Raw genomic sequence first — 57208 nt, forward strand, 5'->3', positions numbered from 1 at the left:
TGCCTTCGAGTGCGGCCGCGAGGGTCTGCACGGCGCGCGATTCCTCGTCGATGCCCTGTTCCAGGTTGTTCCAGTCGTTGCTGAAGGCCAGGTTGATGACACCATCGGCCTGCGCTGTGCCGGCGAGGAGGCTGTCGAGGTCGGTGAGGTCGCCGCGGAGCGGCGTCCCGCCGGCGGCGGTGACGGCCGCGGCCCCGGCATCGGAGCGTACGAGGCCGAGGACCTCGTGACCAGCGGCGATGAGTTCGGGAACGACAACCGAGCCGATGCTGCCGTTGGCGCCAGTGACGAAAACGCGCATAGGGGGCTCCAGATGACTGCTGCGACGCTGCGCCGCAGGATGGGCATGTCGAGGGTCAGGTGTGGCGGTCGTAGGTGTGTGGATCCACGGGTTGCTTGGACTTGGGAAGCCCTCCGACCACGAGACGGTAGGAGTCGGTCACGAGTTCCTTCACCAGCTTGTCGTCGATGGTGTCTCCGCCTGCGACCGTGATCCAGTGCCTCTTGTTCATGTGGTAGCCGGCGGTGATGCCCGCGTACTGCTCGCGGAGGGCTGTGGCGTCGTCCGGATCGGCTTTGAGGATCAGGACGGGGCGTCCGGGCATGTCGGTCATGAGCATGAAGACCTTGCCGCCCACCTTGTGGAGCTCCCAGTCGGGGCCCGAACGATGCTCCTCGTCGGTGCCGGGCAGTTCCGCGGTGCAGTCGCGCGCGATCTTCTGCAGTTCCTGTCCGTCCAAGGTGATTGACTCCTCTGTCGCGTCGAGTGCCCGGCGTGCGTCGGTCCGGGTCCCTGCGTCGGTCGGCGGCCGACGGCCGTGGAGTGGACCAGGACCATGACCTGCCGCTCGGACGGTGGCCGTCCACTGGCTAAGGGAGGACGCGGATGACTGTCTTCCCGAGGCGTCGCGTGGTCGGGTTGAGGGCGCCGATGGCATCGTCGAGGCTCGCGACGTCACCGATGTTGGTCCGCAGCCGTCCGTCCCGCACCCGCTGCACGATCTCACCGAGTCCGGGGCGATCGGCTTCGACGACGAAGTCCACGGCCAGGCCGTCAGCGGGCCGTGCTTCGACCGGGCCGACAATGGACACCAGTGTTCCTCCGGCCTTGATCAGGGCCGCGGACTGCTTCTGAACGTCGCCACCGATGACGTCGAAGACCAGGTCCACGCCGCCGACGTCCTTCAGCGTGTCGTTCTCGAGGTCGACGAACTCGTGCGCCCCGAAGTCGAGCGCCTTCTCGCGGTCGGCGGCGCGTCCGGTGCCGATGACGTAAGCGCCGGCTTCGCGCGCGAGCTGGGCCACCATCGTCCCGACTGCCCCGGCTGCGCCATGTGCGAGGACAGTCTGGCCGGCCTGGAGACGGCCGTGCTGGAACAGGCCCTGCCACGCGGTCAGACCCGAGATCGGCAGGGACGCGCCCACCGTGAAGTCGACGTCGCCTGGCAGCGGTGCGAGGTTGCGTGCTTCGATCGCCACGTACTCCGCGAGGGTGCCGTCGCGGTGCCAGTCGGCGAGGCCGAAGACCCGCTGCCCGACCGAGAGCCCCGTCGTGCCGTAGCCGAGAGCGGTGACCACTCCGGCCAGCTCGTGGCCGGGGATCGACGGAGTCTTGTCACGGCCGGCGCGATCGGCCCAGGTGGACGGCCACTCCATCTCTGTGGGGACGAAGCCCGATGCATGGATCTGAACGATGACGTCGTTGATCGCTGCGAGCGGCTCGGGTCGCTCAGTCAGCGTCATTCCGGCCGTTCCGGCGGCCGGGTCGGTGACCACAATGGCTTTCATGGAAATGGCCCTTCCTGGTAGCTGTGGTGGATCTTGGTTTCCGGGTGGTTGCGTATTAGACGAAGGTGAACAGCTGGTCTGTGTCGAAGCGCGAGATCGGGGTGTTGTACACCCTCTCCGGGTCGGGGTAACCGAGCGCCAGCAGCACCGTCGTGGTGTGTCCGCTCTCGCGGATCTTGAAGGCCTTGTCGACACTGGTCGGGTCGAACCCCTCCAGCGGCGTGGCCTCGACACCGAGCTCGGCGGCCGCCATCATGGTCAGGCCCACCGCCATGTAGGTCTGCTTCTCCATCCAGTGGTTCAGGTCCTTGTAGCCATAGGTGCGAAGGTTGAGGAAATCCCGGGTCATGGATTCCCACAACTCCTGCTTGGACGGATCAGGGAACCGGCCGTCGGCCCTCTCCTTTGCGAACACCGCCTCGAGGTGGGCGTCGGGCAGATCTGCCCGGGTGGTGAGGATGATGGTGTGCGACGCGTTGAGGATCTTCTCGGCGTTGTCCCGGAATCGTTCGCCCAGATTGTCGGCGAGCCGCGCCTTGCCTTCGGGCGTGGCGAGGACGTAGAAGTGGCTGGCTTGTACGTTCACCGATGTCGGCACGGAGCGCAGGAACCGCAGCAGCTGCTGAAGGGTTTCCCCCGGAATGGTCTTGCCGGGATCGAAATACCTGGTGAGATGCTTGTTCATGAGCTTATCGAGATTCATATGGATGTGCCTTTTCTCGCGATGAGTGGGTGGCGAGCACTGATTCGCAGGGCCTGGGCTAGTTCGTTCCGCGGGCAAGTAGCTCGCTGATGCGCCCGAAGTCGATCCCCGTCGTCGCGGTGGTGAGGTCACCCGCGACGAGAGCCTTGATGGCCTGGTCGAGTGCCTCCATTGCGTGGGTGTAGAGCGCCGGCCCCACGCTGATGCGCTTGACCCCGGCCTTCTGCAGTTCGGCGACGGTGAGCACCTTGTCCGCAGGTGAGATGAGGACGTTCACCGGTGTCGGCGCGACGGCGGTGACGATCGCGACGAGTGCGTCGAAGTCGGGAGGGTAAGGGGCGTAGAGCACATCCGCGCCGGCCTCCGCGAAGGCCGTCAGACGCCGGATGGTGTCGTCGAGATCCGGCCGTCCCTGGATGAAGTTGTCGGTGCGGCCCGTGACGACGATGCGGCCCTTGGCCGCCACGACGGCGCTGCGCACGCGGTGGACCGCCTCGTCGAAGTCGCGGATCGGTTGATCGGGATTGCCCGAGGTGTCTTCGATCCCGATACCGGCCAGGCCGGACTCGACGGCGGCTTCCACGGTCGCGGCGACGTCTTCGGGTGTGTCCCCATAGCCGTCCTCGAAGTCCCCGTTGACAGGCAGCCCGGTGAGGCGGCCGAGCAACCGCGCATGCTCGAGGTGCTCATCACAGGTGACTTCGTGACGCCCGTCGGACCGGCCGAGTGTGGTGGCGAGTGCCGCAGACGAGGTCGCGATCGCCTCGAAGCCGGCATCGGCCAGCATCAGCGCCGAGAGGCCGTCCCACGCGTTCGGCATGACGAGGCCGCCGTCGCGGGTGTGCAGCGCCATGAATTGCTCATAGAGTTCGGAGCCCGGCATATCGAACCTTTCCCAGCTGATCGTTTGTGGGCGGTGAGGGGTTACCGGCTGTGTGCGCAGCCTCGACGGGGGGTTCCGGAATCAGCCGGGCGCACCGGCCCAGCTGACGGCGGGAACGTCTCAGTGCCTCGACTGACCGGCTCTGGCCCCGACCCCCTCTTTGCGCAGCCGGATCGGGCCGAGCGCTGGCGAAGTCGACGCCTCCATGCATGGCGCTTACCGCCCTGGAGGTCCTTTGAGGCTCCGCTGTGCGACTGTCGCAGGGAACCGCCTTCCCCAAACGTACCGCAGATCGGCCCTCTTCTGGGACCAAATAGTCCTCTCATTCGAGGCCACGCATCCGGCTTCTACGCCCAAGAAATCCATGTGTGGCGGTTGCGGCCCAGAAAATAGTGGACGAAAGCGTCCTCTCTGGAGTGCGTGCCCAGCTGGCCTGCCTTCGCCCGTCACGGGGAAGTGCGGGCCGCCACAGAGACCGCGACGAAACCCCGTGTGACGCGGTACCGGGACTCCTCGGGAGCTGTTCCGTCAGCTTGAAGCCGGGTGTACGAGTCAGGATCACGAATTGTGGTCTGCCGGAGTGCGGCAGGTGCCTGACACCGGAGAGTTACGTCAAGTCGTGCTCGATTGCGGTGAGCTCATCGTCGTGGCGGCCTTCCGCGGGCTCGTGCTGGGGGAAGGCGCCGGCGCCGGGATGGACCGTATCGATGAGGCCGGCGTACTCGGGGTTGCGGTCGATGAACTCACCCACCACCGGGCAAATGATGGTGATCTTCTTCCCGCTCTCGCGGATTTCGTCCAGCACGCGAGAGATGAGCTCGGTGGCCACCCGATTCTTGCGGTAGGCGGGGTCGACCCAGGTCGTCAACAGCACGACGCGGCCGCCTACGAAGCGGTACGAGAGCTCGGCGATCCCGTCATCACCGAGAGCGGCGATCCAGCGACCGTGCTCCGCGTCGTGGACGACATCGAGCACCCAACTGGACTCCGCCTCGCCAAGAATGGCCTCGTCCAAAGCGGCGATGAGCGCAGCGTTGTTCTCTTGACGGGCGGAGGCCTCGGCTCCGAAATCGAACGTCATGGTCACACCTTCTGTTGAGGGACCCGATCGGTGAGTTCGGCCAAACGGGCGAAGCCCTTGGCCACTGTCGGACGAGGTCGGGTGCCGGCGAGGTTCGTCGTGATCACTCGCTGCGCTGGATGTTCCCTCATGCCGGTGCGTGGGCCGCGTGCAGCGAGGACGGTGAAGAGGGTTGCGACGATCGCGAGTACGGCGTATCCGAGGGTGATCCGCGGCAGCGAGATCGCGTTCGAGAGCTGGCCGGAGACGAGGCTGGGGAAGGCGGCTCCGCTGTAGCAGAGGAGGTAGATGGCGCTGAAGATCGGTGCCCGGTCGGTGAGCGTGCTGTTGTGCAGTAGCCCGCGGGTGGCGGAGCTGATGGCGATGCCTTGACCGGCCGCCAACCGTCTCGGCCCATTGCCTTGTGATGACTGGCCCGTGGGCATGGTCCCTACCTGTGGGCGGTTTGCCTCGCGACCGGCAGCCTCGACCGCGTCAGGTGCCCGGAGCGATCGCGCAGGCCGAGACGCAGACCCAGCCACCCTCACGCTTCTGGTACGTGTCCGTGTACAGCGCTTCCTGAGGCGCTCCGTCGGCGAGCATGGTGTATGTGGCGCGGCCGTGGACCAGGGCGACGTCACTGAGGATGCGGATCTTGACGTCGTGCACGACAAGGTCCTTGAAGGGTCGCGGCTCGGCGATGTATTCGAGGAACTCGGCACGGTTGCGCGTGACGCCCGGGGTCTGCACGACGAAGTCCTCGGCGAGCAGCTCGCTGAAGCGCTGGACATCGTTGAACTGGTCGGAGTGGACGTAGTCGTTGTTGAGCTGGTCGAGGATCGCCAGGTCTTCGATGGTCTGCTTGGTGTAGTTCACTTTCTTGTTCCTTCTCTGCGTGTTGCGGTGTTCGCTGCAGGAGGGTTGCTTCGGTGTCGTCTACGCGGTGCCGGCGTACATGCACGTGATCTGTGGATCAGGTGCGACGCGACGTTCGAGGGCATCAGGAGACCACCGCACAGGGGAATGCCTTGCGTTCGCCATGGAATGCAGCTGTCACGATCTGGATGAAGAGACAGACGGCTTCCGTGCGCCGCGGACCCTTGGGAACCCGGGCCTTCGGTGTAAGTCGGTGCAGCTTCTGCCCCGAGCGAAGGCCACTGGTTGGGATGAACTACTGTCAAGCCTCTCAAAGCCAAAACGGGACTGTCAAGTCCTCTTGTGTTCTGGGATTGTCGATCATTTTCCAAGAAATACGCAGGTAAAATGCTTCCAGCCCAGGAGTAGCGTCGCGGAGTATGGACCGTATGGCTCACCATGGAAGGGGCGACCGTGGTCGGCGGGGCTCAGCGGCCCGCGGCCGGAACTGGCATCTGTCTGGTGCTCGATCTGCGACGGAACGGAGGCCGGTGGCCGGCGCGGTGCTTTCGCGAGGTCAGACCTGCAAATGCAGCGGTTTGCCCGTCAGCGCGAGAGCTGCCTCACCGAGTGCCTCACCTTGTGTCGGGTAGGCGTGGACGAGGCCGGCAACATCCTGCGGCCACGCTTCCCAGTTGTAGATGAGCTGCGCTTCCCCGATCTGTTCACTGATCCGGTCGCCGATCATGTGAACACCGATGACTGCCCCGTCCTTCCTCCGGACGACCTTGACGTGCCCTTCCGCTCTCAACGTCCGGCTACGAGCGTTGGTGGCGAGGTCGTAAACGACGCAGTCGACGTTCTCGACCCCGTACACCTGCTTGGCCTTGGTTTCTGTCAGGCCGACCGACGCGATCTCGGGGCGGGAGAACGTGACGCGCGGGACGCCGTCGTAGTCGATCGGCACTGCGGATTCCTTGGCCAGGCGGTCGGCGACGAGGATGCCCTCGGCGAAGCCGACGTGCGCGAGCTGCGGAGTGGGAACCAGGTCTCCGACAGCGGAGATGGTGGGGACGCTGGTGCGCATGTACTCGTCGACCAGCACGTGCCCCCTGTGCATGACGACGCCCGCCTCTTCGAAGCCCAGGCCCTGGGAAACGGGGCCTCGTCCGACGGCCACGAGCAGGAGGTCCGCTTCCAACGCCGTGCCGTCCGCCAGCCGGACGCGGATACCGTCCTGCGTGTACTCGCTGCTGACGAAGGGGACACCGAGGTGGAGGGTGATACCCCGCTTGAGGAACTCCGTCTCCAACCGGCTGGAGACGGACTCGTCCTCCATGGGGACAAGGTGCGGCAGGGCTTCGACGATGGCGACCTTGGCCCCGAACGACGACCACGCGGAGGCGAACTCGACCCCGATCACTCCGCCGCCGAGCACGATCACGGACTTGGGGACGTAGTCGAGGGTGAGAGCGTGGTCCGACGAGATCACTCGCCGTCCGTCGATCTCCAGTCCGGGCAGGGTTCTCGGAACGGACCCGGTGGCGAGTACGACGTGGCGGCCTGTGAGCCGGCGGCCTCCGACATCGACGGAGGTCGTCGACGACAGTCGGCCCTCTCCTTCCACGTAGGTGATGCCACGTGCGTCGACGAGGCCGGTGAGCCCATTGCAGAGACTTGAGACAACGCTGTTCTTGTAAGCGTGCAGCGCGTCCATGTCGATGCCCCGAAAAGACGAGCGCACTCCAACGTCGCCGGCCTGACGTGCTTGATCGGCCAACTCAGCCGCGTGCAGCATGGCTTTGGTCGGGATGCAGCCGTTGTGGAGGCAAGTGCCCCCGAGCTTGTGGCGTTCGACGAGGGCGACGCTGAGCCCGAGCTGGGCCCCGCGCAATGCGGCCGTGTACCCGGCGCTGCCTGCCCCGAAGACGACCATGTCGTAGGGTCTTTTGCTGTCGTTCATGTCATTGCTCCCTTGGGGTCTGCCGGGCGGTTGCCCGGTCGGTGCCGACCAAGGTCGCGACGGCACCTTTGCGGAGAGGGGGAGGACCGGACGGCGCGTGTGCCGGCCGTACTGGTCGCGAGATGTGGCGCGCTGCGGCACAAGCCCGTACGTCCGCGTCGATCAGATGGAGTTGCTGCACCGTCCGGCCCCGACCATGCTGTCCAGTCCTGCTGTCGCTTCAGGACAGCGGCAGGAGTCCGGGATCGGCGCGACGGACGCGGAGGCACCTCTCGTGCTGCCTCGTGCGCCGCCCGTCACCCCACGGTGTACGTCTTCACGTGGGCTAGCGCCATGTCCATGGCGATGCGCATCGGTTCGACGTCGTGTGTCATCTGAGCGAGCAAGTAGCTTCCCTGCAGCGCGGCCATCACCGACAGAGCGAGCTTTGCCGGATCGGCCCCCTCCTTGAGGGAGCTGTTCTCCTGCATCCGGCGCAGGCCGGCCGCAATCAACTCCTGCCATTCGCCGAACTTCTCGGCGAGCAGGTTCCGGGCCGCGGGGTCCTGAGGCGCGTGGGATCCGACGAGTGCACCCAGAGCGCACCCGTGGGCTCCGTCCCGGAGAGAGTTGAGGTGGATGATCGAATCGTTCCAGCGTTCCAGGGCTCGGAAGGAGCTCATCCGTTCCAAGTGCTGTCGGTCGCGCTCGAGGATCTGCTGGGCACGCAACTCGATGACACTGCGCACGAGCTCGTCCTTGTCGGCAAACTGGCGGCAGAACTGGGACTTGCTGGTCCCGCTCGCCGCTCGCACGTCATCCAAGGTCACCGAGTTGACACCCTTGACGTAAAAGAGGTCCGCAGCGGCCTGGATGATGCGAACACGCGCTGGAGATTCGCTCGTGATCGCCATTCTCTGACCCTTCTGAGAGATCTGTGGAATCGAGGAAGGCAGGACTTCGTTCGTGACGCGGCGACGCCGTGAGGGGCGTCCTCTGGGTGATCCCGATGGCGCCGACCATCGATGCGACCGGCGCCAGGGTTCATCTCCCGCCGGCCAAGGGCGACTTCCTCCCTGACACCGGTCCGTCGGCCGCCCCCGCGGCCTACCGCCCGCCGCTGTCACCACCTGCCCGCTCTGGAAACCCCTTGCCATGGCGACGAACACTTCGGCCGTCACTCCGGCCCGGCACGTGAGGCCGGGCGCGAGAGACCCCTGACCCGCCTCGCTCCGCCGAAGGCGGGCGCCTCAGTTGAGGGTGTCGTCGACGGCCTGTGACCCGGGATCGAGCATCTCGCGGAATTGGGAGTGCTTCTCGATGAAGCGATCCACGACGGGGCACCGATTGGTGACTGACGCGCGTTCCCCCGTCAGGTCGAACAGCGCCTCGCGGATCAATGCCGTCCCCAGGCCGCGGCCACGGTAACCCTCCTGGACATACGTGTGCGTCAGGCTGTAATGAGTGCCCTTGCGCTCGTAGGCGAGCAGTCCCGCGTAGTTGCCGTTCTCTTGCACCTCGTAGAACCTGTTGTCTTCGTCCTTGACGACTGCGATCGAGCCGCTCGTGTCAGTCCACAGCACCTTGGTCATCGCTGTTCCCGTATCTGTGCCGGCCCCGCCTGGATGACGGGGCGATCCTATTGCGCCAAGCGGACTGGATCGTCCTCTTTGGAGGGTTGGCGAGACCTCATGGACGAACGCGGATGATGGTCTTTCCCCTGACCCGCTCGGTCGGATTGAAGGCCGCGACGGCGTCATCGAGCGTCGCGACATTGCCGATGACCGTGCGCAGCCGTGCGTCCCGCACGCGCTGGACCACCTCACGCAGCTGGGCGCGATCGGACACGACGACAAAGTCGATCGCCAAGCCGTCCGCGGGTCGCACCTCCGGCGGGCCGGCGATACTCACCAGTGTTCCTCCGGCTCGAACCAGGCGTGTGGACCGCTTCCCCATGTCGCCACCCATGACGTCGAACACCAGATCAACTTCGCCGACGTCTTCCAGCGTGTCGTTGTCCAGGTCGACGAACTCCGTCGCGCCGAAGTCGAGAACCGCCTGACGATCGGCGGCACGTCCGGTGCCGATGACGTGGGCACCCGCCTCGCGCGCGAGCTGGGTCACCATCGATCCGACTCCGCCGGCCGCACCGTGCGCGAGGACGCTCTGCCCTGGCTGAAGTCGCCCGTGCTCGAACAGCCCCTGCCACGCGGTCAGACCCGAGATCGGCAGACTCGCGCCCACCGTGAAGGCGACATCGCCGGGCAGCGGCGCGAGGTTGCGTGCTTCGACGGCCGCGTACTCAGCCAGCGTGCCGTCGCGAGTCCAGTCCGTGAGTCCGAAGACCCGCTGTCCCACGGACAGCCCCGTCGTGCCATAGCCGAGGGCACTGACCACTCCGGCGAGCTCATGCCCGGGGATCGACGGTGTCCGGTCGCGGCCCAGGCGGTCCGTCCAGCTCGAGGGCCACGTCAGCTCCCCCGGGGTGAATCCGGACGCGTGAACCTCAACCAGCACATCGTTCTCCGCCACCCTGGGCTCGGGACGCTCCGCCGGCCTCATTCCGGCCGTTCCCGCGGCCGGATCGGTCACAACTATCGCCTTCATCGGGTACCTCCCTGCATCCCGTCGCCACCCGCGCGCCATGCACAGCCGGCCACAAGCCCCCACAAGTGAACTAAAAGGTCCACAATCTCGATCGGATCTCGACTCTAGCAGCATACTCAAGACAAGGACTGGTCGGGATGGTCCCATTCGGGACGCGCCCCCGCTTCACCTCGGAACCCGGCCGGCCCCGCTGGACCCCGCCGTCGGGCCTCGGGGACGCGGGTGACTTCAGACAGCCCTGGGAGCCGACCGGCCGCCCAAGCGGACGGTGCCTCAGGCGGCCGGCGGATCGCACCCGCTTCTCGCCGGTCTCCACGGCCGGCCCACGGCGGCCGGTTGCCTGGGGCGCCCTGGCGTGACGAGCGGGCGGCTGGTCACGGGGCCGGAACGGCCTCGGAAATCTTGCGGGGGCTCGTCTCGCGGCGGGTGGGGTGGGGACTGCGCCCACGCAACCAGTGTCCGGGGTCAGGGCCTGATGAGCACCTTCAGGCTCCTGCGGTCTGCCATGTCCTGGTAGCCGGCCGGGACGCCGTCGAGGTCGGTGGTGGCGTCGAAGACCTTCCCGGGCTCGATCGTGCCGCTCAGGATGTCGGGCAGAAGCCCTTCGATGTAGGCGCGGGCCGGTGAGGGGCCGCCGGTCAGGCGGATGTTGTGGCGGAAGAGGCTGCCGATGCCAATGGGTGCCTCCTCGTACTGAGGGGCGCCGACCCGGCTGATGACCCCACCCGGCCGGATGATGCCAAGGGCTTGGTCGTAGGCGGGCCTGGTGCCGACGGCCTCCAGAACCGTGTGCGGGCCGTACCCGCCAGTGACCTCGCGGACGGTTTCGACACCTTCTTCGCCGCGGGATGAGACGACATCGGTCGCGCCGAATTGGCGGCCGAGGTCGGTGCGCGCCTGGTGGCGGCCCATGAGGACGATCTGCTCGGCACCCAGTCGTTTGGCGGACAGAACCGCCATCAAGCCGACGGCCCCGTCGCCGATCACCGTGACACGAGTGCGCTCGTTGACTCCGCCCGACACGGCAGCGTGGTGGCCGGTGCAGAAGACGTCGGAGAGCGTCAGCAAGGAGGGAACGAGCGACGAGTCCGCGCTGACGGGGAGCTTGACGAGGGTGCCGTCGGCCAGAGGGACGCGGATGGCTTCGGCCTGGGCGCCCTCCTCCGCTTCGCCGTCCCAGAAGTTCGCCTGTGGGTGGGTACAGGAGCTGGGCAGGCCCTCACGGCAGAACTCACAGGTGTTGTCGGAGATGCTCCAGGGGGAGACGACCAGGTCGCCGCGCTCGATGGTGGTCACTTCCGAGCCGGTGTCCTCGACGATGCCGATGAACTCATGGCCCATCCGTGCGGGACCGTCCTCGGGCTTCAGCGAGGCGTACGGCCACAGGTCGGTGCCGCAGACGCAGGATGCGGTGATCCGCACCAGGGCGTCGGTCGGGTGCTTGATGACGGAGTCGGGTACGTTCTCGACGCGGACGTCGCCCGCGCCGTACATGAGTGCTGCGCGCATCAGCGATACTCCTTTTCCGGGTGATGCCTGCGGGAGCGGTGGCGCGTACCGGGCCGGCCGACGAGCGAAGAACGCTGCCGATGATCTTGTGGCGCTCCGCGCCGAGCCGGATGCGCCCGGGCTCCGCCCGCACCCTTCTGGAGTGCCCGCACAGTGCTCGCGTCGATTACGGAACGGAGTCGCATGTCCGACGCTCCCGGTCGATGCCGCGGCCGAACCGTCTCGACCGCACTCCCTGGTTGCATCGGCCGCGAGTTGGACTGCGCAGCCTCCGGCGACCGCCACACGAGTTCCGCTCAGAGGCCCAACGATCCTCCCCGGTTTTCCACTCCCTGAGTCTCGGAGTCGGCGAGCCTCTTCCGTTATAGCGCAAACGAGAGGACTATGTAGTCCATAGCGGATGTCTGTGAATGTCGCCGTCGTCGGGGTCCCCACCCGTGCCGGCGGGGCCCTGATACATGCCGGCGCGGGCCGCGGTCCGAAAGTCACCGCTGCGGGAAGTCGGGCTCGCATTCGAGCGTTGCCACGGTTCGCATCCTTGTGAGAGGCGGAGGTGGTCCATGTGACAGGCACGTCGCGCACACCCGCGAAGGCCGCACCTCATGCGTTCGACGCTCCCGTCGTCAGGGAGCAGTCGGCTCATGCGCCCAAGCGCGGATCGGCAGCGCGCTCGGGCTCTCCCGCAGCCCCGGGGATCGCACGTAGTAATATCGGGCCCATGTCCGTAGATGATGCTCCTAGGCAAGAGCGGCGCCTGACCTCGCGTGGGGCTGTCACCCGCGACCGCATTGTTCAGGCCGCCGCCGACCTTTTCTACGTGAGGGGCGTCAACTCGGTCTCACTCGACGACGTACGAGCTTCAAGTGGGACGAGTAAATCTCAGCTTTATCGCCACTTCGCGGACAAGGACGAGCTTGTCCACAGTGTCATCGAGTTGCGGGCCGATCAAGTCCTGAACCGCGATCGCCAAATGCTGGAGCGGATGAATTCCATTCGCGCGCTCGAGCGATGGAGCGACAAGGTCATCCATCTCAACTCTTTGCAGAACGGCGCCTACGGGTGCGCGTTGGGCTCCCTGGTCAGCGCGCGGGCGGCGCAGGACCCGACGTCGAGGAGCAAGCTCGCCGAGACGTTCGCTGAGTGGCAACAGCTTATCTCGGCAGGCTTGCAGCGCATGCGGGAGAACGGCTCGCTGCGTGAAGAGGCGGACCCGGAGCAGCTCGCCACTGCCGTCATGGCCGCCTTGCAGGGCGGCTATCTGCTGGCCCAGACCGCACAGGACGTCGAGCCGATGCGCGTGTCCATGCAGATGGCGCTGAACTACGTACGTTCGTACGTCGTGGACTGAGCCGGGGTCCTCGGCACTTTCCCACGCATGCAGGCGGGCAGTCGTCGCCCGACTGGTCAGTTCGATGATTCCCAGATGCCTGAATGTGTCGTGTCGACCAGGCTGATGTATTCCGGATTCTTGTGTATGAACCTGTCGACGACCGGGCAGTAGTTTGAAATGGTGTTTCCGTGAATGCGCAGAGAGTCCAAGATGCTCTTGATGAGGACGTTGGACAGACCTCGCCCGCGGAATGTGTCGTAGATGACCGTGTGCATCAGTACGCGTCGATTGCCGATCGCCCGGTAACCCATGTGGCCAGCCGTCTCGCCCGCCACGGAGATCTCGTAGCGATGCTCCTTGTCGTTGTTGCTCACCACCACGGACGATTCCGCCTCTGAAAATATTGCGTCAGGCATTTCTGCCCTCCCGTCCTTCATGGATGCCTCGTGGTGGGGGAGTCGCCAGAAGTCGAGCGGCGGCTGCCGTGAAGGGGGCAGCCTCTGGCGACGTCGGTCGAGACCCGCCTGCCCGCAGCTCTGGCGCAGCGCGATTCAGGCTAAGTGAAGTGGACGAAATAGTCCAGTCGAAACCTCGGTCGGTATCCCGTCGGCGCGCGCTGTGATCCGCCAAGGACGCTTCCACGCAGTGCTTCTGAACAGCAGTGCCCCGCCCGCTCCGAGGAGGGTTCAGCCCGCGGGATGCTGCACCGAGGGGCACCGGGCGCCTCATGCGTGGCACCCGAAGGCCGCGTTACGGCACACCGGCCATCGCGGAGCGGACCTCGTCTCCGCCTCGGCGGCAATCTGCTCACGGGTAAGCCGCCGGCTGAGCTGCCGCTCAGTTTCGCGCCCCCATTCCCAGTAAGCGCGCGACCTGCTCTGCGGCAGATAGGATTGTTACGTCTATCGGGGTCATATCGCTCGACAATGGTCAGGGAGCGGCGGATGGACGCTTCGGACGAACTCCTGCTGAGGGCTACACCCTCGGCTCTTTTGACCCTGGACGGTGTCATCCGTTGTCTCAACGCCGCGATGGCCTCGGCGCTGGGCAGGTCCGAGGAACAGTGCGTAGGCCGCGGCTTCATTGATCTGCTGTCCGAAGATCAGCGGGTCTCGGCCAGGAGCCTGCTGGCGCACGGGGCCACGACGAAGAGGCTCGCAATGCGGGTGCTGGAATTCCCCGGGACGGGCAAAACGTCGGTGCTCTGCCTCGTCGAGGCGCGCCCGGTGAAGGACCCAGCGAGTGGCGAGCCCCTTGTGTGGGTGCATTCGTTGGACACGCGACACGACCTCGGCGGCCTGCTGATCCCGTTCGACCTCGCAGCCAAGGCCGCCGGCCTTGGGCTTTACATGTGCACACCCGATGAGCACCGGATCGAGTGGCTGGGTGGCGAGCCCGCCCTGGCCACGCTCTTCCCGCAGGCGTCGATGTCCCTGTCCATGGTGATACGGCGAGTGCACCCTGATGACCGAAAGGACGTGGAGCGGCTTGTCCGCTCGTCCGTGGCCCAGTCCCCGTGGATCAGATCGCGGTTCCACACCGAGCATGACGGCTGGCGCATGCTGGCCAGCCAAGCCCGTCGGATCACGCTGGGATACGGCGGTCCCGAACGGGTCTTCGGGGTGATCCGCGCCGAGTCCACGATGGAGGCGGGCCGAAAGGAGATGCTGGCTGCGGTGAGTGCTGAACGGCACCGCGCCGATGAGATCGCCGCGTTCTCCTCAGCCCTGTTCACCGCCGCCACCGAGCAGGAGCTGCAGCAGGTCGTCCTGACTCGGCTCGCCGCGGCTTTCGGTGGTTTCGGCGCCCTCTTCGCGCTCGTCGACGAAGGGCGCCTGCGGGTCTCCTCGGACGCAGGGATCCCCGCATGGCAGGCCGATGCCCTGCTCGGTCTGTCGCTTGACGAGGACCGGCCGTTGTCGTGCGCGATCCGTACGGGTGAGCCGCAGTTCATCGCGAACCAGGAGGAACTCGCGCGGTGTTGGGTGAGTGACTCCAGTGCGCCCCGGACACCCGCCGGCCCCGATGCCGCGATGTCGATCACTCCTCTCAGTCCGGCGGGCGACCGGCCACTGGGGGCCTGGGCAGTGACGTACGACAGCAGGCGCCCGCCGTCGGTGGAGAAGCTCGCCTTCATGACCACCCTGGCCGATCTGGCAGGCCAGGCCCTGAGGCGCATCAGGTTGCAGCAGGCCCACGTCGAGCTCTCCACGGCGGTCCAGCAGAGCATGCTGCCCACGCTGCCCGAGCACCTGCCGGGCCTGGAGGTCGCCGCCCGCTATCAGCCCAGCCAGGACGGGCTGGACATCGGCGGAGACTGGTACGACGCGTTCTTCCTGCCCGACGGTGCGGTCGCACTCGAGATCGGCGACGCCCAAGGGCACGACGTGGACGCCGCGGTTTTCATGGGTCAGGTGCGCTCGTCCATGCGCGCGATCGCCGCCCATGAGCCTGAGCCGGGAACGGTGCTGACGCGCACCAACGAGTTGCTCACCACGATGGACGCACCACGCTTCGCCAGCTGCACCATGCTGCACATCGATCCGAGCGACGGTCAGGTCACCGGCACCAGCGCCGGCCACGTTCCACTGCTTCACGCCCGCGACGACGGCAGCCACAGCATCCGCACACTTCCCGGCGGGCCCGTCCTGGGAGTCCTGCCTGGTATGGACTACCCCGAGGAGACCTTCACTTTGGAAGAGGGCACCGCGCTGGTCATGGTCACCGACGGCCTGGTCGAAGGGCCGGGCCTGACGCTGGAAGCCGGACTGGAGCGAGCGGGAACGCTGGCCGGCCGTGCCCTCCATGACCGGCTCGATGCCGAGGCGACGGCAGACCTCATCCTCGACGCCGTGGCTTCCGTGGACCACCTCGACGACGTAGCCGTACTGGTCATCCGGCGCACCTAGTGCCGACGTCGGCGGGGAAAAAGTGGGGCGGTTGGCATGCGCGGGCCTCGAACGCTATTGAAACCATCCAATTGCTCAGCGCTGCCTGTGGCGGGCTACCTGATCGGAGCGGGAACCCCCCGTTGGGATTGGCGAGTTGCGACCGCACTGCTCCATCAGCCGGCGCGGACACGGCGACGCCCCGGCCGACCGCTCCCGGACCTCAGGCGTTCGAGGGCAACAACCGTGACAGTCCGTAGTCGAAACGGTCGTCGAACGAGTCCGTCACCATGAGGCGCTCGCCGATCCGGGCGAGGGAGGGATAGCCGCCGGTGGCGACGAGTTCGTGGAACGAGCCGCGGGGACCGTCGGACGGGGTCTGCTGCTCCTGGGTCAGGCCGAGCGTGAAGTAGACGATTGACCAGCACAGGCGGGCAGCCTCAGCCTCGTGGTATCCCGCGTCCAGCAGGGCACCGACGACGGTGTCTGCGACGCGCAGGGTCTTGCCGGTACCGCTGAAGGTACCGGCCACCAGGCGGCCGCCGTCGCGGTGGGCGAGCAGGGCGACCCGGTAGCGGGTGGCGACCGTGCGGGCACGTTCGACGGGTTCCTCCGGCAGGTGCTCGACGTCGACGGAGCCGACGATGTGGTCGGCCATCGTCTCGATGAGCGTCCGCTTCGTTTTCACGTACGAGCTCACCGAGTTGAGGTGGCAGCCGAGCGTTCGGGCGACCCCGCGCAGCGTCAGCTTGTCCAGCCCTTGCGCCTCCAGCGTCGTGAACGCCGCTTCGATCACGTCGTCCAGCGTCCAGCGCATGCTCGTGTCCCGTTTCGTTCTCCGTCGCCCAAGAGCGGTTTCGCGTCATGATACAAGCGGGCTGTTCATGACCGTGTTCAGGCGCCGAAGGCCACCTGGGACACCGCGTCCCAGCGCTCCCACTCCTCGATGCGGGAGGCGTACTCAGCCCGGATCACGGCGAGCGGCCCCTTGCCGAAGAAGATCCGCAGCGGCGGCTCGTCCGCGTCGACGACCGCGAGGATCGCAGCGCGGGTGGCGGCCGGCTCGCCACGGACGCCGGCCGGCCGTTGCATACCGGCGCGGAAGCCGTCGTAGGCGGGCACACGTTCGGCGCGGACGGCGGATGATCCCGCCCACTCCGTGGAGTATCCGGCGGGCTCGACCAGAGTGACCTTGATGCCGAAGTCGTGAACCTCCTTGGCGAGGCTCGCGGTGAATCCCTCCAGACCGAATTTCGACGCGTGATAGACGCCGAGGCCCGGCAGCGAGAAGACGCCGGCGATCGAGGAGACCTGGATGATGTGACCGCCGCCCTGGGCGCGCAGGTGCGGCAACGCGGCCTGCGTGACCCACAGCGGGCCGAACAGGTTCACCTCGATCTGCGCCCGGGCCTGATCCTCGCTGATCTCCTCGACCATGCCGAACAGGCCGTAGCCGGCGTTGTTGAGCACGACGTCGAGGCGGCCGAAGCGGTCGGCGGCCTGACGCACCGCAGCATCGACGGCCGCGCGGTCGGTGACGTCGAGCTGAATCGGCAGCAGGTTGTCGCCGTGCATTTCGACCATGTCGTCGAGGGCGCCGGCCCTCCTGCTCGTCGCGGCGACCCGGTCGCCCCGTTCCAGGGCAGCTTCGGCCCACTGCCTGCCGAACCCCTTGGATGCGCCGGTGATGAACCATGTCTTCGCGTTCATGTCGTGCTCCTGTGTTCCTCGGTCCCGGTCGCCTTGGTCACCGGGCATCTTCCCCTGCTCGAAATTGGTCATTGACCAACTTTTCCTCGTCAGTGAAGTTGGTCAATGACCAAAAGTCAACCCACGGCTCGGGGGCGGGACTTCCGGCCGAGGCAGGACGTACGGTGGGGGCAGCCGCTCCCGAAGCGGCGTCACGGTGGGCACACACCTCCCACCGAGCCGGAGGCCGGCGTGCCGTCGGGGCCCGAACGAGCAGAGGTGGCGCGTGTATCACTGGTCCCCCGTCGATCCGATACCTTCGGTGGACGCCTGGAACGACGCGTTCACGGGCCTGCACGGCGCGAGCCGTATCACTGTGAGGGATCGCACCGCCCCGTGGACAGGACGCCTCGTCTCCCAGCGGTCGCGGACGTTCGGCATGGCGCTGTGCAGCGGCGGCCGGGAAGAGGTCACCCGAGCCGCTCGGCACATCAAGGCCGATCCACGTGGCACCTACGAACTTCTCGTCCCTCTGGCAGGTACCGCCCGGGTGGAGCAGGGCTCGTCATCGGGCGAGATCCACCCGGGTTCCATGGCGCTGTGCGACATCGACCGGCCGATGTTCTTCGCGCACGATGACCGTTTCCGCTCGATCGCGTTGATCGTGCCGGGACAGGGCGTTGCCGGCCGCAGCCCGGCCGTGGCCCGGGAGCCGCAGGTGATCAGCGGGGGCAGCGGCCTGGGCCGGGTGATTCGCACGATGGTGGGCACGCTGCAGGAGGAGCGCGAGCAACTCTCCGAAATATCCTTCGATTTTGCCTGCGAGCGTCTTCTCGACTTGGTCTGCCTGGCGGCCGAGGGTGCGAGCGACTCCGCGCCGGCAGGGCAGCGGGCGACGGTCGAGGCCGAGGTCCGGCGCTACATCCGCCGCCATGCCGGTGACGGCGACCTCGACGTGGTCGGCATCGCGCGGGCCCTCGGCTGGTCGCCACGCTACATCCAGCAGGTGCTGCAGGCGGCCGGCACCACCTCACGCGACCTCATCCGCCGGGAACGGCTGCACCTCGCCCGCACCCGGCTCGCCAGTGCCGGCTGGGCCGGGCATTCCATCGCGCAGATCGCCCACGCTTGCGGATTCGGCAGTCACGCCTCGTTCAGCACCGCGTTCCGGAGGGAGTTCGGCATGTCGCCCCGGGACGCCAGGTCCGTCGCCTCTCCGCGGCCGGAGGACCACGGATGAGCATGCTCGTCGCCGACGTCAGGCCCCCCGTGAGGCGAAGTACCGGCGCGGGTTGTCGACCAGCATGGTGGTGAGCTGTTCCTCGGTCACGCCGGCTGCCCGCAGTGCCGGCAGTACGTTGTCGTGCAGGTGGGTGTGGTGCCAGTCCGGGGCGATGTGCTCGCGCACACCGGGCGGGAACCAGTCGATGTGGCATGAAGCGTCGTGCGACAGGACCATGCGGTCGGCCAGGCCCTCTCGGGCGAGGGCCGCGACGGTCGCCACACGCTGGTCACCCGGCAGCAGGATGTCGAGGCCGAAGCGGTCCATGCCGATGTACGAGCCATTGTCGATGAGCCGGCGCAAGTACTCCAAGTCGGTGGTGTCCCCGCTGTGACCGATGACGACCGCGCCGAGATCCGCTCCCTCACTGCGCAGGACTTCCTGTGCGACCAGGCCGGTGCGCGCGTCGGCATTGGTGTGCACGGTGATCGGGGCTCCGGTGCGCAGGTGGGCCTGCGCCACCGCCCGCATCACCCGTTCCACTCCAGGGGTGAGCCGGTCCTCGATCGCGCACTTCAGGAATGCGGCCCTGATGCCGGTGTCGGCGATGCCTTCGGTGAGCTCGCGGACGAAGATCTCGGTCATGCCCTCGGGGCCGCCGAGTAGCGTCCCCGGCCCGTGGTAGCGGAAGAAGTCCGGGACGTCCGCCAGCGTGTAGATGCCCGTGGCCGCGATGATGTTCAGGTCGACCTGCTCATTCACCAGGGCCACCCGCCTGACGTCACGTCCCAGGCCGATCACCGTGGGGTCCACGAGCGTCCTGACGCCCGTTGCGGCCAGGGCTTTCAGCCGGGTCACCGCATCACCGACGCGCTGCTGCTCGTCCCAGGTCTCCGGGAGGTTCTTGCGGAATTCCTCGCTCAGGACGAACACGTGCTCGTGCATCAGGACGCTGCCGAGGTCATCGACGTCCACGGGGCCGCGGATGGTCTGCACTTGGGCGGGCGGGTTCATATGAATCCTTCGGGTTCGTGTCGTCGCCTCGGAGGCGTCGGCCGGATCTATCGGCTTCGGTAGCGGGGTCCCGAGCCCGGAAGCGCACCGGCGAACGGTGTGCGGGTCGGCCGTCGGCGCGATGTCCACTCTGAGACACCAGGGCCTGGGCCGTCTTCAGCGTCGGCGCACAGCGCTTGCGCGCGGACGCAGGCTCTTCGAGCGCATTCACTCGATGTCGGGGTCAGGCCCGCTCGCGCCATGACGTTCAGCACCGGGCGGTGAACAAGTCGCTTGCCCGCCCGAGTGAGCGTGCACGCTGAGTTCGCCCTCGCCCGCTCAACCATGTCGGCCGCGTCGGCGGGGACGCGCCGATCGTCAGCTGAAGGTGCACGAGCCAGAAGGCGGGCTGCCGCGCGACGTCCTCGCCCGCGACGAGTTCTCGGTCGTCGTAGTACGCGGTCTGCGCACGACAGTCGTCATGGCCGGAGCGCAGCGGGCGGGCCACGGCCCAGGAGGGCGGGGCCGCCGCGCCCCGAGCGGTATCCGCGTGGCGCGATGTCGCGTGTCCGCAGGTCAAAGTGACGAGGCCGAGGCCCCGACGGGCGCCCGCGAACTAGGTCATTCGGTAGAAGCCCGGGACGGCCGGTGCTGCCTAGCCTTTCTCCAGGCCCGGAAGACATCCGGGTGACAACAGGAGCGACCACATGAGCACAGTGAAGAACATCGTTCTCGTGCACGGAGGGTTCGTCGACGGTTCGGGCTGGCAGCCGGTCCATCGGCTGCTGACCCGTGACGGCTTCGACGTGAGCGTCGTGCAGAACCCGACGCATTCCCTCGAGGGCGACGTCACGGCCACCCGACAGATCCTCGACATCCAGGACGGGCCGGTGGTACTGGTCGGCCATTCCTACGGCGGCGCGGTGATCACCGAGGCCGGCCGTCACGAGAAGGTCGCGGCGCTCGTCTACATCGCGGCCTTCGCGCCGGACCAGGGCGAGTCGGTCAACTCCCTGCTCGCCGACCCGCAGCCCGGGGCGCCGGTGCCCCCGATCCTGCCGCCCCGTGACGGCTACCTCTTCCTGGACCGGGAGAAGTTCGCCGACTCGTTCGCGGGAGACGTACCGCCCGAGGAGGCCCGGTTCATGGCCGACTCCCAGGTGCCCTGGGGCATGGACGCGCTCGGTGGTGTGGTCACGGAGGCCGCCTGGCGGAACAAGCCGAGCTGGTACCTCGTCTCGCGTGACGACAAGATGATCCCGCCGCCCGCGCAGCGGGCGATGGCCGACCGGGCCGGCGCCACCGTGCACGAAGTGCCTGGCAGCCACGCCGTCTACGTCTCCCGGCCGGAGGCCGTGGCGGAACTGATCAAGCAGGCCGCCACCCACCAGGCGTAGTCCGCCACGGACCGGCGCCGCCCGAGAAGGGCATCACCCCCGAGCACCCTGCCGCTTGTTCCGGGAAGCGCAGCAGGCGGTGGGGTACCCATCCTGCCGAACGCAGGAATCGTGTCACGCGATGTCCACGCGCACGAGCGCGAGCGTGAATCCCCGTGGGACACGCGTAATGGACCGCATCTCTGACGTCCGTATCGCGCAGCGCCCGCCGTTGCCCGAGCCGGGCAGAAACAGCCACCACACAGAAGGACGTTTTTTGGCATGCGTAAAAAGACCCTGCGCCGCGGGATAATCGCCGCCGGTGCCACCGCCACCGCAGCGGCCGCCGTTCTGGCGTCGACCGCTTCAGCGGCTCCGGCGCCCCTGCACCACACGGACGGCCCCAGGCCGACGGTCGTGCTCGTGCACGGCGGTTTCGCCGACGCCAGCGCGAGCTGGAACGACGTCATCAAGCGGCTCCGGCACGACGGGTACCCGGTGGTCGCGCCAGCCAACCCGCTGCGCGGCCTGCCGACCGACGCGCCCTACCTGAAGAGCGTCCTCAAGTCCATCAAGGGCCCGATCATCCTCGCCGGCCACTCGTACGGCGGCGCGGTCATCACCAACGCGGCGACGGACAACCCGAACATCAAGGCGCTCGTCTACATCGCCGCGTTCGTCCCGGACGAGGGCGAGAAGCTCGGCGAGCTCATCAGCAAGTTCCCCGGCAGTGAGATCGAGGCCGGGCTCAACCCCGTGCCCTACTCCAACGCCGACGGCACCACCGGGACCGACCTCTACCTGAGGGCCGACAAGTTCCGCAGCGCGTTCGCGGCGGACCTTCCCGAGCGGGACACCGACATCATGTTCGCCGCCCAGAGGCCGTTCAGCGCGAACTCCTTCACGGACGTCACGACCGAGGCCGCCTGGCACACGATCCCCTCCTGGGGGCTCGTCGCCTCCGACGACAAGGCCATCCCTGCGGCTCTGGAGCGCTTCGAGTACCAGCGCGCCCACGCCCGCGGCACGATGGAAGTCCGTGGTGCGTCCCACTCCGTCATGATCAGCCACCCCGACGCGGTCGAGAAGCTGATCCAGGACGCCGACCGCGGTACGCGCTGACCGTATCCGGCCCGATCCATCGTGACAGCCCGCCCGCTTGCGGGCGGGCTGTCCGCCGTGGCGCTCGCACCGTCCGTAGATCCTGTGCTCGTTGACGGGACGCCGCCCTCAAGAGCAGCGAACACCTTCGAGGAAAGAACAGTCATGCCTTTTTGGTTGGAAAGCCTGCAGCACACTGTCCGGAGCGGGATCACGACGTTTGGCCCCGGTACCGGCCGGCATCGGTACCCCGGCGCCGAGGTCGAGGAGACCCGTTTCCCGCGTGTGCCCCAGGAGGATGTGCGGCCCGGTGCCGACGACCTCCATCGGGAATTCGAGCGGGACGTGCTCGCCCTTCTCGATCCGATGTACCACGCCGCGCTGTGCATGACGGGAAGCCCGGCCATCGCCGAAGTACTGGTACTGGAGACCTTCGGGCGGGCGTACATCTCCTTCAGGGAGTTGCTCCCCGGTGCCGACCTCACGATCTGGCTCTACCGCCTCCTCGCCAGTACGTACATCGGGTTCCGCCGCGAGGGGTACGGCCCCACGAGCGGGGACAGCTGGGAGGGGGCGAACGAGGACGAGTGGCGGACCCTCGGCGACACGCCCCGGCCGGTCGTCATGGCCGCCATGCCCGGAACGCCGCACGAACACCACCAGGAATTCCGTGAACCACTCTGCGGTCTGCGGTGATTCAGGCTCCCCGCGCACCGACAGGGGAGCCGTTCAGGGCTGGAAGTACTCCGCCATCATGCCGCTGACCCATTCCGGCTGTTTGACGGCCACCGCGCGGAACTCCGCCATCGACGGCTTGAGGTCGATGACCGGGGTGCCGGAGACCGCGTCGAGGCCTACGACCGTCAGTTCGCGGCCGTGGACGGACTCGATGGCGCAGCACGTCACGCCGATGCGGTTCGGCCGGCGGGGGCCGCGGCCGGCGAAGACACCCATGGGCGGGAGGTCGGAGCGCCCGCGGTAGGGGCGCGGTTCGCGGAAGTCGCCACCCTCCGGGAACTGGTCGAAGACGAAGAGGACCTCCACGTGGGAGAAGCCCTCCAGACCCTGGAGGCACGCCTCGCCGAAGCGCTCGTCGATGGTGATCGTGCTGCGGACGGCACCCCAGTTGTCCGTGTGCTGGATGTCCGTCCGGTTGTTGCGGACGGTGCCTATCGGTGTGACCTCGAAGCTCGGCATGGCACGGTTCTATCCCCTCGGTCCGCGTCGTGCCCAGACCCCGGACGACCGTGCGGCGGGGTGAGGACCCGCTCGGTGACGGCGGGTGTCCGGGCCTGCCGGTCCGGCGCCCGCCGCGACGAGTCTCAGTCGGCCGACTGTGCGGAGTCCAGGACCTCGAGCGCGTCGCGGAGCGCGGCACGGCTGGTGACGCCGAGTTTCCGGAAGAGCTGACGCAGGTGGGCCGAGACGGTGCGGGGGGAGAGGTACAGCCGTTCGGCGATCTGCTTGTTGGTCATCCCGGTCGCCGCGAGTTCGCCGATCTGGCGCTGTTGGGGCGTCAGGGACACGTCGGTGACGGGAGCCTGTTCGGGGGTGACGCCGGAGGCCCGCAACTCATTGGCGGCCCGGGCCGTCCACGGCCCGGCACCGAGCCGCTGGAACGTCTCAAGTGCCGCGGTGATGTGCGCGCGTGCCTCGGCGGGGGCGTGACCACGGCGCAGCCGCTCACCATAGGCGAGCCGGATCCGTGCGGCGTCGAACGGCCAGCGGTCGGCGTCAGGGGTGGCCAGGGCCTCTTCGAACAGGTCGCGCTCCAGGAAATCGGGGTGGGCCATGGCCGCCGCCCCCGCGGTGATCAACGACAGGCGGGGCGAGATGGCGGGCAGGTTTGCCTGCCGTGCGGCGTCGACATGGGAGGCCGCCTCCGCGCAGCGGCCGCTGCGCATGGCGGCCTCGGTGAGTTCCATGACCAGCCACAGCGCGTGGGGGGTGTGCAGGGCCAGTTCACCGGCCTGACTGACCGCCGTGATGTGGTGGTAGGCGCTGTCGAAGTCGCCGCGGCCGAGCGCGGTGAGCGCCCGCGCGTGCGAGGCGTAGATCTGCACCGCGCGCACTCCCCGTGGGGCCGCCCACGCGATCATCCTGTCGGTGAGGGCCTTGACGGTGGCGTTGTCGCCGCGGGCGGCGGCGAGCAGGGCGCGTACGAACAGGCCGGGCCACGACTGGAGGTGGTAGTCGTGCGCCGTGCTCAGGGCGAGCCCCTCCTCGGCCAGCGGGTCGACGTCGTCCCACTGCCCGGTCATGAAGGCGTCGTTGGCGAGCAGGAACAACGCCTCGATGGCCGAGGCGACGGCGCCGCCGGCGCGGCCGTCCCTCACCACCCGCCACAGGGCGCCGCGGCAGCCCGGCAACCGGTCGACGTAGACGGCCGCCCTGCCGATCCGCACGATGCGGGCGGGATCGGCCTCCGGGCACAGGCCGTCAATGAGCGTGTCGAGGTCGCCCAGTACCGGATCGGCCCTCCGGGCCGGGTCACCGAAGGCGCCGGCCAGCGCGCCGAGGACACTGGGGGGTTGCGGCACCAGGCGGTCGACCGCCCTGTCGAAGGGGGCCCACAGGTCGCTGCGGCCGCCGTAGAAGCACACCAGGAGCAGGGTGTAGAGCGCTTCGAGGAGGGTGTTGTCCTCCGCTCGGTGCGGTTGCGGGTACATCTCGATGGCGGCGACGAGGAGACGGTGGGCGGTGTCGACGTCCCCGTCGCCGTTCAGCAGATGGCTGGCGGCCGCGACGGCGGCGGTCAGGGTCTCCGTCCGCTCCGGGCCGGCGCGCAGCGCGTGGTCCAACAGGCGCGGCACGTCGCTGAGGTCCCCGGTCACGTGCGCACTGAGGTAGGCGGCCTCGGCGAACCGGCGGGACTTGGACGTCCCGTCCGTGCTGAGTTCCGCACCGCGGATCAGCGCCGTGATGGCGCCCATCGCGTCACCGCGCCTCAGCACCGCGTAGGCGGTGTCGTCCAGCAGCCCGGCGACGTGGTCGTCGGGCCCGACGACCGCGTCGGCGAGATGCCATGCGCGGCGCTCCGGCTGGTCGAGGAACTGCTCGGCCAGCACCTTGTGGAACCGGCGGCGTTCGTCGCTGGTCGACAGCTCGACGACCGCCGAGCGGGCCAGCGGGTGACGGAAGGCCAGGCGGGAGCCGTCATGATCCACCTCGACCAGTCCCACGCGTTCGGCGGGGGCCAGATCGTCCAGGAGAGCGACACCTTCGGCGGCCTTGCCGAGCGTGAGGAGGTCCCCGCCCGGGTCGAGGGCGGCGAGCAGGAGCAGATGGCGGGTCGCGGTCGGCAGGGACTCGATGCGTGCCGTGAACAGCGCCTGCAGACGGCGGCTCAGCGGCAGCACAGCGGGCAGAGTCCCCTTGGAGTTCGTCTTCATACGGCTGAGCGCGATGGGCAACTCCAGCAGGGCGAGGGGGTTTCCCTGGGCGTCGGCGATCAGCCGCCTGCGGACCCGTGGTGACAGGGCGGGGAAGCGGCTGCTGAGCAGTTCGGCCGCGGCGGTGTCATCGAGGGGGTGGACCTCGTGCTCCGGCAGGCCGCTGCCGGCGAAGAAGGTGTCCTCCTCGGAGCGTGCCGCGGCGAGCAGCCGCACCTGGGAGCCGGACAGCCGGCGGGCGATGAATCCCAGTGCGGTCGCGCTGGCGCGGTCCAGCCAGTGGAGATCGTCGACGACGACCCAGACGGGATTCTCGGTGGCCGCTCGGAGAACGAGGTCCATGGCCGCCTGGGAGACGACCAGTTGGTCCGACGGCGGCCCCACGGCCCGGCCGAGCGCGACGTCCAGCGCCCGCGAGCGCTCCGGGCCCAGCCGGTGGATCTCACCGAGCAGCGGTTGCAGCACCTGGTTGAGCCCCGCGAAGGCCATGTGGCTCTCGAACTGGTTGCCGGCGGCGCGCAGCACCCGGCTCCCGTCCGACGCGGCCCGGTCCGCAGCGGCATCCAGCAGGCTCGACTTGCCGACACCTGCCTCGCCCACGAGAAGGAGGACTCCGGCCTGCCCGGAGGTCCCCCACACGATCGAGTCGATGACCGCGAGATCGTCGTCACGCCCGAAGAGTCGCTTCGCGGGGTGTTGCCGGAGTACGTCAGCGGCGTCCATGGGAGCCTCCGAATAGTGCTTCCGACTCCAGCGTAGCCGGGCGCTCACCTGCGTCGCGCTGCCTGTCCGGGCCGCTGCCCGGGCGGTCTCACGTGCGTCGGACGACCAGCACGGCGAGGTCGTCGCGGTGGTTCATCGCGATCGCGGCGTCGAGGATGCGGTCGGCTGTCTCCTCCGGGCTGAGTCCGTCGTGGAGGGCCTGGGCAGCCACTGCCCCGGTGTGCTCCAGGCCGGCCTCCAGCGAGAGGTCCGGCGCCTCGACCAGGCCGTCGGTGACCATGATCAGCGCGGTGTCCTCGTCCAGCGTGAAGGTCTCCTCCCCGTAGTCGGCATCCGGCAGGATGCCCAGGACCGGACCGCCCGGCAGCTGCCGGACGTCGTGGCTGCCGTCGCCGTGTACGCACAGCAGCGGTACGTGGCCGGCGCTCGCACCGGTGACCCGTCCGTCGCGCGGATCGATGTGCAGCATGGTGCAGCTGGCGAACCTCGGTGCGTCCATCGCGACGAGCAGACGGTTGACGTGCTTCAGCACGTTCCCCGGGGCCGGCTCCTGTAGGGCGATCGCACGCATGGAGCCGCGTACCTGTCCCATGAAGGCGGCCGCATCCACGTCGTGCCCCTGGGCGTCCCCGATTTCCAGGGCCACAGCCCCGTCGGACGTGACGAAGGCGTCGTACCAGTCCCCGCCGATGTCCAGCCCGACGCGGCAGGGCCGGTAGCGGGCGGCGACCTGCAGGCCCGGCAGGCGCTCCGGCAGCGTCGGGAGCATGCTGCGCTGGACCGCCGTGGCCAGCTCGACGCGGGCCTGCTGTGATCTGATGCGCCCCAGTGCCTGGCCCGCGAGGTCGGCCAGGGTGATCATGAGGACGTTCTCGTCCGTGGCCGGGCGGTGTGCGCTGCTGTAGGTCACTACCCAGGCGCCGAGCGGACGTTCGCCGGCGGGGCCGAGGGGAGTGATCGACATGGCGATGTCCGGTGGCCACTCCAGGGGTGCGGTGCCCCCGAAGGGCCAGCGACGGAGCAGTGCCTCGTGATCGGGGATGAACAGCGGCTCGCCCGTGCGGATGGCGTCGGGCAGTGGACGCTCCTCGTCCAGCGAGACGCAGTGCATGGCGTCCGCCTGCCATGTGGGAAGCCCGGCGTCCGAGGAGATGAGCAGGTGCCCGTCGTCGCCGACGAGCGCGAGCGCCGCGCCGGCGGCGCCGAAGGTCGCGGCGAGCCGGGTCAGTACGACCTGCTGGAGTTCCTGCTCGGTGGCGGTGGTGATGAGAGCGGAGGAGAACTCGGCGATGGCCTTCGCGCGGCGCCGTTCCGACCCGAGTTCGGCCAGCACCTCCTTCTTGCGGGCCTCGTGCTGCGTGTCGTCGCGGATCATCCCGAAGACCTGCTCCGGGCCGTCGTAGCCCAGCTGGATCCGTCGGGTCTGGCAGACCAGGTCGTACCGCTCACCGAGGTCGGTACGGAACCGCAGGCCGGTCCAGGGGCCCTGGGGGGTGTCCGGGCTCAGGAGCCGTCGCAGGGCGTCCCGGTCGTCGGGGTGGATGTGGCGGACCGCCCAGGGCAAGGGCACCGAGGCCTCCGGGAAGAGCGCGCCCACGGTGGGTGATCCCCCCAGCCACTCGAGCTGGTGCACCTGAGGCAGGTACATGCACAGGCCGAGGCCGGCGGCCTTCGCCGACAGCCGGAACGGGATCAGCAGGCTGCCGATGTCGTTGTGCACGTTCAGCGAATGCACCCACACCAGAGGCTCACCGTCATCGGCGGTCGTCGGACGCGCCTCGATGAGGGAGACCACGGACGCCCTGCCGGGCCGGGGAAACTCCAGGACCCGCATCGCCAGCCTCTGCTTGCTCGCCTGGGCCACGATGCGCTCGACCACGGACCGCTGGCTCTCGGGCACCAGATCCCACGCGTACCGGCCCACACACTGTTCGGCCGGCCTGCCGAAGGACGCGGCCATCGCCTCGTTCAGCGAGCGGACGATGCCGTTCGGGGACAGCAGAGTCGACGGTTCTGCTCTTCGAAGAAGTTCGTCCGAGGCGTCCACCTCTCGCTCCCTCGCGATCGTCGAGCGATCACCTTCACAGCTCTCCCATCCTCGCATTCCGGATGCTTCCTCGCGCTGAGCGGGGAGCGCCGGGAGTCTTTGGTGATGAGGCCCGAGGAGGCGGGGCCCTGCCGTGTGCGGCGGTCGCGGTCCACGACCGCGCAGGCTGCTCACGTCAGCGCCGCCGGCTGCGACAGGCAATCCGCGTTCCCCGAACTCCCGACCCGGGCCTCCCATCCGGCGAGCACCGGAACCGACCGCGGCCGGACGTCTGGACGGCTCATCGCTCGAAGGTGCCGTACATGGTCGCGCGTGCGATCGCGTGGGTGAACAACTGGAAGTCCATGAGGGCGGGAGCCGTCGTCCCGGACACGTCCAGCTTGTCCACGTCGACGGCGTGCACGATGAGGAAGTAGCGGTCCGGGCCATTGCCCGGGGGTGTCGCCGGACCGAGATACCTCCTGTGGCCGGCGTCGTTGGGCAGCGTCACCGCTCCGCCCGGCAGCTCGCTTCCGTCTCCCGCCCCGGCCGGCAGGTCGGTCACGGTGGCCGGGAGGTTGGCCACGGCCCAGTGCCAGAAGCCCGAGGCGGTGGGCACGTCGGGGTCGAACATGGCGACCGTGAAACTACGGGTCCCCTCGGGGAAGCCGGACCAGCTCAGCTGCGGTGAGACGTCCGATCCGCCCGCGCCCAGGATGCCGCTCACGTGCTCGCGCGCCAGTGGCTCGCCGGTGGCGAGGGACTGCGAGGTCAGCGAGAAGCCCGGGATCGGCGGCATGAAGTCGTAGGGTCCATAGGGTTTGATCACGGCGGTACCTCGCTTTCGGCTACGCCGTGCCGCCACGCGACCACGCACCCGGCGTGGCACTCCCATCCATCAACCGTAGGTCCCGACCGGGCGCCGGGCCACTGCGGGGATGTGCGGTGCCACGGTGCTGCCCCCGCCCGAAGGGCGCGAAGTGGCCAGCGCATTCAGCCGAGTTACGGAAAGCGACCGGGCGGCGACGGATCGCGTCACCCCGCCCGCGGCTCCGGATGCGCGCCGACGGCATGCGCAGGACGCTGGAGACATCCGAAGCGGAGCGGCGGCCGTGCCGGCCGGTGAGGGATCCGTAGCTCGTCACGCTGCGCCGGCGCGTGGTGCTGCTCGCCGGCGAAAGCGAGGCACCCCCCATGCAGATGCAAGCAGCTCGGATGCACGGATACAAGGAGCCCCTTCGAATCGAAGAAGTCCCCATGCCCGACCCGGGCCCGGACGAGATCCTGCTGAAGGTCGCCGCGACCGGCATGTGCCGCAGCGACTATCAGCTCCTGAACGGCTACTTCGAAGTCCCGTTCCCCGTGGACCTCCCCTACATCCCCGGCCACGAGGTCACCGGCCGGGTGGCCGGCCTGGGCAGCGCCGTACCGAAGTCGGTGGGGTACTCCGAGGGCGACATGGTGGTGGTCAACCCCAGTTGGGGCGACGGCACATGCCGCCAGTGCCGCGAGGGCAACGAACAGCTCTGCAGCGGCAACGGCAGGTGGGTGGGCTTCGGACCGCCCGGCGGCTTCGCCGAGTACATGGCCGTGGAAGGCCGTCACGCGATTCCCGTATCGCAGAACGCCGCACAGGCACCTGAGCTTCTCGCCCCGATGACCGACGCGGGCATGACCCCGTACCGCGGGATGCGCAAGCTCCGCGACACCGGCAAGATCGGCCCCGGCCGTATCGTCGCCGTCACCGGCATCGGCGGGCTCGGCAGCTACGCGGTCCAGTACGCCAAGCTCCTCGGTGGCGGAGCGACCGTGGTGGCCTTCGCCCGCAAGGACAGCAAGCTGGACGTGGCGAGGGAGAACGGCGCCGACTACGGGATCAACGTCCGCGACAAGTCCACCGAGGCCATCCAGGACGAACTGGAACAGCTCACCGGCCGCAGGACACTCGACGCCATCTTGGACTGCGTCGGCAGCAACGCGTCCATCTCGATGGGCTTCGACCTGCTGGGCCCCGAGGGTGTGCTGGCGGCCGTCGGCCTCATGAGCCACCACGTGGAGCACAAGCAGTTCCCGTTCGTGGGGACGGAGCTGACCTACCTCGGTTCCTTCTGGGGCAACCACCTGGACCTGGTCGAGGTGCTCTCCCTGGCCGAAGCCGGTCTCATCAAGCACAACGTCACGAAAGTAGGACTCGAGGACATCAACGACAACCTCGAGGCCCTCGGCCGCGGCGATGTCGTCGGGCGCCAGGTCGTTGTCTTCGAATGACGACCGCCCGGTGGACGAGGTCGCCCCGGTCATCTGTCGGCCGCAACAGGGTGCTCGCCGCTCGCCCGGAACGGGCGGGCGGCGAGCCCAGGGGAGTGGACACCACGTTTCGCTTGCCGTCACTGTCACCGTGTCAGTCGTCGAGTGGCCCTCCTGGCGGGCTCCCCGGTGACGCGGCAACTTCCCGCCAGAAGCCAATGATCATTCGTTCGAATCGAAGTCCCACCTCCAGCGTGGCGCGCTTACGAAGGCGCACGGGCTGGGCGACCCCGTGATCCGAAAGCGAGGGGTGTGGCAACTTCCGGCCCGAATGGTGTCGTTCACGTTCTGGAGCGAGCGGCGTCGGCCCTGCGGAGGGTGCCGCAGCGCACGGCCGACCTCGGTGAGCGCCCTGGCGCGGATGCCGTTCGGGCCGCAATGGCCCTACCGCCTGCGGGACAGCGTTCAAAACGTCATCAACTACGCTGACGCCAGCCGCACAGCGTGTATCCGGGATGCGGGGGCAGGGCCGTAGGAGGGTGCGATGCCATCGGTCAGACCTGAGCTGACGGGCCGCGAACAGGCGTTGGACCTCGTTGGTGCGCTTCTTGATCACCTGCGTGCCGAGTTGTCGACGGATCCTTCGAGTCCCGAAGTGGGGGCGGCGGAACGCACCCTTTTGATGCTGGGCGAACCCGGTATCGGCAAGACCTCGCTCCTGGAAGCGGCGGCCGGGCTCGTCAACGACCGGGGTGGACAGGTGAGGTGGGTCGCCGGTCGACCCGAAGAGGCCGGTCTTGCCTTCAGCGGGCTCGACGCGCTGCTGCACCCGTGGCGCAGTTCCCTGGCCGGCATCGATGCCGAGGACCGGGCGGTCTTCGAAGTCGCTGTCCGTGGCGAGGGGGAAGCGGCCGCGGGGACCCTCGCTCTGGCAGGCGCCTTGCTGCGTCTGCTGTCCCGCTGGTCCGACGCCGGACCACTCCTCGTGCTGGTCGACGATCTCCAATGGGTCGACCGATCCACCCAGGATCTCTTGAGCCTGTGTGCCCGACGCCTCGACGGCGAACCCATCGGCTTCCTCCTGGCCTCCCGTCCGGCAGGACTCCTGCCGGCTTGGACACGCCAGACCGTGCTGCATCGACTGGAGAACCTCGACGACACCCAGGCGGCGAACCTGCTCGACTCTCTTGCCGTCCCCCCGCAGGGCCGCACCCGTCTGCAGGTGATGCGGCAGGCCGGCGGAAATCCGCTCGCCCTGGTGGAGCTCGCTCGCGTAGCGGCCACCCGCTCCTTGACGGACGACCGAGGCGACGTGCAACTCCCGCTGACCGAGCGGCTGGAGCAGCTCTTCGCCGCGGATCTGGATGCTCTGCCCAAGCCGGCGCGCACACTGCTCCTCCTGGCAGCGGTCGCCGACCTGCCGGACCTCGCGGCCTTGGCGGAGATCCTCGGCGACGTCGTAGGTCCCGGATCCGACGGACCCGACAGCGAATCCACCGACCCGGGGCCCCCGGCCTCAACCGGGGCCGGCGGGCCTGCGGGGGAGAGGGAAGCGCGAGAGGCGTGGTCCGCTGCGGAGAAGGCCGGCCTACTCACCCTGCGTAGCGGCGTGATCCGTTTCCGGCACCCTTTGGTCCAATCGTCCGTACTGGCCGCCGCATCGTTCGATCAGCGCTCCCAGGCCCACCTGTTGCTGGCCACCGCACCTGGCCTGGATGAGGACCGCCGGGTCTGGCATCGCGCCGCAGCCACCGTCACGGCGGACGAAGCCGTCGCCGCGGCACTCGAGGCCACCGCGGAACGCGCCCGCCACAGAGGCGGCTTCGCTGCCGCCGCGACGACCTTGGAGCGTGCCGCCCAGCTCAGCCCCCGCACGAACGACCGTGTCCGCCGGCTCCTCGCCGCCGCGTCGTCCGCGCTGTCGGCCGGCTATCCGCGCTGGGTCGCGGATCTCACCGCGGCCGCAGCGGCGGACGCCGACACTCCTGACGCCCGGGCGGACGCCGACATGTACGCCGGCTGGACCCTGTCCCTGACGAGCCGTCACGACGAGGCGATGGACCGGCTCATGTCGGCAGCCGATCTCTGGGCGACCACCCAGCCGGAGTGGGTGCTCGATGCCCTCAGCACGGCGGCCACGGTCGCCTACATCAGCGGAGACCCGCGTTTCCGCGCGGCGATCCTGGACCGCTACCGTCAGCATCCCGCCCATGAACCCGACTACCGCACAGCGTGGATCATCGGCGGCTGCGATCCGCTCGGCTCGCGCAGAGAAGCTCTCGCCCATCTGCGCCAGGCGGCCGGTCGCGCCGACCCACCTCTCGGGGCCTGGTCGATGCTGGGAGCCGCCGCGTGGGCGCTGGACGAGACCGAGGAGGCCATTCACCTTCTCGGTACCCTGTCCAAGATCAACAGCCATACGTCCACCGCGGGTGCGAACGCCACCGTCGCGTCCGCGCACGCGATGGCATTGTTCGAGGCAGGCCGCTGGCCCGCCGCGCTCTCGGTCCTGGCCGAGGCCGAGCGCGCAACCGCCGTTGGAGGGCTGGAGCTGGCCACGGTCAACAACCACATCCTCGCCGGCGCACTCGCCGCCGCGCGCGGCGACAGCGAACGGGCCAGACGGATACTCGCCGACACGACCGACGACTTCGACCTGCCGGGAACCCGTACCTTCGAAGTACGCGCACGCCAGGCAAGGGCGTTGGCCGCATTCGCGGACAGCGATCACCAGGCCGCGTACTTCCACCTCAGCCGGCTCTTCCACCGCGACGGCAGCCCCGTGCACTTCCACACGTCCTTCTACGGACTCGCCGACATGGCCGCCAGCGCCGTGCGGATCGGACGGTCCGCACAGGCACAAGCCACCCTCGACGCGGCCACGGAGCACCTGCCGGCCGACCTCTCCCCGCGGATGCATCTGATCCTGTGCCGGGCCCGGGGCATTCTCACCGACAACGCCGACACCGCCGAAGACCTCCTCCGCGAAGCGGCATTCGACGTCGGCGCGGATCAATGGCCCTTCGAGCGCGCCCTCGCCCTCGCCGACCTGGGCGAGTGGCTGCGCCGACGCCAGCGGCCGATGGACGCTCGCGTCCCGCTGAGCGAGGCGCTGGAGCTCTTCCGCGGCCTCGGGGCGGACGCCTGGAGCATCCGCACCGCGGGGGAGCTCCGGGCCACCGGCGTCGATTCCGCCGAGGCGCGTCGCGAGGACGCGGCCATCGGACTCACTCCTCAGCAACTGGCGATCGTCCAGCTCGCCGCCGAAGGACTGTCCAACAAGGAGATCGCGGCCCGGCTCTTCCTGTCCCCCCGGACCGTCGGCTTCCATCTCAATCGCGCGTTCCCCAAGCTCGGCGTCACCACGCGTCGTCAACTGCGGAACGTCGTCGGGCCGCCGTAGCGCTGCCGTACCGCGTCCGGCGGAAACGGACCCGTCAAGCGTCCGACGAAGCGCTCGCCGGCGAAGCGCACGACACCGCTCAGGTCATTTGGCAGAAGACTTCCCCGGGCTCACTGTCGCAAGCTGATCCCGCTCCCTTTCCCCAGGAGTGGCGAGCGGCGGGCCCGCATCCGCGGACGGGGGGGAGTCCAACTGCATGAGCGGCCCCGCCAGGAAACAGCCCCACGCGGCCGGCGCCGGCCCGCGGGCCTGAACGATTGCTGCGGCGGATGCGTTTCCCCTTCGCCGCTCGGAGGGAGCGTGCGGTGCTGTCTGGGCAGGCTGGATTCGGGGAGGCCCTGCGGGGTCATCGGCGGACGGCTCATCTGACGCTGGAGCAGCTGGCCGAGGCGTCGGGGGTCAGCGCACGGGCCCTGTCGGACATGGAACGGGGACGGAGCAAGGGGCCTCAGCAGCGGAGCGTGGCCGCCCTGGCGGACGCCCTCGCATTGGAGGGCGACGCTCGCCGCCAGTTCGTGGAGTTGGCGCGCGACGGCAGGCTGCGGGACCACTGGTCACGTCCGAACGGTCTGTGCGAGCTGCCCCGGTCGGTCCCCGACTTCACCGGCCGCTCCGCCGAACTGGTCTGGTTGAGCCAGCTGGTGTACGCCGCCGGCTCCCCGGACTTCGGTGTGGTGGGGCTCATCACCGGTTCCGCGGGTCTGGGGAAGACCACTCTTGCTGTCCGTGCCGCCCACTCCCTGCGGCCGAGCTTCCCCGACGGGGTGTTATTCGTGGACCTGTTCGGCATGTCCCAGATGCCCCGGCCCGCCGAGGACGCCTTGAGATCGCTGCTCGGCGCTCTGGGAGTCTCCGAACAGCAGATCCCCGGCGACGGCCAGGAGCGGGCCTCGCTGTACCGCTCGCTGCTGCGGGACCGGCGTGTGCTGGTCGTCCTGGACAACGCAGCGTCCGAGGAACAGGTGCGCCCACTGCTGCCGGGGAACGGCGCGAGCACCGCGCTGATCACCACCCGCCGGCTGCTGGCGGGCCTGGAGGGCGTGCGCAGGCTCGGCCTCGGGCCGCTGCCACTGGGGGAGTCCAGGGAACTGATGACCGCGATCCTCGGCGAACGTGAGCATGCGGATGAGAAGCTGGCGCTCACCAACCTCGTCGAGTTGTGCGGAGGTCTGCCTCTGGCGGTGCGGATCATCGCGAACCGGCTGGTGAGCCGTCCCGGTTGGGACGCCGTCGAGCTCGCCGCCCGGCTGGCCGACGAGGAGCGACGCCTGGACCAGTTCACGGCCGGCGACCTGAAGGTCGCCGGTGCGTTCAGGATGTCGTACGAGCAACTCCCCGATCCCGCACGGCGGGTCTTCCGGCGCCTTGCCGCAGTTCCCGGCCGCTCCTTCGACGCCGCCTTGGCCTCCACCGTCGGCGAGATGACTCTTGAGGACGCCTGGACCGCCCTGGACGCGCTCGTCGATCTCGGACTGCTGCAAGACGCGACCGCCGGCCGGTACTTCTTCCACGACCTGGTCCGGCTCTTCGCCCGCGAGCGGCTCACCAGCGAGGAAGGACAAGCCGAGACAGAGGCGCTCACCGCGAGGACCGTGTCATGGCTGCTGCGGATGGCCACGCGAGCCGGACGATGGTTCGAACCCGATCACGGCGACCCCGGCGAGCCCGGGACACACCTCACCCTCCTGTCCTCGTCGCAAGAGGCGGACTGGTGGCTACGGGCGAACGCGGACAACTGGCTGAGCGCCCTACGGCTCGCGGCGGGCACCGGCGAGCACGGCATGGTGCTCCAGTGCGCCGAGTCGATGCACTGGTTCTCCGAACGGTGGGCGCACAGCCCGCACTGGCACGAGGTCTTCACCCTCGGCGCCCGCGCCGCGGCCGCCCTGGACGATCTGGAACAGCAGGCGACGCAGGTGAACTACCTGGCCTGGGTCCAGTCCGTTCCGCCCGGTGACCCGACGGTCATGCTGCTGCACGCCGCCGAGGCCCTCGAGCTGGCCACCCGCGGCGCGGCCATCGGCCAGATCGCGTGGGCACACCAGTACAGCGCGGTGGCGCTACGGCTGCTCGGCCGCCGGGACGAGGCCGTCACCTCGTCCACCCGGGCAGCGGAGATCTTCAAGTCCACCGGCGACATCGACTCCTACGCGCAGACCCTGTCGAGCATCGCCAACTGCCTCCTGGACGAATCCCGCTACGCAGAGGCACTGGAGCGGTTCCGCCACGTGCTGTCGCTGATGGACGACCCGGGATCAGGGATGACGCCGAGCATCGCCGTCCACAGCCGGACCGTCATCCTGATCCGCATCGGCTACTGCCTGGGTCACCTCGGCCGCCGAGCGGAGGCGATCAGCGCACTCAGCGAGGGGGCTGATCTCATGGACACCCTGCAGATGTCCGACTTCCGGCAGGCCGATGCCCTGGAGACGCTCGCCGCCCTGCTCGCCGACGACGGCCGGACCGCCGAGAGCAGCGACACCTACACCCGCGCGGCCCGGGTCTTCGCAGCGATCGGCGACACCGAGGCGAGCGGCCGCTGCCACGCTCTGGCCACCACCACCTGACCAGGAGATTCCGGCCGGTACTTCTGCGTGCTGTTCTGCATGGCCCCGGCACCCGCCCTGGCCTTGGATGGAACGCACCGGGACAGCCGCCAAGGCCTGTCCCACCAGTTCGGGAGGGACCATGGCAACCATCAAGAACATCGTGCTCGTGCACGGTGGCTTCGTGGACGGATCGGGCTGGCAGGGGGTCTACGACCACCTGACCGCCGACGACTACCGGGTGACCATCGTGCAGAACCCCACCCTGTCGCTGGCCGACGACGTCGTCGCCACCCACCGGATCCTCGACAGCCTCGACGGCCCGGCCGTGCTGGTCGGCCACTCCTACGGCGGCGTCGTCATCACCGAGGCCGGCAACCACCCCAACGTCGGGGCGCTCGTCTACATCGCCGCGTTCGCACCCGACAGCGGCGAGTCCGTCAACGCCCTGATCGCCGACCCGCCGCCCGGGGCGCCGGTCCCCCCCATCCTTCCGCCCCAGGACGGGTTCCTGTTCCTGGACCGGGAGAAGTTCGCGGCCTCCTTCGCCGCCGACGTGCCGGAGAAACTGGCTGCCTTCATGGCCGACTCCCAGGTGCCCTGGGGCGTCGACGCCCTCGAGGGCCAGGTCTCCGAGGCGGCGTGGAAGCACAAGCCGTCCTGGTACCTGGTGGCCACCGACGACCGCATGATCCCGCCGCCTGCCCAGCGTGCCATGTCCGAGCGCGCCAAGGCCACCGTCACGGAGACCCCTGGCAGCCACTCGGTCTACGTCTCCCGCCCCGCCGTCGTGGCCGCCGTCATCGCACAGGCCTCCCACGGGACCGACGAAGAGTCCTGACGCCACCGCGAACCCCTGCTCCGGCCCCCGCCACAGGGGGCCGGAGCCCAACCCTCGAGGAGGGTGCGGGCGAGGCTGTGCAGGCAAGAAGTTGTTGGCGGTCGCCGTCGGACGAAGCGCTTCGACGTGAATTCCCGCCCTGAGGAAGAACGTCCTTGCCCAGGACGTCGCGCAGGGCGCGGCATTGATCGAACGGCTTCTGAGCTGTAGGCGACTGCAGGGGCGCCGGCCCCGGAATCTAGGTCACATGACCGAAGTCAGGTAAAGGCGCTCCTCGTAATATCCATGGTGTTCCACCATTCAAACCGGCCATACGCGGCTGAGCCCGCCGGCCGAGCCGAACTTCTGACGGCGCTGCCGTTGACGTAGCGCCCGCCGTCCCCGGCCGCACTGGGGTCGACAGGCGCCGTGCTTCCCGAAGGCTTCTCGGGCCCGCGCGGACGGACCCGCAGTCCTGAAAGCCCGCCGCGCCCGCGCACCGGCTGTCCGTCGGATTCATTTCCCCTTGACCCCCATGCATGAGGAGTGCCATGAGTACAGATTTTTCCCGCCGTCAGATGCTGGCCGCCGGAGCGGCGCTGGCCGGGTCGGCCGCGCTGATAGCCGGCGTAGAAGGAACGGCCACCGCAGCGACGGCCACATCCCCTACCAATAAGGAGAAGCCCAAAGTGAAGCCCACGATCGTGTTGGTGCACGGCGGCTACGCCGATTCGTCGTGCTGGAACGCCACCGTCCAGGAGTTGCAGCACAAGGGCTACACCACGGTCTGCGGGTCGAACCCGCTGCGGGGAATTCCGACCGACGCCCCGTACATCGGGAGCCTGCTGGACTCCATCAGCGGACCGGTGGTGCTGGTCGCGCACTCCATGGGAGGAACGGTCATCACGAATGCCGCCGCCGGGAAGGCCAACGTCAAGGCGCTGGTCTACATCGCCGCGTTCGTGCCCGACGTCGGCGAGACGCAGGGTGAGCTGATCACCAAGTTCCCCGGCAGCGAGGTCGAGCCGGTGAGCGTGCCGGTCCCGTACACGAAGGCCGACGGCACGACCGGAATCGACCTGTACCTGAGCAAGGACGGCCAGGCGGCCTTCGCCGCTGACCTACCCACCTCTGCCTTCCGGGTCCTGCAGGCCACGCAGCGGCCGTTCGATGCCGACTCCTTCATCTTCCCGACCACGGCCGCGGCCTGGAAGACGATCCCGACGTGGGGGCTGGTCGCCGGTAAGGACAAGGCGATCCCGCCGGCGTGTGAGCGCTGGATGTACAGCCGTGCGAACGCGCGCAAGGTCGTCGAAGTACCCACCTCGTCGCACGTCGTGATGATCAGTCACCCCAAGGCCGTCGCCGACCTCATCGAGGACGCCGCCGAGGCGATCAGCTGACGCTCGCGACAGGCGCCCCGGTCCACGATCACGGACCGGGGCGCTCATGTTGCAGGATCCCGAATCCCGAATCCCGGAGCCGTCGCCCGCGCCCAGCGCGGCCTGCTCCGGCCTCGTGGGCAGCCGCTCCCACTCCGCGTCATCCAGATCACCCCGCCCCATGGCAGGAAGAACGACTGGGACACGCGCCAGTCACAAGATCACATGAACCCGGATCGCTACTCGGCGATGAACGGTGCGTATCCAACCTGGACCTCGCTCACCTGAAGGTCAGAGAAGAGCAAGGTCAGGTTGTGCGCGTTGGTCTCAATGCGTACCTCGTGGAAGTCGATCCCGAGGGCCTTCGACCAGCGTCGTGTCGTTTCCGACTCGGGGAGGAGCTTGGCTCCTGGGTAGAGGCAGTGCCACTTCACGCCCCAGACATATCCGTCGAGGTCGACACCGGTTTCGTGGTCGATGAGCCGGTCGTCCAAAGAGACCCTCCAGGTCTCAGCCGGCACCGATGTCTCGCACCGCGCCTCAACGCAGTACGTGAACAGATACCGCAGGTGGGACGGCGTGATGCCGGTCCGGGGATCAGCCGTTGCGTAGACGATGACCTCGTAGTCGCGCATGTAGTTGGTGTATCCGTGGTGCACGACAACGTGATCGAAGCTCTCGTCCAGCATCTGTTCAAGTACGGCGGTATCCATGCCGCCCTTCTACCTCACTCGGCGAGACCTTCGACAACGAGATTCACGGATGTCACGCGCCGTTGCCCAGAGATCGACCGGAGAGTTCGGCAGAGTCCACGTGCGAACTCTTCATCGGGCGTAGGGTGCAGCGGCGCGGGCACCCTCGCATAGGCTGCCCGTCTCTCCGACGCACCGCGACGAGGATCGACCCATGCGTAGCAGCACCAGAATCCGCCTGATCGAGCCCGCCGACGCCGCTCCGATCGCCGCGCATCGGGTGCGGGACTTCGAGGCTTTCCGGCCGTGGGAACCGGCCCAACCGCCCGACTTCTTCACCCCGGAGGGGCAGGCGGAGCGGATCGCCAGCCTGCTGGCCGGATACCGGGCCGGCTCGGTCTGGCCGGGCGTGGTGCTCGCCGACGACCAGGTGATCGGGCAAGTCACCGTCGGAGGCATCCTGCCGCAGCCGCACCTGCGCCGCGGCTCCGTCGGATACTGGATCGCCAGCGTCGCCCAGAACCAAGGGCACGCCGGGCGCGCCGTCGGGCTTGTACTTCGGGTGATGACGGACGAACTCGGCTTGCACCGCGCCGAGGCGTCCACCAATCTGGAGAATCTGCCGTCGCAGCGGGTCCTGCGCCGCAACGGGTTCATCCCGTACGGCGTCGCGCACTCCTCGATCTTTCTCGACGGGAGCTGGCGGGACGGGCTGCAGTGGGAGCGGATCCTCGGCGACCAGAGCCCCGGTTTGGAAGCCTGAGCCTCCGGACTACGCCTCACCTGGGCGGACGCTGACTTGGGGCAATGCGGTCTTGTCACCGCTGTTCCCGTGGCTCCCCGTTCGGTACGGCCTCACGTGGAACTGCTGTGGCACGCTCGACCCCCTCAGTGCGGCAAAGCGCCGTGGCACTGTCACCACACCATGTCCCCGGCACCTTCCTCCTGCGTGCGGGGGTTGTCTGTGGCGCGTACTAGCGTGCCGACAGAGTCCCGTCGATGTCTGTACGCCCTGATGAGCCACGATGCCCGGCGATACACCCGGGTTGCCCGCGAAGGATCTGCGTACCCTGATACCGGAGTACGCGGACCTTTCCCGGGAAACCATCCTCCTCAACCCCGAGCCCGGCGACCCAGGCGTGCGGAGAGTTCGCTGGGAGGCGAGCTGCTGTGGCCCGCGGACGAGCCGTGGCCGTACTGCGCACAGGAAGACCACTGGACGTCCGGGTCCGACTGGCGGAACCGTACCGACCCGGGCGCGGTGCCGATGGTGCCGATCCTCCAGCCCCGCCAGTGCCCCGGCCTCCCCTGGGACTGGCGCTTCGACGGCCACTGATAGTTGAGGTCGGCGGACAGGGATGGCCCGGTTACTCCTTGCGCGCGGGTGGCGTGGTGAAGTCCCGATGGGAGGGTGCGGAGTCCAGGTCTTGTTCGGTCCAGATGACTTTGCCGCCGGATTCCGGGCGGGCGCCCCATCTGCGGGACAGCTGGGTGATCAGGAAGAGGCCGCGGCCGTTTTCGTCGGTGGCGTGTGGGTGACGCAGACACGGGAAGGCGGCGTCGGTGTCGAATACTTCGCAGGTCAGACCTTGGTGCTGGACCAGACGCAGGCCGATCGGGCCGGTGCTGTGGCGGACGGCATTGGTGACCAGTTCGCTGACGATCAGTTGCGTGGAGTCCTGGAGACCTTCCTGGCCCCATTGGGTCAGCTGGCGGGCCGCCATATGCCGTGCGCTGCGGGCAGCGGTCCGGTCGTTCGGCAGCGTCCAGGATGCGACGCGGGTGGGGTTGAATGACAGCGTTCGCGCCAGGAGCAGGGTGATGTCGTCGGCTGGTGCCTGGCCCTGGACGGCCTCCGTGGCGCGGGTGCACAGCTCTTCCAGGGAGCAACTGGGTGTTGCCAGGATGGTGCCCAGGCGGCGCATTCCCACGTCGATGTCGTGGTCGCGGGTTTCGACCAGGCCGTCGGTGTACAGGGCGAGGAGACTTCCCTCGGGCAGTTCCAGATCCACGGACTCGAAGAGGACGCCCAGCCCCATGCCGAGTGGGCCTCCGGTGGGCAGGTCGGGGAAACTGACCTGGCCCTGTGGGCCGATGATCGCGGGCGGAGGGTGCCCGGCGCGTGCCATGGTGCACCGTCGCGTGATCGGGTCGTAGACGGCATACAGGCAGGTGGCGCCGCCAACCATACGGATCTGGTCTGGCGCGTCGGCGTCTTCGTCGGCCAGTCGCTTGAATGTGTCGTCGAGATGGGCCAGCAGTTTGTCGGGAGGCAGCTCCAGGTCGGCGAGCGTGCGTACGGCGGTGCGAAGCCTGCCCATGGTCGCGGCGGCATTGATGCCGTGGCCGACCACATCACCAACGACGAGGGCCACGCGGGCGCCGGACAGCGGGATCACGTCGAACCAGTCGCCTCCGACACCGGCGTCCGTGTCGGCCGGCAAGTAGCGCCAGACGGCCTCAACCGCCGCGCCGCCCATCAAACGGTGGGGGAGCAGATTGCGTTGCAGCGCGAGGGCCATGTTGTGCTCGCGGGTGTATTGGCGGGCGTTGTCCAAGGACAGCGCGGCCCGGGTGACGAGCTCCTCGGCGAGGAGCAGGTCATCCTCGTGAAACGGAACGGGGTCCTCGGTGCGGAGGAACAGCGCGATGCCCAGGACTGCGCGCCGGGCAATGATGGGCACGACCATGAGGGAGTGGATCCCGTACTCACGGATCTTTTGCGCCCGCGCCGGGTCTTGGTCGACCCATGTCCCAGGGAAGGTGTCCACCACCGGTTCCAGGTGTGACCTTCCTGTGCGCAGAACGCCGGCGAGGGGTGAGGCCGGCGGGACGAAGACCGTCTCCCCTCGCGCGAAGGTCGACTCCGGGATCCCCGGGTGGATCGAGGCCTGACCGGCACGGAGGAAAGCGGAAGGGCGGCTGCCCACCGTGTCGATCTCGGTCGATGGCTCTTCGCCGAACGGGACGGACTCCCCCAAGTCGACGTAGGCGTAGTCCGCCAGCAGAGGTACGGCAAGGTCGGCAAGTTCCTGCCCGGTCCGCATGACGTCCAGGGTGCTGCCGATTCGCGTTCTGGCCTGGCTGAGGATGGCAAGACGCTCGCGCGTCCGCTGACTGCCGGAGACGTCCACGCTCATGCAGCACAGCCCCAGTGTCTTGCCGTCCGCGTCCTGGAGGCAAAAGTACGAGGCCGAGAATGCTTGCTCCCGGCGCGGATCTTCCGTCGGCCACGCCCGAAACTCGTGGACGGTGGTGGTGCCGTTCCGTAGTGCCTTCCGCATCACCGCTTCAAGGGCTTCGGCTTCGAAGCCGGGCCGTGAATCGGCGAGTTTCCGGCCGAACCGCCGGTCACGGGAGATGCCGTCGTGGCTCTCCACCGTGTCGTTCAACCAGAGGCAACGTAGCTGCAGGTCACGAACAACGATGCCGATCGGCGCGTGGGTGAGAAGCGCCTCCCGTACCGATCCGCCTTTGGGTTCCCGGGAGAGCGCGCCGATGTCGGTGACGGAGACAAGCCACCGGAATGTTCCGTCTTGCCCCCACAGCATCGAGACCCGGTGGTTGATGTCGAGCATGCGGCCGTCTCGGTGGCGCACCGTCATCGTGCCCGACCAGCCATGGTGGGTACGGCACTGCTCGATGATCGCCGATATCGTCGGAATCTCTTCGGAAGGCCGCAGCACGAGTGCGCCGGACCGGCCCACCACTTCCCCGGCCGAGTAACCGAGAAGCTGCTCGGCGGCCTCCGTCCACGCGACCACTGTCCCGACCTCGTCGAGCATCGCGACCGCCGACTCGGAAATCTTGAGCGTGTTCAATCGATTGCCAAGGGTCACCCTGTCAGCGTTGGTCATCGAGCCGCCCTCCTTATTTAGGTGGCTGTCGTACTCACGTAGATCGGCTGCGGCTGCGGCGGCCAGGGCCACGGCGGGGTGGACGGCTGGAGCAGCTCGTGTTCCGGCAGGACGTGGACGACCTCGGCCGGGTCCTGCTGAGACCAGGCCGACCAGATATTGCACCTTTCGGGCAATTGGACAAGGTAGGGCCCAGATCTGTGACAGGGCTGCCGCGTAAGACGCCGGCACGGCTGCGCGACGCTGCCGACCGCGGCCGGCGTGGCTCCCCGCGCGGCGATGGAGGTCTTGGGGCACGGCCAGATCGGCATCACGATGGACGTCTCCACGCACATGACATCAGACGTACAGTGTGAGGCCATCAGTCACATGGACCGGCTGCGCAAGCGCCCATCTCGATCGTGATTGTCCTGGTTGATGCCACTCGTGGATGCCGAACCCTCGGAATCGGTCATGATCCAGGGTGTTTTGCCTGGTCAGGCAGCAAGCCGCCCGCCGGGTTCGAACCGACGACCTCGCTTTACGGTTCGATCGCGGTCCCGGCGCGCTGCGGGGACCACGTGCCTGCCGGGGGAGTCGGGTTCCCCGGAAGCCGACCTGATCCGGGACCGTTCGTGGCCGTTGATGTCAGCGTTGGATGTCAGCGGAACAGCTTCGGCCACGGGCAGAGCTCCCATGGCTCGTCCGGCCGGTCGGCCCACTTCCACCAGACATGGCGGTTGGTGCACTTCCACAGCTGCCGGCAGACCCGTCGGCCGTCGTCCTCCCGCTTGAAGAGGGCCAGGCCGCCATCCTTCATGGGCTGGCCGCACTCGGGACAGGCGGGGGCAACGCTGGTCACGTCGACACCCCAACTGAGTGGCCACTTCGTCCCGAAGCAATGGGAGCGATCGCGTGACCTGGGGCGGAGGTAGCCGTGAACTGCGATGACCGTCCCTGGAGATCCGTGTCCGCCTGGGTTCACGGCCGTTGTAGCGCAGTTGAGACACTCAGTCGCTGGACTCACCGCTCCGGTGCGCTGGCAGCGATCTCAAATCCGGAGGACTCGTCCCATGGGACGGCATTCCAGAGACTGGTCACTGCGGCCCAGATTCGGTTGACCAGTGGCCAGTCGGGGTCGCTTCCGCTGAGGGTGACGATGGCCAGCAGGTCGCACCCCCAAATGCTTTCCGCATCGTTGGGGGACGCGGCGATCACCGACTCTGCAATCTCTGCAACACCCACGTGCACTTCAAGCGTGAGCAAGTCCGCGACCGATGTGTCATCCATGCTGCTCTTGGTACCGAGCTTGAATGCGGCGACTGAATCGCCGAACGGGCCCTGCCACTCACCTACCAGACCTTCGCCGGATTCCAGCAGGCGGTCCAGCAAGCGATCAAGTGCCTGGTCGCCTCGCTCTTCTCCAGAGCGGCAGAAGAAGCTGAGCTGGTAGGCCATGTTTCCCCCGTCGTCCGACGATTCCCGGCGCATATTAGCCCGGCTTCGCCGCGCCGGGCGGCCGGCCTCCGGGCGGCAGGGAGAGTGGGTCCGGAGGCCCACCCGGGTCAGGGCGGGATCGACGCCCGCTACGACGAACTCGCCCTGCTGCTGGCGCAGTACCGTCAGGCGCCGGACGATGCGAGGCGACTGGTGGCCGAGGTGCGCTTTGATGCCGGGGCCCGCTACCGGGTCGAGGGTCTGGACTACTGGTTCCGGTGGCAGCCAAGCAGATGAGGACGCCGTTGATCATTAGGTGCTGTGTGGACAACCAATGATCACGCATCGACCTCGGACGCCAGCGTAGTGCCTGCTCACTGGCAGGAAGCATTCGAGGGCCTGATGAGCCGGATCGCGGGCCGGTTCGCTCGAGTTGAACCCCGCCGCCGGGTGCGGCAGTTGGTCTCCGGGCTGTTGTCGGACCTGCCGCGCAAGAACTGCTGGACCCTGGCGGAGCACGTCGGCGACGCCACTCCGGACGGCATGCAGCATCTGCTCCACCGTGCGAAATGGGACGCCGACGCGATCCGGGACGACATACGCGCCGGACGGAGGACCCGGACCGCTGCCGGAGCGCGGGTATCCCCGAAGGTTTGGCCTTCGCCACCAAGCCCCAGCTCGCGGCCCGCATGGTCGAGCGGGCCCTGGACGCGGGAACACCGGCCCGCTGGGTCGCGGGAGACGAGGTCTACGGCGACAACCCGCACCTGCGGACGGCTCTGGAACACCGCCGGACCGGCTACGGCCTGGCCGTCTCCAGCACCCACCCCGTCATTACGCACGCCGGGAAGTTCCAGGCCAGGACCCTGGCCGCGCGGATCCCGAAGCGGGCCTGGCAGCGGCTGTCGGCTGGAGCGGGTGCGATGGGCGAGCGGTACTACGACTGGGCGCAGATCGAGGTTCATGGTCCCGCCGGTCGGTTCGGCCAGTGGTGCCTGCTGGTTCGCCGCAACCGCCGCACCGGCGAACTCGCCTTCTACCGCTGCTTCTCACCCCAGCCGGTGCCGATGTCCGAGCGGGCGCGGGTCGCCGGACGGCGCTGGACGGTCGAAGAGACGTTCCAAGCCAGCAAGGGCCTGACCGGCCTGGACGAGCACCAGGTCCGTCGCTGGACCTCCTGGCACCGCTGGGTCACCCTCGCGATGCTCGCTCACGCCTTCCTCGCCGTCACCGCGGCTGCTGAACGCCGCGACCGGCCCACCCCGAACGGCTTGATCCCCTTGACCGGCAATGAGATCCAGCATCTGTTCGCCGCACTGATCAGCCCCGTCCACGACCTCGCACACCGCCTGCGCTGGTCACACTGGCGACGCCAGCACCAAGCCCGTGCACGCCTGTGTTACTACCGCAGGCAAGCCGCCGCTCGGCTGTGAAGATCAAGATCTACGCCTGGAGTACTGGCTCGTCAGACCATCGCGCCATCGTCTAGCGGCTTCAGGCTGGTCCTCACGCGCATGAGGAGCCGTCTCGATGAGATGCAGGAGGACCCAGGCCACGCCGAAGCATTCGTCGTCGCCGAAGCAGTCAGCCAAGGCATGGGCCTCCTCGTCGGTGACGGGGCGCTCAATGAGATCCAGAAGAGCTCCCGCACGTTCGACGGCCTCCTCAAGAGCCTCGTCGGGCTCGCCGTCCTCGGACGGGAGTTTGCCCAGGGCGGTGAAGTCAGCAACCTCCGGACGGACCACGACACACCCTTCCTGCCATCGGGATGGAGCCGACGTGGCGGCCTCACCGCAGGCTACGGGACAGGAGACCTTCCCATCCGTGATCACGATCTACGGCTGGAGTACTAGGGTCCAGCCTTGCTCCGCAGCCGGAGCGTCACCTGGGCATCCGCCCTTGATGGTGGCGCTTGAGTGGCGCTGCGTGCCCTGCGGGGGACGTCATCGTGATCTTGACACGGGCCCGGGGTCTCCGCGTCCACTTACCTGGGCGGTTGAAAGCCGGGTTCGGGGGACGAACCGCCGTGTTCAAGCCTGTAGCCGTGCCCCCGCAAGGTCGTGATTTCAGGCGGGCGGACCCCTGCCCGACCGGCGGCGGCACTCTCGTTCAGGCGGCGGCGCAGCGACGCGATCGTGACGTCCAGGGTCTTTGTGGGACCGAACCAGTTCTCGTCCCAGACCTGCGCCATAAGGGTCTCCCGTGACAGTGCCGCTCCGACGTGCCGGGCCAGGAGGGCCAGGACCTCGAACTCCTTGGGGCGCAGCGTGACTTCCTGACCGCCCAGCAGGCAGCGCCGCGCCATGGTGTCGATGGTCAGGTCGCCCACCCGTACGGGACCCTCCTGAGATGCGGCGACCGGTGGACGGCGGCGCAGGTGTGCGCGAAGTCGGGCCAGCAGCACGGAGAGACTGAACGGCTTGACCAAGTAGTCGTCGGCGCCCGCGTCGAGTCCGGCGATCACGTCGATTTCGTCGCTTCGTGCGGTGAGGATCACGATGAGCAGGGAAGGGTGGTCGGCACGCAGCCGGCGTGCGATGTCGACCCCGTCACTGTCGGGCAGTCCCAGGTCCAGCAACACCACGTCCGGTTCGGTGCGGGCTACCTCGGTGACGCCGCTGACACCGGTGCGGCACCACGTGCAGGCGTAGCCGCCGCCCCGCAGTCCGGTCTCCAGATGACGGCCGATCACTTCGTCGTCCTCGATCACGAGGATGCCGGTCAGCGGGGGAGAGGGTGCGGCCATGGTGCGAAGCGTAGGACGTACCGCCCAGGACGGGGCGCCGGACGGCTCGCGGCGGGTCGCGCCCGAGGGCGGTTCCCGCCGCGGCCGGTGCTGTGCCGGTGTCACAGATCGCGGAGTTCCTCGACGGCCGGGCGGGTGGCACGGCGAGTCGCGTTCCAGGCAGCGGCTGCGATCGCGGCGACGGCGACCAGGACCGTCAGGACGAGGTAGGCCCATGGCACGGCGATGGTTGCCGGTGGCGGATCGAAGACGCCGGTCAGGACCTTGACGAGCATCTCGGACAGTGCCCACCCGATCAGCACGCCCCCGGTCAGCCCGGCGGCTGTCATGACGCCCGCTTCGCTGAGCGCCAGGCCCCGCAGCTGGCGGCGCGAGGCGCCCAGCACGGTGGCGATGGCGAAGGTCCGGCGCCGTTCGGCCAGGCCCAGGGCGAGGACGATGCCTCCCGCCCCGGCAGCCAGCAGGACCGCGAAGACGAGCTCGATTCTGGTCAGTCCCGACAGGTCCACAGAGGTGAGACTGGAACCGACGGTGGAGCGCGTCCGCGTGATGTCCGTGACGGTCGCGGACGTCCCGAGCACGTCGTGCAGCCGGGTGGCGACGTCCGTCTGGCCGGCGCCGCCGGTGTCCACGAGGAACGCGCCGATCGCGTCGCTGCCGGTGGCCTGCGCCACGTACTCCGCGTTGGCGACGAAGAAACTGTCGCTGGGAGCGGTGGGGAACTCCTTGACGACTCCCGCATAGCGGAACGGCACGGTGCGCAGCGCGTTGCTGCGGCTGTCCTGGAGACGCAGATTGAGGGTGTCCCCGAGAGCGAGCTGGAAGTCCTTCACGGTCTCGTCACTGACCAGCACCGAGTCGGGATGTGCGGCAAGCGTGGCCATCAGGCTCTTCGCGGTGCCGCCCGCGAAGTAGGCGTCCTGCAAGGAGGTTGCCGAGGTGATGGTCGACGGGCGCACGCCGTACAGGTCCTGCAGGTCCGAGCCGACATAGGCGAATCGGTGCTGAACAGGCTCCACGTGCCGAACGCCGGCGACGGCGAGCCCACGGGCCGCGTCCGGGCCGACGTGGGTTCCCGGCGACTGGGTGACCGTTACGTCGGCACCGTTGGTCAGTTGCGCGTCGACTTCCGCCTGCTGCTTGTACGTCGCGTTGAACGTGGCTGTGGACGCCGCGAAGGACACCGCCAGCGCGAGCAGGACCACCGCGCGGGCCAGGGGACGGCGCCGGCGGGACATACCGGCCGCTGTGGTGCCTGCAAGTGTGCCGGTCAGCGGTCGCACCACTCGGGCCAGCGGGCGACGCCCATGGGCGAGAGCCAGGTACACCAGCCGCCACAGCAGCAACGCGGAGCCCAGCCAGAGCAGGGCAGGACCGAGGAACGCCCAGTAGGACACGGAGATGGCCGCGACACCCTCCGGAGCCAGGACCAACGCGTACTGATTACCGCTGGACGCCCGGAACACCAGGAGCGCGACGGCGATGAGCAGGACATCCACTCCGCACCGCATCCACCACGCCGAGCGCCCCCGGTCGACGCTGGAGCGGGCCTCGGCCACCGACACGCTGCGCAGATCCCGCACGGCCGGCACCAGTACCGTCGCGCAGGCGATGCCCAGCCCGAGCAGCAGCGCTGTGATGAACCAGCCCAGGGCGGCGGCGTTGCCGGCGCCGAACGCCCCCGAACCGAAGGCGAGTTTCCCGGCGAGCGCCGCGATGCCCAGCCCCGCCAGACCACCGCACAGGCCGACTGCCAGGGCCTCGCCGGCGGCGACCGCCGTCACCTGACCGGCGCGTATTCCCCGGGTGCGCAGCAGCGCCTGTTCCCGCCTACGCCGTTCACCGCCGGCGCCGGCGACCGACGCGGTCAGCAGTGCGGCGAGGACCACCCCGGGGACACCGAGGAACAGGAACAGGATCTGGGCGTACAGCGCGTCCTGGCGTGCTGCGTCCAGGGCGGCGCCGAGGTTGTCGCCCACGAGCGCCCCGCCCGCGGTGCGCGCCTCGAGGTTGTGTGCGGCGCCGGTGACAGCGGTGTAGGCGGCAGAGGGGTCGGCCGGCAGTGCGCCGTCTCGGCGGACATGGATCTGGGTGGTGACCGCGGAGGGGTCGGACGTCTTCTCCTGTGCGGTGAGCGTGGCGAACGTCGCCGACGGCAGCAGCAGGACGTTGTCCGGCGGTGCCGTCGGCTGGGACTGCGGTGGGGCGCCGACCTTCTGGAACAGGGAGTCGGCCTGGGGAAGGTCGACCACCCCGGCGACCGTCACCGTTGCCGGCTCACTGCCCGGGAGTTCGACCGTGACCGTGTCGCCGACGCCGGCGTGGAGGTTGGCCGCGGTCTGCTGGGCGAGCAGCACGCCGTGGGTGGAGCCGGTCAACGGGCGGATCTCGGCGGGAAAGTCCCGCTGGTAGTTGTCGGGCAGACCCAGCACCGAGCCGGGGCCGGTGCTCTGTGTGGTTCCGCCGGAGGTGGCCCGGAAGCCGGTGCTGCGGGCGAAGCCGACACTCCGCACGGTGTGCACACCGGGCGCTCGGCGCACCACGCCGAGCACGGTGGCCGGGTCGGCGCCCGGCTGGACCTCGACCTGCCAGTCCACCGCGACCGAACGGACGGCGCGGGAGGTCATCGTCGACTTCGACGCGGTCAGGAACGCTCCAAGAGCCGCCACGAGCGCGACGGCCAGGGCGACGCCGAGCGCGGTGCCCAGCAGGCGCCCATGACGGTGCCGGATGAGCCCCTTCAGCCAGGTGACGATCACGATGCGTTCTCCCGTGTCCAGGTCGGCCCCGTGGCGCGGGGAGTGCTCCTCGGCGCCGGCGTGAGCCGGCCGTCGCTCATCGACCACTGCTGGTCCAAGCGCCGGGCGATGGACGGATCGTGGGTCGTCACCAACAGCGCGGCGCCGAGGTCGTCGACGGCGGCGAGCAGGACGTCCATGACGTGCTGGCCGGTTGCCCGGTCCAGCTGTCCGGTCGGCTCGTCCGCCAGTACCAGCCGCGGCCGCATGGCCAGGACACGTGCGACGGCCACCCTCTGCGACTGGCCGCCCGACAGTTCGTCCGGCACCTTGTGCCGCAGGTCTGCCGCGTCCACGTGGCCGAGCGCAGCCAACGCCTGTTGTGTGGCTTGGCTTTCCGGAACACCGGCCAGGACAAGGGGGAGAGCGGTGTTCTCGGCCACGTTCAGCGCGGGGATCAGGCTCGGCCCCTGAAAGACGACACCGATGTGCGAGGCGACCCGACCGGTGAGGGCGGGCCAGGTCACCTCCCCCTGCGTGACGCGTTCCAGCCCGGCCATCAGATGCAGCACAGTGGACTTCCCCGATCCCGACGGCCCGGTGACCGCGATCCGGTCGCCCGCACGGACCTCGCAGCTCGCACCGTGCACCGCGACCACCGCTGTCGGCCCCCGGCCGAAGGTGAGCGCGGCATCCCGGCACCGCACCAAGACATCGTCCACCTCGTCGGTGGTCATGGCTGAATCCTCCCGTCGCGCAAGGCGATCACTCGATCGGCGATCTTCACGGCTTCGCGGCTGTGCGTGACGATGAGCACGCCGCGCCCCGACTCCGCGCGACCGCGTAGCAGCCGCAGAATCTCCCGCTCCGTGGCACCGTCCAGCTCCCCGGTCGGCTCGTCGGCGAGCAGCACGTCCGGATCGTTGACGAGCGCGACGGCCAGGCCGGCACGGGCCAACTCCCCACCGGACAACTCCTGCGGCAGGGCGCGAGCCCGCCCTCTGATGCCGACCTGATCCAGCAGCGCGCCGACATCCGCCGTGCCGACATTCGCCGTGCCGGTGCCGCGGGCGGCCGTGCGCGCGAGGCGCATGTTGGCGGTGACGTCGAGGTGGGCGATGAGATTGCCCGACTGCAGCAGGATGCCGACGCGACGCGCCCGGATGGAAGCCCGCAGTGCCTCTGACCGGTGGCTGATCCGCTCCCCGCCCACATGGACGACGCCGCCCGCAGGCTCGTCCAGCCCGGCCAGGCAAGCGAGCAGGGTGGACTTGCCGGAGCCGGAAGGACCGACCACGGCAACGGTCTCACCGCGTCGCACACTCAGGCTCACCCCCCGCAGGGCGAGGGTCTCCTCCTCACCCGCGCGGAAGAAGCGGTACAACTCCCGCGCGGTCAGGGCATCCGGTTGGGCGGCGGCTTCGTTCGGTTCGGCGACCGTGGCCATCACTGCCACCGCAGGGAGTCGGACACGATCCGCCAGGGGTCGACGTTGTCGGCCTTCACGGGCCCGGACAGCGTCAGGTCGACCTCGCGGCCCTGCTGGTAGAAGGCGTACCGCTCGAAGGCGTCGTGCACTGCCTTGCCCGTCACGGCATTCGTGGCGGAGTCTCCCTGATAGGTCAGCAGGACCGCCGACCCGGCGTTGCGGGTGACGGTGCTGACCTTCCCCAGCGCGAACTTGGGCACCTTCCGCTGCAGTGCGGGCACCACCTGTGCGGTCACCGACTGCGTCGTCGGGGCGGCGTTCGACGATGCCGCGGCGATCTCGATCCGGTTCAGCTTGTCGGTGAAGGTGACGGAGTCGCCGGATGCCGTGCGGGACCAGCCTTCGGGAACCTTGACCGTGAATCCTCCGGCCGGCGGCCGGTAGGTCACGAACGCCTGGTTGTCGGGGATGTCACCGGCTGGGTTGACCTCCTGCGTTCCCGCGGCACCACCGTCCGCGGTATCCGACGAACTCGTACCGCCACCGCACCCGGCCACCAGCGCCGCCATCACGGCACCGGCTGCTGCCGCAGAGAGGACGCGCCTGCGTCGCATCATGGATCCGCCCTTCGTGTTCGTGGCACGACATGTCATACCGCCGACGCTAGGAACCGGCCGGTTAAGCGCTTGTTCGCGGAAGGTGAGAGGACGGCAAAACCCGATCATGCGCCGTCACCGGGGCGTGGGCAGCGCCCGGTGGGGGAGATCATGGGGGCATGAGACAGCGTGTGGCCCGGGTGGCTCTGGTCGCCGCCCTCGTAGCGGTGGTCCTGCTGGCTGTGCCGCTGGCCCTGGTGATCCGGGCAGCGCTTTTCGCCGACGAGCGCGGCGAACTGGAGCGCGAGGCCCTGGCCGCCGCCGTGCGGGTGAGCCCGCAGTTCGCTGCCGGCGACGCGGTGGAGCTACCGGCAGCGCGCGACGGCGAACTGCTGGGGGTCTACGACACGGACGGGAACCGGCGCTGGGGTACGGGCCCCGCCATGGCGGACGCTGCCGTCCACCGCGCCGCCACGGGGAAAGTCGCACAACAGCAGTCGGCCGGCGTGATCGTCGTCGCCGTTCCCGTGTCCGACGCCGAACGCGTCATCGGAGTGGTCCGGGCCTCCGCGGACACCGGCCAGGTCTGGCAGCGCATCCTGCTGGCATGGCTGGCCTTGGTGGCCGTTGCCCTGTCCGCACTGGGTGTGGCCCTGCTCGTCGCCCGGCATCAGGCGCGGGCCCTGACCAGACCGCTGGAAGCCCTGGCCGGCACGGCCGCTCAGGTCACCGACGGCGATCTCACCGCCCGGGCCGCGCCATCGGGCATCGCCGAGATCGATCAGGTCGCCGCGACGCACAACGACATGGTCGAACGCCTCAGCGGCCTGCTGCGCCACGAACGGGAGTTCGCCACCAACGCCTCCCACCAATTGCGCACCCCGCTGACGGGACTGCAACTGGGGCTGGAGACGGCACTGTCCACGCCAGGAGCGGACCTGCGGGCGGCGACACACGAGGCCCTGGAACAGTCGCGGTACCTTCAGCACACCATCGACGAAGTGCTCCAACTGGCAAGGAGCGGAGCCCCCGCCACGGGCGGCACCGCGGTCCGCTCTGTCGGCGAGGTCCTGGCGCAGGCGGAGCGCCGGTGGCACGGGCCGCTGGCGCAGGACGGCCGCCGCCTGGCCGTCGCACCGGAACCCGGCACCGCCCGCCTCGGCGTTGCCGGCCGGACCAGCGATCAGATCCTGGACATCCTGCTCGACAACGCCCACCGGCACGGACAGGGCACGGTGCGGGTGACCGTGCGGGAGCTCGGGGGAGTGGTCGCCGTGGACGTGGAGGACGAAGGAACGCTCACGCTCGATCCGCACGCCCTGTTCTCCCGCGGCACCACCACGGGACACGGAAGCGGCATCGGCCTGGCGCTTGCCAGGGAGATGGCCGCCGCCGCGGACGGCCGCCTCACCCTGGCCCGTGCCCACCCGGCAACCTTCACCCTGCTCCTGCCCCACCGGGGAGAGGACCCGGGCAAGCCGTGATGACACACGGCCGGCCCCGTGCCCCAGGGGCTCCGGCGCGCCTACCGACGCCTTGGCGTGGTCGGTCCTAAGCTCCAGCTTGCTGTCTACATAACTGTAGACATATGTGGACAGGATCCCGCGAACGAGTGCCCGCGTTCCGGCGAGGTCACCCCTCCACTGCGGCCGTTCCCACGTCCACGACGGCACCCCAGGAGGGACAGAGGTGAAGAATCCTCGAACCGTTGCCCAACCCTCGTCCGGCATCGGCGAGACCGCAGGCGCCCGCACGATCAAGAAGCTGCCGCAGGTCGCCATGGCCTTCTGGATCATGAAGATCGCGGCGACGACGCTCGGCGAGACCGCGGGCGACCTCTTCGCCCAGACCCTGAAGATCGGCTACTTCCTCACCACGATCGCCCTGTTCGTGATCTTCCTGGTCACCCTGGTCGTGCAGCTCCGGTCGCGCCGGTACAACCCCTTCCTCTACTGGACGGTCATCCTCGCCACCAGCATGGCCGGCACCACGATGTCCGACTTCATGAACCGTGACGCCAGCGCCAAGTACCTCTCACCGGGTTCCACGACGCTCGGCTGGGGACCCCAGGGGCTCGGACTGGGATACCCGGCCGGAGCAGGCATCCTCGTCTCCCTGCTGATCGCGGTCTTCGCCGCCTGGCGCCTGACCCGGCTGCCGTTCACCCTCCAGGACATCACCACGTTTCGCGCGGAAGCCCTGTTCTGGACAGCCATCCTCGTGTCCAACACCCTGGGCACCTCGATGGGTGACTTCCTGTCCGACAGCTCCGGACTCGGCTACGCCGGAGGCGCACTGCTCATCACCGGACTGCTCGCCTGCCTGCTCGCCCTCATGTACGTACCGGCCGTGCCGAACGTCCTGCTGTTCTGGATCGCGTTCGTCCTCACCCGCCCCCTGGGCGCCACCGCGGGCGACTTCCTGACCAAGCCCACCGCCAAGGGCGGCCTCGACCTCGGCACCGCGGGCTCCTCAGCGGTGCTCCTCGCGATCCTGTTCGGATTCATGGGCCACGCGTATCTTCACGAGCGCCGAGGCGTCACGCCCCGGAGTGGAAGGCCGGCCCGGACCGCTTAGCGTCCCGCCGGGGCGGAGTTGCTCTCCACCCGGGAACAGCCGGCCCCGATGCGTCAAGCGCCGACGGCCTCCAGCAGGAAGTGGAGGTCGCGCACGGCATCAACGCTGGACACGGCAGCCATGGCCAGGAACACGGCGGTGCCGGCAGCGAGGGCGGGGTGGCGGCGAAGCGGCGGGGCAAGCAGAGCGGCCACGCGCCTGGGCACAGGTCCTGCGCCGGCGAGTGAGGGGGTGCCACGGCCGAGGATGCCCAGAGCAGCCCACGCGGGTCGGGCAGGAGCATGATGGGCGGCCAGCGCGGCCCTGCCGACCGTGTGGGCCACCCTCCTGCGGTCACCGGTGCCGGCCACCGCGTTCTCGTCGGCCCAGCGCTCGATCGTATAGGTCACCGCGGTGGCGAGAGGGCGCAGGAAGGGATTGGCGGCCGCCCCGAGCTGGGCGAGCGCGACGAAGGCGTAGTGATGGGCCGACAGGTGGGCACGTTCGTGAGCGAGCAGGATGTCGCGCTCGGGGACATCCAAGGTCCGCAGCATGCCGGTGGACACCACCACGCGGCCCGGCAGGCCGGGGATCGCGAAAGCGTCGGGGATATCGTCGTCGACCACGACCAGACCGTCCTGCGTGGGCATGCACGCCGCCTCCAGGACCGCGGCGGCCAAGGATCGGGCGCGGCGCCAGAGCATACGGACGGCCATCAGGACGGCGGCGCCCAGGAGCAGTCCCGCGATCAGTGCCACGGACACCTCGGCAGGATCGTTGTGCTGCGCGGCGCCGGCCGACCAGTGGCCGAAGCTTGCCAGCAGAGGGATCCGGATCAGGCCAGTGATCGCCAGCAGGCCCAGTGAGACGGTGCTCGCCGCCCCGAGGACCACGCAGACAGCGGTGAGCAGCCAGGTCGCCAGTCGCGGATCGCAGCGATCCGACAGAGGCCGCGCCCCGAGCGGGGCGAACAAGGACAGCAGCAGTGGCAAGTAGACGGCGATGCGCATCCGAACGCCCCTCTACGGATTCTGGTCGGGGCCGAGCAACTGACGCAGAAGCTCCGCGTCGGCGGTCGACAGGCTGTCGGCGAACCGGGCGAGCACGGCCTCGCGGTCAGGCCGCTGCTCCAGGACGGAACGCATACGGCGAGCGGCGAAGCCGGGCTCGTCGGTCACCGGAGCGTAGGCGTAGGCCCGGCCGCGTGGGATGCGGGTGAGCAGGTTCTTGGCGTACATGCGAGTAAGGATCGTCACCACGCTGCTGTAGGCCAGCTCACCTCCCAGCCGCTCGGAGACCTGGCCGGGGGTCATCGCGCCATCGGTCCGCTGCAGCACGTCGAGGATCTCCGCCTCGCGTTCGCCGTTCGCCCGCTTGGGGCCCCGGCCCTGGATAGGGGCGCTCATGAGGTTTGCCGGTCCTCCTCGTATCTTCTACAGTCACGTAGAACATCTACGGCGGTGTAAACGCCGTCGCCTCCCGAGTGTGCCATGCGCCCGTACCAGGCAGTCCAGACCCTGGCCTGCACACGACAGAAAGGCCTCCTGGTGCTTCTCGCCCTCAACCCGCTGGACGCCACATCACTGCTGACGGCGTTCGGCACGGTGGGTGTCTTCCTGGTGCTGTTCGCCGAGACCGGACTGCTGATCGGGTTCTTCCTGCCCGGCGACTCCCTGCTGTTCACCGCAGGACTGCTCTGCACCACCGGGGCGGACGGCCTGCATCTGTCCCTGCCCCGGGTGCTGGTGGCGGCCGCGGCCGGGGCGCTGCTCGGCGCGCACGTCGGCTACCTGATCGGCCGCCGCGCCGGAGGGGCCCTGCTGGGCCGTACCCGCAACCGGCACCTGATCGACGGCATGGCCCGGGCCGAGGACCTGCTCGCCCGGTACGGCCAAGGCAAGGCGATCGTCTTTGCCCGTTTCATCCCGGTCGTACGGACCGTACTCAACCCGCTCGCCGGGATGGCCCGTGTACCCACCAGGACCTTCACGCTGTGGCAGATCATCGGTGGCCTGGCGTGGACGGCCGGCCTCGTCCTCGGCGGCTACGCCCTCGGCTCGAGCGTCCCCGACGTCGACCGCTACCTGCTCCCGATCGTCGGCGTCATCGTCGCCGTCTCCCTGCTGCCGCTGGCCCTGGAACTGCTCCGCTCGCGCCGCCGCGCCGGCACGGAGACGACCCGGGAGCCCGGCGCATGAAGATCACGTTTCTGATCCACAACGTCTACGGGATCGGCGGCACCATCCGCACCACGCTCAACCTCGCCACGGCACTGGCCGACCAGCACGAGGTGACGGTGGTCTCGATGATGCGGCATCGTGCCCGTCCCCGCTTCACCGTCGACCCCCGCGTGACCATCGTGCCCATGGTCGACATCCGCCCGGACTCCGCCGACGCGGCCGAACCGCTGAGACAGGACCCAGCTCGCGTCTTCCCCACCGCGGAGAAGAGGTACAAGCAGTACAGCCGCCTCACCGACCAGCGCGTCGAGCAGTACCTGGGCACCTGCGACGCGGACGTCATCATCGGAACCCGGCCCGGCATCAACGTCTACCTGGCCCGCCTCGGCCCGGCCCGCGCCCTGCGCATCGCCCAGGAACACCTCACCCACGACGGCCACAGCAAGAAGCTCCGCGCCCACCTCGCCCGTTGGTACCGCGACCTGGACGCGGTGGTCACCACCACCGAAGCGG

At 68.8% G+C, this 57208-nt stretch carries 51 protein-coding genes and 2 pseudogenes (2 of these 53 running past the window's edge); 20 read left to right on the top strand and 33 right to left on the bottom strand.

What is annotated here, in order from left to right; translation table 11 throughout:
- The 13 genes from ACFYXS_RS05745 to ACFYXS_RS05805 all read right to left on the bottom strand — a co-directional run.
- On the bottom strand, positions 1–301 hold the 5' end (the start) of the coding sequence (locus tag ACFYXS_RS05745) for an SDR family oxidoreductase (RefSeq protein ID WP_389244242.1). It extends 587 nt beyond the left edge of the window; the window shows 301 of its 888 coding nt (coding positions 1–301); the start codon lies at positions 299–301; the stop codon falls past the left edge of the window.
- A 55-nt stretch (positions 302–356) separates the two neighbouring features.
- Positions 357–740 (bottom strand): MmcQ/YjbR family DNA-binding protein, encoded by a 384-nt coding sequence (locus ACFYXS_RS05750; protein ID WP_389244244.1) that lies wholly within the window; start codon positions 738–740, stop codon positions 357–359.
- Positions 741–870: 130 nt separating this feature from the next.
- Entirely contained in the window at positions 871–1788 is a 918-nt protein-coding gene (locus ACFYXS_RS05755) for an NADP-dependent oxidoreductase (protein ID WP_389244247.1), read from the bottom strand.
- Between the two features lie 55 nt (positions 1789–1843).
- Positions 1844–2473, bottom strand: coding sequence for a nitroreductase family protein (locus tag ACFYXS_RS05760; protein WP_389244249.1), 630 nt, complete (start codon positions 2471–2473; stop codon positions 1844–1846).
- A gap of 76 nt (positions 2474–2549) precedes the next feature.
- Complete coding sequence (locus ACFYXS_RS05765; RefSeq protein WP_389244251.1) at positions 2550–3344, bottom strand: isocitrate lyase/phosphoenolpyruvate mutase family protein; 795 nt, start codon at positions 3342–3344, stop codon at positions 2550–2552.
- Positions 3345–3981: 637 nt separating this feature from the next.
- On the bottom strand, positions 3982–4455 hold the full coding sequence (locus ACFYXS_RS05770; RefSeq protein WP_389244253.1) for a GNAT family N-acetyltransferase: 474 nt from the start codon (positions 4453–4455) through the stop codon (positions 3982–3984).
- Between the two features lie 2 nt (positions 4456–4457).
- A complete protein-coding gene (locus ACFYXS_RS05775; RefSeq protein ID WP_389244255.1) occupies positions 4458–4880 on the bottom strand; it encodes a hypothetical protein in 423 nt (140 codons plus the stop codon).
- Positions 4881–4929: 49 nt separating this feature from the next.
- Positions 4930–5310 (bottom strand): nuclear transport factor 2 family protein, encoded by a 381-nt coding sequence (locus ACFYXS_RS05780; protein ID WP_389244257.1) that lies wholly within the window; start codon positions 5308–5310, stop codon positions 4930–4932.
- A gap of 556 nt (positions 5311–5866) precedes the next feature.
- On the bottom strand, positions 5867–7252 hold the full coding sequence (lpdA, locus tag ACFYXS_RS05785) for a dihydrolipoyl dehydrogenase (RefSeq protein WP_389244259.1): 1386 nt from the start codon (positions 7250–7252) through the stop codon (positions 5867–5869).
- Positions 7253–7548: 296 nt separating this feature from the next.
- Positions 7549–8145: a TetR/AcrR family transcriptional regulator gene (locus ACFYXS_RS05790; protein WP_389244261.1), complete on the bottom strand. Its 597-nt coding sequence runs from the start codon at positions 8143–8145 to the stop codon at positions 7549–7551.
- Between the two features lie 336 nt (positions 8146–8481).
- On the bottom strand, positions 8482–8823 hold the full coding sequence (locus tag ACFYXS_RS05795; protein ID WP_389244263.1) for a GNAT family N-acetyltransferase: 342 nt from the start codon (positions 8821–8823) through the stop codon (positions 8482–8484).
- A gap of 97 nt (positions 8824–8920) precedes the next feature.
- Positions 8921–9838 (bottom strand): NADP-dependent oxidoreductase, encoded by a 918-nt coding sequence (locus ACFYXS_RS05800; protein WP_389244265.1) that lies wholly within the window; start codon positions 9836–9838, stop codon positions 8921–8923.
- A gap of 465 nt (positions 9839–10303) precedes the next feature.
- Positions 10304–11347, bottom strand: coding sequence for a zinc-binding dehydrogenase (locus ACFYXS_RS05805; protein WP_389244267.1), 1044 nt, complete (start codon positions 11345–11347; stop codon positions 10304–10306).
- Between the two features lie 718 nt (positions 11348–12065).
- Between ACFYXS_RS05805 and ACFYXS_RS05810 the strand changes: the two genes are divergently transcribed.
- The gene (locus tag ACFYXS_RS05810; RefSeq protein ID WP_389244269.1) at positions 12066–12695 is read left to right on the top strand and encodes a TetR/AcrR family transcriptional regulator; all 630 of its coding nucleotides are present in this window, start codon (positions 12066–12068) and stop codon (positions 12693–12695) included.
- Positions 12696–12751: 56 nt separating this feature from the next.
- Here ACFYXS_RS05810 and ACFYXS_RS05815 read toward each other — a convergent pair whose 3' ends face one another.
- Positions 12752–13093: a GNAT family N-acetyltransferase gene (locus ACFYXS_RS05815; RefSeq protein ID WP_389244271.1), complete on the bottom strand. Its 342-nt coding sequence runs from the start codon at positions 13091–13093 to the stop codon at positions 12752–12754.
- A gap of 528 nt (positions 13094–13621) precedes the next feature.
- Between ACFYXS_RS05815 and ACFYXS_RS05820 the strand changes: the two genes are divergently transcribed.
- A complete protein-coding gene (locus ACFYXS_RS05820) occupies positions 13622–15586 on the top strand; it encodes a SpoIIE family protein phosphatase (RefSeq protein WP_389244273.1) in 1965 nt (654 codons plus the stop codon).
- A 202-nt stretch (positions 15587–15788) separates the two neighbouring features.
- Here the strand turns inward: ACFYXS_RS05820 and ACFYXS_RS05825 are convergent, their stop codons facing one another.
- Positions 15789–16382: a TetR/AcrR family transcriptional regulator gene (locus tag ACFYXS_RS05825; RefSeq protein ID WP_389244275.1), complete on the bottom strand. Its 594-nt coding sequence runs from the start codon at positions 16380–16382 to the stop codon at positions 15789–15791.
- Positions 16383–16459: 77 nt separating this feature from the next.
- Positions 16460–17275: an SDR family NAD(P)-dependent oxidoreductase gene (locus ACFYXS_RS05830; protein WP_389244277.1), complete on the bottom strand. Its 816-nt coding sequence runs from the start codon at positions 17273–17275 to the stop codon at positions 16460–16462.
- Between the two features lie 301 nt (positions 17276–17576).
- On the opposite strand from ACFYXS_RS05830, the gene ACFYXS_RS05835 reads away from it, so the two are divergent.
- The gene (locus ACFYXS_RS05835) at positions 17577–18494 is read left to right on the top strand and encodes an AraC family transcriptional regulator (RefSeq protein ID WP_389244279.1); all 918 of its coding nucleotides are present in this window, start codon (positions 17577–17579) and stop codon (positions 18492–18494) included.
- A gap of 18 nt (positions 18495–18512) precedes the next feature.
- Here ACFYXS_RS05835 and ACFYXS_RS05840 read toward each other — a convergent pair whose 3' ends face one another.
- Positions 18513–19490, bottom strand: coding sequence for a phosphotriesterase (locus tag ACFYXS_RS05840; RefSeq protein WP_389244281.1), 978 nt, complete (start codon positions 19488–19490; stop codon positions 18513–18515).
- Between the two features lie 686 nt (positions 19491–20176).
- On the opposite strand from ACFYXS_RS05840, the gene ACFYXS_RS05845 reads away from it, so the two are divergent.
- The 3 genes from ACFYXS_RS05845 (at position 20177) to ACFYXS_RS05855 (ending at position 22642) form a co-directional block, all read left to right on the top strand.
- Positions 20177–20866 carry an alpha/beta hydrolase gene (locus tag ACFYXS_RS05845; RefSeq protein WP_389244283.1) on the top strand — a complete coding sequence of 230 codons (690 nt, stop codon included), beginning with the start codon at positions 20177–20179 and terminating at the stop codon, positions 20864–20866.
- 261 nt (positions 20867–21127) lie between these two features.
- Positions 21128–21967 carry an alpha/beta fold hydrolase gene (locus tag ACFYXS_RS05850; protein ID WP_389244285.1) on the top strand — a complete coding sequence of 280 codons (840 nt, stop codon included), beginning with the start codon at positions 21128–21130 and terminating at the stop codon, positions 21965–21967.
- Between the two features lie 264 nt (positions 21968–22231).
- Positions 22232–22642, top strand: coding sequence for a hypothetical protein (locus ACFYXS_RS05855; RefSeq protein WP_389244287.1), 411 nt, complete (start codon positions 22232–22234; stop codon positions 22640–22642).
- Positions 22643–22675: 33 nt separating this feature from the next.
- Here ACFYXS_RS05855 and ACFYXS_RS05860 read toward each other — a convergent pair whose 3' ends face one another.
- The 4 genes from ACFYXS_RS05860 to ACFYXS_RS05875 all read right to left on the bottom strand — a co-directional run bounded on the left by ACFYXS_RS05860 (position 22676) and on the right by ACFYXS_RS05875 (position 28916).
- A complete protein-coding gene (locus ACFYXS_RS05860; protein WP_389244290.1) occupies positions 22676–23143 on the bottom strand; it encodes an SAM-dependent methyltransferase in 468 nt (155 codons plus the stop codon).
- Positions 23144–23268: 125 nt separating this feature from the next.
- Complete coding sequence (locus ACFYXS_RS05865; RefSeq protein WP_389244292.1) at positions 23269–26061, bottom strand: ATP-binding protein; 2793 nt, start codon at positions 26059–26061, stop codon at positions 23269–23271.
- 88 nt (positions 26062–26149) lie between these two features.
- Positions 26150–28108, bottom strand: coding sequence for a SpoIIE family protein phosphatase (locus ACFYXS_RS05870; protein ID WP_389244295.1), 1959 nt, complete (start codon positions 28106–28108; stop codon positions 26150–26152).
- A 280-nt stretch (positions 28109–28388) separates the two neighbouring features.
- A complete protein-coding gene (locus ACFYXS_RS05875; protein ID WP_389244297.1) occupies positions 28389–28916 on the bottom strand; it encodes a YbhB/YbcL family Raf kinase inhibitor-like protein in 528 nt (175 codons plus the stop codon).
- A gap of 428 nt (positions 28917–29344) precedes the next feature.
- Here ACFYXS_RS05875 and ACFYXS_RS05880 point away from each other — a divergent pair, with 428 nt between their 5' ends.
- From ACFYXS_RS05880 to ACFYXS_RS05900, 5 genes are all read left to right on the top strand, one after another.
- A complete protein-coding gene (locus tag ACFYXS_RS05880) occupies positions 29345–30355 on the top strand; it encodes a zinc-binding dehydrogenase (RefSeq protein WP_389244299.1) in 1011 nt (336 codons plus the stop codon).
- 523 nt (positions 30356–30878) lie between these two features.
- Complete coding sequence (locus tag ACFYXS_RS05885) at positions 30879–33737, top strand: LuxR C-terminal-related transcriptional regulator (protein ID WP_389244301.1); 2859 nt, start codon at positions 30879–30881, stop codon at positions 33735–33737.
- A gap of 305 nt (positions 33738–34042) precedes the next feature.
- On the top strand, positions 34043–36304 hold the full coding sequence (locus ACFYXS_RS05890) for an ATP-binding protein (protein ID WP_389244303.1): 2262 nt from the start codon (positions 34043–34045) through the stop codon (positions 36302–36304).
- 121 nt (positions 36305–36425) lie between these two features.
- The gene (locus ACFYXS_RS05895; RefSeq protein WP_389244305.1) at positions 36426–37124 is read left to right on the top strand and encodes an alpha/beta fold hydrolase; all 699 of its coding nucleotides are present in this window, start codon (positions 36426–36428) and stop codon (positions 37122–37124) included.
- A 530-nt stretch (positions 37125–37654) separates the two neighbouring features.
- Positions 37655–38506, top strand: a complete 852-nt coding sequence (locus tag ACFYXS_RS05900) for an alpha/beta hydrolase (protein WP_389244307.1) — start codon at positions 37655–37657, stop codon at positions 38504–38506.
- A gap of 218 nt (positions 38507–38724) precedes the next feature.
- On the opposite strand, the gene ACFYXS_RS05905 is transcribed toward ACFYXS_RS05900, so the two are convergent.
- Positions 38725–39198: a hypothetical protein gene (locus tag ACFYXS_RS05905; RefSeq protein WP_389244309.1), complete on the bottom strand. Its 474-nt coding sequence runs from the start codon at positions 39196–39198 to the stop codon at positions 38725–38727.
- Positions 39199–39391: 193 nt separating this feature from the next.
- Here ACFYXS_RS05905 and ACFYXS_RS05910 point away from each other — a divergent pair, with 193 nt between their 5' ends.
- Positions 39392–39940: a GNAT family N-acetyltransferase gene (locus tag ACFYXS_RS05910; RefSeq protein ID WP_389244311.1), complete on the top strand. Its 549-nt coding sequence runs from the start codon at positions 39392–39394 to the stop codon at positions 39938–39940.
- A 604-nt stretch (positions 39941–40544) separates the two neighbouring features.
- Here the strand turns inward: ACFYXS_RS05910 and ACFYXS_RS05915 are convergent.
- Positions 40545–43034, bottom strand: a complete 2490-nt coding sequence (locus tag ACFYXS_RS05915) for a SpoIIE family protein phosphatase (RefSeq protein WP_389244313.1) — start codon at positions 43032–43034, stop codon at positions 40545–40547.
- A gap of 17 nt (positions 43035–43051) precedes the next feature.
- Positions 43052–43210, bottom strand: coding sequence for a hypothetical protein (locus ACFYXS_RS05920; RefSeq protein WP_389244315.1), 159 nt, complete (start codon positions 43208–43210; stop codon positions 43052–43054).
- 31 nt (positions 43211–43241) lie between these two features.
- Between ACFYXS_RS05920 and ACFYXS_RS05925 the strand changes: the two are divergent.
- A pseudogene (locus tag ACFYXS_RS05925) lies at positions 43242–43439 on the top strand (site-specific integrase); the annotation flags it as partial.
- A gap of 235 nt (positions 43440–43674) precedes the next feature.
- Here the strand turns inward: ACFYXS_RS05925 and ACFYXS_RS05930 are convergent.
- Together ACFYXS_RS05930 and ACFYXS_RS05935 are read right to left on the bottom strand one after the other, a co-directional pair.
- Positions 43675–43875 carry a dehydrogenase gene (locus ACFYXS_RS05930; protein WP_389244317.1) on the bottom strand — a complete coding sequence of 67 codons (201 nt, stop codon included), beginning with the start codon at positions 43873–43875 and terminating at the stop codon, positions 43675–43677.
- A gap of 161 nt (positions 43876–44036) precedes the next feature.
- Positions 44037–44471 carry a hypothetical protein gene (locus ACFYXS_RS05935; protein ID WP_389244319.1) on the bottom strand — a complete coding sequence of 145 codons (435 nt, stop codon included), beginning with the start codon at positions 44469–44471 and terminating at the stop codon, positions 44037–44039.
- Positions 44472–44555: 84 nt separating this feature from the next.
- Here ACFYXS_RS05935 and ACFYXS_RS05940 point away from each other — a divergent pair, with 84 nt between their 5' ends.
- The 3 genes and pseudogenes from ACFYXS_RS05940 (at position 44556) to ACFYXS_RS05950 (ending at position 46303) form a co-directional block, all read left to right on the top strand.
- Entirely contained in the window at positions 44556–44747 is a 192-nt protein-coding gene (locus ACFYXS_RS05940) for a hypothetical protein (RefSeq protein WP_389244322.1), read from the top strand.
- 105 nt (positions 44748–44852) lie between these two features.
- A pseudogene (locus tag ACFYXS_RS05945) lies at positions 44853–45883 on the top strand (IS701 family transposase).
- An 81-nt stretch (positions 45884–45964) separates the two neighbouring features.
- The gene (locus ACFYXS_RS05950) at positions 45965–46303 is read left to right on the top strand and encodes a hypothetical protein (RefSeq protein ID WP_389244324.1); all 339 of its coding nucleotides are present in this window, start codon (positions 45965–45967) and stop codon (positions 46301–46303) included.
- A 131-nt stretch (positions 46304–46434) separates the two neighbouring features.
- On the opposite strand, the gene ACFYXS_RS05955 is transcribed toward ACFYXS_RS05950, so the two are convergent.
- From ACFYXS_RS05955 to ACFYXS_RS05975, 5 genes are all read right to left on the bottom strand, one after another.
- Entirely contained in the window at positions 46435–47196 is a 762-nt protein-coding gene (locus tag ACFYXS_RS05955; protein WP_389244326.1) for a response regulator transcription factor, read from the bottom strand.
- Between the two features lie 101 nt (positions 47197–47297).
- Positions 47298–49955: an FtsX-like permease family protein gene (locus ACFYXS_RS05960; RefSeq protein ID WP_389244328.1), complete on the bottom strand. Its 2658-nt coding sequence runs from the start codon at positions 49953–49955 to the stop codon at positions 47298–47300.
- Positions 49952–50671 (bottom strand): ABC transporter ATP-binding protein, encoded by a 720-nt coding sequence (locus ACFYXS_RS05965; RefSeq protein ID WP_389244330.1) that lies wholly within the window; start codon positions 50669–50671, stop codon positions 49952–49954. The genes ACFYXS_RS05960 and ACFYXS_RS05965 overlap by 4 nt, the downstream gene beginning before the upstream one ends.
- Positions 50668–51381: an ABC transporter ATP-binding protein gene (locus tag ACFYXS_RS05970; RefSeq protein ID WP_389244332.1), complete on the bottom strand. Its 714-nt coding sequence runs from the start codon at positions 51379–51381 to the stop codon at positions 50668–50670. The genes ACFYXS_RS05965 and ACFYXS_RS05970 overlap by 4 nt, the downstream gene beginning before the upstream one ends.
- Entirely contained in the window at positions 51381–51980 is a 600-nt protein-coding gene (locus ACFYXS_RS05975) for a hypothetical protein (protein ID WP_389244334.1), read from the bottom strand. Before ACFYXS_RS05975 ends, ACFYXS_RS05970 begins: the two co-directional genes overlap by 1 nt.
- A 158-nt stretch (positions 51981–52138) precedes the next feature.
- Here ACFYXS_RS05975 and ACFYXS_RS05980 point away from each other — a divergent pair, with 158 nt between their 5' ends.
- Together ACFYXS_RS05980 and ACFYXS_RS05985 are read left to right on the top strand one after the other, a co-directional pair.
- Entirely contained in the window at positions 52139–53443 is a 1305-nt protein-coding gene (locus ACFYXS_RS05980) for a sensor histidine kinase (protein WP_389244336.1), read from the top strand.
- Positions 53444–53648: 205 nt separating this feature from the next.
- A complete protein-coding gene (locus ACFYXS_RS05985) occupies positions 53649–54536 on the top strand; it encodes a hypothetical protein (RefSeq protein ID WP_389244338.1) in 888 nt (295 codons plus the stop codon).
- Positions 54537–54589: 53 nt separating this feature from the next.
- Here ACFYXS_RS05985 and ACFYXS_RS05990 read toward each other — a convergent pair whose 3' ends face one another.
- Entirely contained in the window at positions 54590–55525 is a 936-nt protein-coding gene (locus ACFYXS_RS05990) for a M56 family metallopeptidase (protein WP_389244340.1), read from the bottom strand.
- A gap of 12 nt (positions 55526–55537) precedes the next feature.
- Positions 55538–55921 carry a BlaI/MecI/CopY family transcriptional regulator gene (locus tag ACFYXS_RS05995; protein ID WP_389244342.1) on the bottom strand — a complete coding sequence of 128 codons (384 nt, stop codon included), beginning with the start codon at positions 55919–55921 and terminating at the stop codon, positions 55538–55540.
- Between the two features lie 141 nt (positions 55922–56062).
- Between ACFYXS_RS05995 and ACFYXS_RS06000 the strand changes: the two genes are divergently transcribed.
- Both ACFYXS_RS06000 and ACFYXS_RS06005 read left to right on the top strand, forming a co-directional pair.
- Entirely contained in the window at positions 56063–56713 is a 651-nt protein-coding gene (locus ACFYXS_RS06000; protein WP_389244344.1) for a DedA family protein, read from the top strand.
- A protein-coding gene (locus ACFYXS_RS06005; RefSeq protein ID WP_389244346.1) for a glycosyltransferase family 4 protein crosses the window boundary here: on the top strand, positions 56710–57208 show its 5' portion. Its footprint extends 719 nt past the window's final position; 499 of the gene's 1218 nt are visible here — the first part of the coding sequence; it begins with the start codon at positions 56710–56712; its stop codon lies off the right edge, out of view. Before ACFYXS_RS06000 ends, ACFYXS_RS06005 begins: the two co-directional genes overlap by 4 nt.

The organism is Streptomyces sp. NPDC002574, assembly GCF_042889545.1.
Lineage (GTDB): Bacteria > Actinomycetota > Actinomycetes > Streptomycetales > Streptomycetaceae > Actinacidiphila.

Coding starts and splice junctions, on each gene's coding strand:
- ACFYXS_RS05755 (WP_389244247.1), bottom strand. CDS start 1,788: ATGAAAGCCATTGTGGTCACCGACCCGGCCGCCGGAACGGCCGGAATG.
- ACFYXS_RS05760 (WP_389244249.1), bottom strand. CDS start 2,473: ATGAACAAGCATCTCACCAGGTATTTCGATCCCGGCAAGACCATTCCG.
- ACFYXS_RS05765 (WP_389244251.1), bottom strand. CDS start 3,344: ATGGCGCTGCACACCCGCGACGGCGGCCTCGTCATGCCGAACGCGTGG.
- ACFYXS_RS05770 (WP_389244253.1), bottom strand. CDS start 4,455: ATGACGTTCGATTTCGGAGCCGAGGCCTCCGCCCGTCAAGAGAACAAC.
- ACFYXS_RS05775 (WP_389244255.1), bottom strand. CDS start 4,880: ATGCCCACGGGCCAGTCATCACAAGGCAATGGGCCGAGACGGTTGGCG.
- lpdA (WP_389244259.1), bottom strand. CDS start 7,252: ATGAACGACAGCAAAAGACCCTACGACATGGTCGTCTTCGGGGCAGGC.
- ACFYXS_RS05790 (WP_389244261.1), bottom strand. CDS start 8,145: ATGGCGATCACGAGCGAATCTCCAGCGCGTGTTCGCATCATCCAGGCC.
- ACFYXS_RS05795 (WP_389244263.1), bottom strand. CDS start 8,823: ATGACCAAGGTGCTGTGGACTGACACGAGCGGCTCGATCGCAGTCGTC.
- ACFYXS_RS05800 (WP_389244265.1), bottom strand. CDS start 9,838: ATGAAGGCGATAGTTGTGACCGATCCGGCCGCGGGAACGGCCGGAATG.
- ACFYXS_RS05805 (WP_389244267.1), bottom strand. CDS start 11,347: ATGCGCGCAGCACTCATGTACGGCGCGGGCGACGTCCGCGTCGAGAAC.
- ACFYXS_RS05810 (WP_389244269.1), top strand. CDS start 12,066: ATGTCCGTAGATGATGCTCCTAGGCAAGAGCGGCGCCTGACCTCGCGT.
- ACFYXS_RS05815 (WP_389244271.1), bottom strand. CDS start 13,093: ATGCCTGACGCAATATTTTCAGAGGCGGAATCGTCCGTGGTGGTGAGC.
- ACFYXS_RS05820 (WP_389244273.1), top strand. CDS start 13,622: ATGGACGCTTCGGACGAACTCCTGCTGAGGGCTACACCCTCGGCTCTT.
- ACFYXS_RS05825 (WP_389244275.1), bottom strand. CDS start 16,382: ATGCGCTGGACGCTGGACGACGTGATCGAAGCGGCGTTCACGACGCTG.
- ACFYXS_RS05830 (WP_389244277.1), bottom strand. CDS start 17,275: ATGAACGCGAAGACATGGTTCATCACCGGCGCATCCAAGGGGTTCGGC.
- ACFYXS_RS05840 (WP_389244281.1), bottom strand. CDS start 19,490: ATGAACCCGCCCGCCCAAGTGCAGACCATCCGCGGCCCCGTGGACGTC.
- ACFYXS_RS05845 (WP_389244283.1), top strand. CDS start 20,177: ATGAGCACAGTGAAGAACATCGTTCTCGTGCACGGAGGGTTCGTCGAC.
- ACFYXS_RS05850 (WP_389244285.1), top strand. CDS start 21,128: ATGCGTAAAAAGACCCTGCGCCGCGGGATAATCGCCGCCGGTGCCACC.
- ACFYXS_RS05860 (WP_389244290.1), bottom strand. CDS start 23,143: ATGCCGAGCTTCGAGGTCACACCGATAGGCACCGTCCGCAACAACCGG.
- ACFYXS_RS05865 (WP_389244292.1), bottom strand. CDS start 26,061: ATGGACGCCGCTGACGTACTCCGGCAACACCCCGCGAAGCGACTCTTC.
- ACFYXS_RS05880 (WP_389244299.1), top strand. CDS start 29,345: ATGCCCGACCCGGGCCCGGACGAGATCCTGCTGAAGGTCGCCGCGACC.
- ACFYXS_RS05885 (WP_389244301.1), top strand. CDS start 30,879: ATGCCATCGGTCAGACCTGAGCTGACGGGCCGCGAACAGGCGTTGGAC.
- ACFYXS_RS05895 (WP_389244305.1), top strand. CDS start 36,426: ATGGCAACCATCAAGAACATCGTGCTCGTGCACGGTGGCTTCGTGGAC.
- ACFYXS_RS05900 (WP_389244307.1), top strand. CDS start 37,655: ATGAGTACAGATTTTTCCCGCCGTCAGATGCTGGCCGCCGGAGCGGCG.
- ACFYXS_RS05905 (WP_389244309.1), bottom strand. CDS start 39,198: ATGGATACCGCCGTACTTGAACAGATGCTGGACGAGAGCTTCGATCAC.
- ACFYXS_RS05910 (WP_389244311.1), top strand. CDS start 39,392: ATGCGTAGCAGCACCAGAATCCGCCTGATCGAGCCCGCCGACGCCGCT.
- ACFYXS_RS05915 (WP_389244313.1), bottom strand. CDS start 43,034: ATGACCAACGCTGACAGGGTGACCCTTGGCAATCGATTGAACACGCTC.
- ACFYXS_RS05935 (WP_389244319.1), bottom strand. CDS start 44,471: ATGGCCTACCAGCTCAGCTTCTTCTGCCGCTCTGGAGAAGAGCGAGGC.
- ACFYXS_RS05950 (WP_389244324.1), top strand. CDS start 45,965: ATGAGGAGCCGTCTCGATGAGATGCAGGAGGACCCAGGCCACGCCGAA.
- ACFYXS_RS05955 (WP_389244326.1), bottom strand. CDS start 47,196: ATGGCCGCACCCTCTCCCCCGCTGACCGGCATCCTCGTGATCGAGGAC.
- ACFYXS_RS05965 (WP_389244330.1), bottom strand. CDS start 50,671: ATGACCACCGACGAGGTGGACGATGTCTTGGTGCGGTGCCGGGATGCC.
- ACFYXS_RS05970 (WP_389244332.1), bottom strand. CDS start 51,381: ATGGCCACGGTCGCCGAACCGAACGAAGCCGCCGCCCAACCGGATGCC.
- ACFYXS_RS05975 (WP_389244334.1), bottom strand. CDS start 51,980: ATGATGCGACGCAGGCGCGTCCTCTCTGCGGCAGCAGCCGGTGCCGTG.
- ACFYXS_RS05980 (WP_389244336.1), top strand. CDS start 52,139: ATGAGACAGCGTGTGGCCCGGGTGGCTCTGGTCGCCGCCCTCGTAGCG.
- ACFYXS_RS05990 (WP_389244340.1), bottom strand. CDS start 55,525: ATGCGCATCGCCGTCTACTTGCCACTGCTGCTGTCCTTGTTCGCCCCG.
- ACFYXS_RS05995 (WP_389244342.1), bottom strand. CDS start 55,921: ATGAGCGCCCCTATCCAGGGCCGGGGCCCCAAGCGGGCGAACGGCGAA.